Annotated in this window: 48 protein-coding genes (2 of these 48 cut by a window edge); 23 read left to right on the top strand and 25 right to left on the bottom strand. The window is 65.4% G+C overall.

Annotated elements, in window-relative coordinates; all coding sequences use genetic code 11:
- Window positions 1-4716: the 3' portion of a RecQ family ATP-dependent DNA helicase gene (locus ACZ9GA_RS18265; protein ID WP_457361363.1), read on the top strand. Its footprint begins 423 nt before the window's first position; 4716 of the gene's 5139 nt are visible here — the last part of the coding sequence; its start codon lies beyond the left edge, outside the window; it ends in the stop codon at window positions 4714-4716.
- Window positions 4717-5807: 1091 nt separating this feature from the next.
- Here the strand turns inward: ACZ9GA_RS18265 and ACZ9GA_RS18260 are convergent.
- Entirely contained in the window at window positions 5808-6227 is a 420-nt protein-coding gene (locus tag ACZ9GA_RS18260; protein ID WP_457361364.1) for an NUDIX hydrolase, read from the bottom strand.
- A 99-nt stretch (window positions 6228-6326) separates the two neighbouring features.
- On the opposite strand from ACZ9GA_RS18260, the gene ACZ9GA_RS18255 reads away from it, so the two are divergent.
- The 5 genes from ACZ9GA_RS18255 to ACZ9GA_RS18235 all read left to right on the top strand — a co-directional run bounded on the left by ACZ9GA_RS18255 (window position 6327) and on the right by ACZ9GA_RS18235 (window position 11116).
- Window positions 6327-7235, top strand: a complete 909-nt coding sequence (locus ACZ9GA_RS18255) for a LysR family transcriptional regulator (RefSeq protein ID WP_457361365.1) — start codon at window positions 6327-6329, stop codon at window positions 7233-7235.
- Between the two features lie 103 nt (window positions 7236-7338).
- A complete protein-coding gene (locus ACZ9GA_RS18250) occupies window positions 7339-8313 on the top strand; it encodes a hydroxyacid dehydrogenase (RefSeq protein ID WP_457361366.1) in 975 nt (324 codons plus the stop codon).
- A 14-nt stretch (window positions 8314-8327) separates the two neighbouring features.
- Complete coding sequence (locus ACZ9GA_RS18245) at window positions 8328-9017, top strand: RraA family protein (RefSeq protein WP_457361367.1); 690 nt, start codon at window positions 8328-8330, stop codon at window positions 9015-9017.
- Between the two features lie 107 nt (window positions 9018-9124).
- On the top strand, window positions 9125-10414 hold the full coding sequence (locus ACZ9GA_RS18240; protein ID WP_457361368.1) for a CitMHS family transporter: 1290 nt from the start codon (window positions 9125-9127) through the stop codon (window positions 10412-10414).
- Window positions 10415-10423: 9 nt separating this feature from the next.
- Complete coding sequence (locus tag ACZ9GA_RS18235) at window positions 10424-11116, top strand: TerC family protein (RefSeq protein ID WP_457361369.1); 693 nt, start codon at window positions 10424-10426, stop codon at window positions 11114-11116.
- 475 nt (window positions 11117-11591) lie between these two features.
- Here ACZ9GA_RS18235 and ACZ9GA_RS18230 read toward each other — a convergent pair whose 3' ends face one another.
- The gene (locus ACZ9GA_RS18230; protein WP_457361370.1) at window positions 11592-13010 is read right to left on the bottom strand and encodes a YncE family protein; all 1419 of its coding nucleotides are present in this window, start codon (window positions 13008-13010) and stop codon (window positions 11592-11594) included.
- A gap of 114 nt (window positions 13011-13124) precedes the next feature.
- A complete protein-coding gene (locus ACZ9GA_RS18225) occupies window positions 13125-15353 on the bottom strand; it encodes a TonB-dependent siderophore receptor (protein WP_457361371.1) in 2229 nt (742 codons plus the stop codon).
- Window positions 15354-15600: 247 nt separating this feature from the next.
- Between ACZ9GA_RS18225 and ACZ9GA_RS18220 the strand changes: the two genes are divergently transcribed.
- A complete protein-coding gene (locus ACZ9GA_RS18220) occupies window positions 15601-16296 on the top strand; it encodes a response regulator transcription factor (protein ID WP_457361372.1) in 696 nt (231 codons plus the stop codon).
- On the top strand, window positions 16293-17636 hold the full coding sequence (locus tag ACZ9GA_RS18215; RefSeq protein ID WP_457361373.1) for a HAMP domain-containing sensor histidine kinase: 1344 nt from the start codon (window positions 16293-16295) through the stop codon (window positions 17634-17636). The genes ACZ9GA_RS18220 and ACZ9GA_RS18215 overlap by 4 nt, the downstream gene beginning before the upstream one ends.
- A 357-nt stretch (window positions 17637-17993) precedes the next feature.
- On the opposite strand, the gene ACZ9GA_RS18210 is transcribed toward ACZ9GA_RS18215, so the two are convergent.
- The 7 genes from ACZ9GA_RS18210 to ACZ9GA_RS18180 all read right to left on the bottom strand — a co-directional run bounded on the left by ACZ9GA_RS18210 (window position 17994) and on the right by ACZ9GA_RS18180 (window position 26002).
- Window positions 17994-19163: a fumarylacetoacetate hydrolase family protein gene (locus ACZ9GA_RS18210; RefSeq protein WP_457361374.1), complete on the bottom strand. Its 1170-nt coding sequence runs from the start codon at window positions 19161-19163 to the stop codon at window positions 17994-17996.
- A gap of 15 nt (window positions 19164-19178) precedes the next feature.
- Window positions 19179-20963 (bottom strand): IlvD/Edd family dehydratase, encoded by a 1785-nt coding sequence (locus ACZ9GA_RS18205; protein WP_457361375.1) that lies wholly within the window; start codon window positions 20961-20963, stop codon window positions 19179-19181.
- A gap of 16 nt (window positions 20964-20979) precedes the next feature.
- Window positions 20980-21864 (bottom strand): NAD(P)-dependent oxidoreductase, encoded by an 885-nt coding sequence (locus ACZ9GA_RS18200; RefSeq protein ID WP_457361376.1) that lies wholly within the window; start codon window positions 21862-21864, stop codon window positions 20980-20982.
- Window positions 21861-23219, bottom strand: coding sequence for an MFS transporter (locus ACZ9GA_RS18195; RefSeq protein ID WP_457361377.1), 1359 nt, complete (start codon window positions 23217-23219; stop codon window positions 21861-21863). The genes ACZ9GA_RS18200 and ACZ9GA_RS18195 overlap by 4 nt, the downstream gene beginning before the upstream one ends.
- Window positions 23220-23272: 53 nt before the next feature.
- Window positions 23273-24247, bottom strand: a complete 975-nt coding sequence (gene denD, locus ACZ9GA_RS18190) for a D-erythronate dehydrogenase (RefSeq protein WP_457361378.1) — start codon at window positions 24245-24247, stop codon at window positions 23273-23275.
- Between the two features lie 142 nt (window positions 24248-24389).
- Window positions 24390-25238, bottom strand: coding sequence for an ureidoglycolate lyase (locus tag ACZ9GA_RS18185; protein WP_457361379.1), 849 nt, complete (start codon window positions 25236-25238; stop codon window positions 24390-24392).
- Window positions 25239-25261: 23 nt separating this feature from the next.
- On the bottom strand, window positions 25262-26002 hold the full coding sequence (locus ACZ9GA_RS18180; protein WP_457361380.1) for an SDR family oxidoreductase: 741 nt from the start codon (window positions 26000-26002) through the stop codon (window positions 25262-25264).
- A gap of 98 nt (window positions 26003-26100) precedes the next feature.
- Here ACZ9GA_RS18180 and ACZ9GA_RS18175 point away from each other — a divergent pair, with 98 nt between their 5' ends.
- Window positions 26101-27030 (top strand): LysR family transcriptional regulator, encoded by a 930-nt coding sequence (locus ACZ9GA_RS18175; protein WP_455926068.1) that lies wholly within the window; start codon window positions 26101-26103, stop codon window positions 27028-27030.
- Between the two features lie 316 nt (window positions 27031-27346).
- Here ACZ9GA_RS18175 and ACZ9GA_RS18170 read toward each other — a convergent pair whose 3' ends face one another.
- The 8 genes from ACZ9GA_RS18170 to ACZ9GA_RS18135 all read right to left on the bottom strand — a co-directional run bounded on the left by ACZ9GA_RS18170 (window position 27347) and on the right by ACZ9GA_RS18135 (window position 39591).
- Window positions 27347-27607, bottom strand: a complete 261-nt coding sequence (locus ACZ9GA_RS18170; protein WP_457361381.1) for a hypothetical protein — start codon at window positions 27605-27607, stop codon at window positions 27347-27349.
- Between the two features lie 391 nt (window positions 27608-27998).
- Complete coding sequence (locus ACZ9GA_RS18165) at window positions 27999-29678, bottom strand: ABC transporter ATP-binding protein/permease (protein WP_457361382.1); 1680 nt, start codon at window positions 29676-29678, stop codon at window positions 27999-28001.
- The gene (locus tag ACZ9GA_RS18160; RefSeq protein ID WP_457361383.1) at window positions 29675-32449 is read right to left on the bottom strand and encodes a M16 family metallopeptidase; all 2775 of its coding nucleotides are present in this window, start codon (window positions 32447-32449) and stop codon (window positions 29675-29677) included. The genes ACZ9GA_RS18165 and ACZ9GA_RS18160 overlap by 4 nt, the downstream gene beginning before the upstream one ends.
- A gap of 30 nt (window positions 32450-32479) precedes the next feature.
- Window positions 32480-35281 (bottom strand): TonB-dependent receptor plug domain-containing protein, encoded by a 2802-nt coding sequence (locus ACZ9GA_RS18155; protein WP_457361384.1) that lies wholly within the window; start codon window positions 35279-35281, stop codon window positions 32480-32482.
- A 597-nt stretch (window positions 35282-35878) separates the two neighbouring features.
- Window positions 35879-36841 (bottom strand): FecR family protein, encoded by a 963-nt coding sequence (locus ACZ9GA_RS18150; protein WP_457361385.1) that lies wholly within the window; start codon window positions 36839-36841, stop codon window positions 35879-35881.
- A gap of 80 nt (window positions 36842-36921) precedes the next feature.
- Window positions 36922-37425: a sigma-70 family RNA polymerase sigma factor gene (locus ACZ9GA_RS18145; protein WP_457361386.1), complete on the bottom strand. Its 504-nt coding sequence runs from the start codon at window positions 37423-37425 to the stop codon at window positions 36922-36924.
- Between the two features lie 112 nt (window positions 37426-37537).
- On the bottom strand, window positions 37538-38851 hold the full coding sequence (locus ACZ9GA_RS18140) for a sensor histidine kinase (protein ID WP_457361387.1): 1314 nt from the start codon (window positions 38849-38851) through the stop codon (window positions 37538-37540).
- Entirely contained in the window at window positions 38848-39591 is a 744-nt protein-coding gene (locus tag ACZ9GA_RS18135; protein WP_457361388.1) for a response regulator, read from the bottom strand. Before ACZ9GA_RS18135 ends, ACZ9GA_RS18140 begins: the two co-directional genes overlap by 4 nt.
- Window positions 39592-39775: 184 nt before the next feature.
- On the opposite strand from ACZ9GA_RS18135, the gene ACZ9GA_RS18130 reads away from it, so the two are divergent.
- The 6 genes from ACZ9GA_RS18130 (at window position 39776) to ACZ9GA_RS18105 (ending at window position 44596) form a co-directional block, all read left to right on the top strand.
- Window positions 39776-40825, top strand: coding sequence for an alpha/beta fold hydrolase (locus ACZ9GA_RS18130; RefSeq protein ID WP_457361389.1), 1050 nt, complete (start codon window positions 39776-39778; stop codon window positions 40823-40825).
- 14 nt (window positions 40826-40839) lie between these two features.
- On the top strand, window positions 40840-41322 hold the full coding sequence (locus ACZ9GA_RS18125) for a cytochrome P460 family protein (RefSeq protein WP_457361390.1): 483 nt from the start codon (window positions 40840-40842) through the stop codon (window positions 41320-41322).
- A 373-nt stretch (window positions 41323-41695) separates the two neighbouring features.
- A complete protein-coding gene (locus ACZ9GA_RS18120; RefSeq protein ID WP_457361391.1) occupies window positions 41696-42256 on the top strand; it encodes a YceI family protein in 561 nt (186 codons plus the stop codon).
- Between the two features lie 124 nt (window positions 42257-42380).
- On the top strand, window positions 42381-43670 hold the full coding sequence (locus ACZ9GA_RS18115) for an MFS transporter (protein ID WP_457361392.1): 1290 nt from the start codon (window positions 42381-42383) through the stop codon (window positions 43668-43670).
- 174 nt (window positions 43671-43844) lie between these two features.
- Window positions 43845-43976, top strand: a complete 132-nt coding sequence (locus tag ACZ9GA_RS18110; protein ID WP_457361393.1) for an antitoxin VbhA family protein — start codon at window positions 43845-43847, stop codon at window positions 43974-43976.
- Window positions 43977-44050: 74 nt separating this feature from the next.
- Entirely contained in the window at window positions 44051-44596 is a 546-nt protein-coding gene (locus tag ACZ9GA_RS18105; RefSeq protein ID WP_476227643.1) for a Fic/DOC family protein, read from the top strand.
- 543 nt (window positions 44597-45139) lie between these two features.
- Here the strand turns inward: ACZ9GA_RS18105 and ACZ9GA_RS18100 are convergent.
- The 6 genes from ACZ9GA_RS18100 to ACZ9GA_RS18075 form a co-directional block, all read right to left on the bottom strand.
- Window positions 45140-45349, bottom strand: coding sequence for a YXWGXW repeat-containing protein (locus ACZ9GA_RS18100; RefSeq protein ID WP_457361394.1), 210 nt, complete (start codon window positions 45347-45349; stop codon window positions 45140-45142).
- Between the two features lie 86 nt (window positions 45350-45435).
- Entirely contained in the window at window positions 45436-45903 is a 468-nt protein-coding gene (locus tag ACZ9GA_RS18095; protein WP_457361395.1) for a periplasmic heavy metal sensor, read from the bottom strand.
- The gene (locus ACZ9GA_RS18090; protein ID WP_457361396.1) at window positions 45900-46328 is read right to left on the bottom strand and encodes a hypothetical protein; all 429 of its coding nucleotides are present in this window, start codon (window positions 46326-46328) and stop codon (window positions 45900-45902) included. Before ACZ9GA_RS18090 ends, ACZ9GA_RS18095 begins: the two co-directional genes overlap by 4 nt.
- Entirely contained in the window at window positions 46325-46903 is a 579-nt protein-coding gene (locus ACZ9GA_RS18085) for an RNA polymerase sigma factor (protein ID WP_457361397.1), read from the bottom strand. Before ACZ9GA_RS18085 ends, ACZ9GA_RS18090 begins: the two co-directional genes overlap by 4 nt.
- Window positions 46904-46948: 45 nt before the next feature.
- Entirely contained in the window at window positions 46949-47269 is a 321-nt protein-coding gene (locus ACZ9GA_RS18080) for a YXWGXW repeat-containing protein (protein WP_457361398.1), read from the bottom strand.
- Window positions 47270-47714: 445 nt separating this feature from the next.
- Window positions 47715-48221, bottom strand: coding sequence for a GNAT family N-acetyltransferase (locus tag ACZ9GA_RS18075; RefSeq protein ID WP_457361399.1), 507 nt, complete (start codon window positions 48219-48221; stop codon window positions 47715-47717).
- A gap of 232 nt (window positions 48222-48453) precedes the next feature.
- On the opposite strand from ACZ9GA_RS18075, the gene ACZ9GA_RS18070 reads away from it, so the two are divergent.
- From ACZ9GA_RS18070 to ACZ9GA_RS18040, 7 genes are all read left to right on the top strand, one after another.
- Window positions 48454-49155, top strand: a complete 702-nt coding sequence (locus ACZ9GA_RS18070) for an energy transducer TonB (protein ID WP_457361400.1) — start codon at window positions 48454-48456, stop codon at window positions 49153-49155.
- Between the two features lie 98 nt (window positions 49156-49253).
- Window positions 49254-49982 carry a MotA/TolQ/ExbB proton channel family protein gene (locus ACZ9GA_RS18065; RefSeq protein ID WP_457361401.1) on the top strand — a complete coding sequence of 243 codons (729 nt, stop codon included), beginning with the start codon at window positions 49254-49256 and terminating at the stop codon, window positions 49980-49982.
- Complete coding sequence (locus tag ACZ9GA_RS18060) at window positions 49982-50404, top strand: ExbD/TolR family protein (protein ID WP_455924549.1); 423 nt, start codon at window positions 49982-49984, stop codon at window positions 50402-50404. The genes ACZ9GA_RS18065 and ACZ9GA_RS18060 overlap by 1 nt, the downstream gene beginning before the upstream one ends.
- Before the next feature lie 71 nt (window positions 50405-50475).
- Window positions 50476-52605: a TonB-dependent receptor gene (locus tag ACZ9GA_RS18055; RefSeq protein WP_457361402.1), complete on the top strand. Its 2130-nt coding sequence runs from the start codon at window positions 50476-50478 to the stop codon at window positions 52603-52605.
- Entirely contained in the window at window positions 52595-53869 is a 1275-nt protein-coding gene (locus tag ACZ9GA_RS18050; protein ID WP_457361403.1) for a histidine-type phosphatase, read from the top strand. Before ACZ9GA_RS18055 ends, ACZ9GA_RS18050 begins: the two co-directional genes overlap by 11 nt.
- A 22-nt stretch (window positions 53870-53891) precedes the next feature.
- Window positions 53892-54974: a DUF1615 domain-containing protein gene (locus tag ACZ9GA_RS18045; protein ID WP_457361404.1), complete on the top strand. Its 1083-nt coding sequence runs from the start codon at window positions 53892-53894 to the stop codon at window positions 54972-54974.
- A gap of 142 nt (window positions 54975-55116) precedes the next feature.
- On the top strand, window positions 55117-55659 hold the full coding sequence (locus tag ACZ9GA_RS18040; protein ID WP_457361405.1) for a glutathione peroxidase: 543 nt from the start codon (window positions 55117-55119) through the stop codon (window positions 55657-55659).
- A gap of 104 nt (window positions 55660-55763) precedes the next feature.
- Here ACZ9GA_RS18040 and ACZ9GA_RS18035 read toward each other — a convergent pair whose 3' ends face one another.
- On the bottom strand, window positions 55764-55910 hold the full coding sequence (locus ACZ9GA_RS18035; protein WP_457361406.1) for a hypothetical protein: 147 nt from the start codon (window positions 55908-55910) through the stop codon (window positions 55764-55766).
- A 347-nt stretch (window positions 55911-56257) separates the two neighbouring features.
- Between ACZ9GA_RS18035 and ACZ9GA_RS18030 the strand changes: the two genes are divergently transcribed.
- Window positions 56258-57114 carry the 5' portion of an efflux RND transporter periplasmic adaptor subunit gene (locus ACZ9GA_RS18030; protein ID WP_457361407.1) on the top strand. It continues 286 nt past the right edge of the window, so 857 of the gene's 1143 nt are visible here — the first part of the coding sequence; its start codon is at window positions 56258-56260; the stop codon falls past the right edge of the window.

Raw genomic sequence — 57114 nt, 5'->3', positions numbered from 1 at the left:
GCCGCCTTCCTGCACCTGCACGATGCCAGCCAGGCCGAATTGCTGTGCTACCAGGCGTTGCTGGCGCCCGACAGCAGCAGCGACCTGCACGAGTTCTTCTTTTCGCTGACGGGCCGGGGCGCTTTGCCGGTGGCGCAACTGCCGCCGCTGATCAGCCAGCTGTTGCGCGAGACCGATCCCACGCTGCGCCGCGACCTGAAGGTGTGCAGTACCCGGCTTCAACAGTTGTTCTCAACGGATCTGCAGCAACCAGGGCAGTACCTGCCGCTGGCCTACGCGCTGGCCTGGTTGCGGGTGTCAGGCGGCAATTCGGTGCTGGCGCCCTGGGTGCGGCACCAGTTCCCCGAGGTGGGGCTGCTGATCGCCGAACTGCGCGACACCCCCTGCGGGCAGGCGGGTTGCGGATATTGCGCCACCACCCACGACCCGCGCCACGAACTCAAGCGCTACTTCGGCTTTGACGATTTCCGTTACGAAGCGCCGGGCCAAAGCCTGCAACACGACGTGGTGCTGGCCGGCATGCGCGGCAAGCATGTGCTGGCGATCCTGGCCACTGGCGGCGGCAAGTCGCTGTGCTATCAACTGCCCGCGCTGAACCGCTACCACCGCAATGCCAGCCTGACCGTCATCGTCTCGCCGTTGCAATCGCTGATGAAGGATCAGGTGGACGGCCTGCTGGAGCGCAACGTGCACTGCGCGGCCACGCTCAACGGCCTGCTGACCATGCCCGAGCGCGCCGAGGTGCTGGAAAAAGTGCAGATGGGCGACGTGGGTATCTTGCTGGTGTCACCCGAGCAGTTTCGCAACAAGGCGTTCCGCCGCGCCATTGGCCAGCGGCAGGTGGGGGCCTGGATCTTCGATGAGGCGCACTGCCTGTCCAAGTGGGGCAATGACTTCCGCCCGGACTACCAGTATGTGTCGCGCTTTATCCGTGAATACACGGGCGATGCGCCGCTGGCACCGATTGGTTGCTTCACGGCCACCGCCAAGCCCGATGTGCTGGAGGATATCCAGCAGCATTTTCGCAGCCAGTTGAACATCGAGTTCGACCGCTTCATCGGCACCCACGAACGCACCAACCTCAACTTCGACGTGCTGCCCTGCAAGCGTGCCGAAAAGTGGGCGCGCACCCACGAATTGCTCGACACCCATATCGGTGGCCAGCAGGGCGCGGCCGTGGTGTTCGTCGCAAGCCGCAAGGGCGCCGAGGAATTTGCCGAGTTTCTGATCAGCCAGGGCTGGGCCTGCCGGCACTTCCACGCCGGCCTTGAGCCCAACGACAAGACCGACACCCAGAACGCGTTCAAGGCCGGCACGTTGCAGGTCATCGTCGCCACCAACGCCTTCGGCATGGGCGTGGACAAGGCCGACATCCGCCTGGTGGTGCACGCCGACATCCCCGGCTCGCTGGAAAACTACTTGCAGGAGGCCGGCCGGGCGGGGCGCGATCAGGCCCAGGCGCGCTGCGTACTGTTGTATGACCCGCAAGACATCGAAACCCAGTTCGGCATGACCGAGCGCTCCAAGCTGTCACTGCGCGACATCCAGCAGATCCTGCGTAAACTGCGTATTGAAAGCGACCGGCGCAAGGGCGGCGGCAAGCTGGTGATCACCGCTGGCGAAGTGCTGCTCGATGAACAGGTGGAAACCAGCTTCAACGCCGATGAGCGTGACGCCGAAACCAAAGTGGTGACGGCCGTGGCGTGGTTGGAGCGCGGCCAGTACCTCAAGCGCGAGGAGAACCAGACGCAGATCTTCCCGGCCACCCTGAGCCTGTCCCAGGAGGACGCCGAGAAGCGTCTGTCCCAGGACGCCCGGCTGTCCAAGCGTCGCCTGTCCGAATACCTGGCCATCCTGCGTTACCTCTATGCCGCCGATGCTGACCAGCGCGTCAATACCGATGCATTGATGCAGCTCACCAGCCAGACGTCCGAGGAGGTCACCGCCACGCTCAAGCAGCTGGAGGACATGGGCCTGCTGCAGAACGATTCACGGCTCACGCTGTACCTGCGCTATGGGGTGGTTGGGGCCTCCAGCCAGCGTCTGGAAAATACCCTGCAGCTGGAACAGCACCTGCTTGCCATCCTCAGCGAGCAGGCGCCGGATGCCGAAGCTGGCCACTGGCAAGATCTCAATCTGGCCACCCTGACCCACGCCCTGAAGGAGGCGACGGGCCAAACCGATTTGGTGCCCCTGTACGTACTGCGCCTGTTGCGCAGCCTTGCCGAGGATCGGGATGGTGATAGCCAGCAACGTACCAGTTTCGAGCTCCGCCAGGTCAGCACCGATTATTTGAAGTTGAGGGTCAAGGGCGGCCACAGCTGGCGGCAGATTCAAGGCTTTGGCAAAAAGCGCCGGGCCCTGGCCGGTGTGGTACTCAATCACCTATTGGGCAAATTGCCCCCTGGGTTGCGCGGCAAGGACCTTATGGTCGAAACCACCTTTGGCGAGCTGGCGCAGCTGCTGGAGCAGGATCTGGAACTTCGTCATACCGTCGCGGCCGACCAGCGCCGCAAGGGCGTCGAACATGTGCTGCTCTACCTGCACCGCCAGGAAGTCCTCACCCTCAACCACGGCATGACCGTGATGCGTCGCGCCATGACCATCGAGATCAACCCGGACAAACGCAGCACCGGCTACCTCAAGGACAACTACCTGGGCCTGGACGAGCACTACCGCGAAAAGCGCATCCAGGTGCACGTGATGCGCGAGTACGCTGAAATGGCGCTTAGCGAAATGGCCGACGCCCTGCGTCTGGTGATGCACTATTTCAACGATGCCAAGCAGGCCTTCACCAAACGCTATTTCAGCGGCCGCGAGGACATCCTCAAACTGGCCACCAGCGAGGAGTCCTGGCGCACCATCATCCAAAACCTCAGTGCGCCACAACGCCTGGTGGTGGCCGATGACGATGACCTCAACCGACTGGTACTGGCCGGCCCCGGCTCGGGCAAGACCCGGGTTATCGTGCACCGCATCGCCTACCTGCTGCGGGTGCGCCGGGTGCCGGCCAGCAGCATCGTGGCGCTGACGTTCAACCGCCACGCGGCCAACGAAATCAAGCAGCGCCTGCTGAAGTTGGTGGGCGCCGATGCCTTCGGCGTCAACGTCATGACCTACCACCGCATGGCCATGCGTCTGACCGGCACGCGCTTTACCCGTGGCGAAACGGTGGAGCCCGGCACCCTGTCCAAGGTGCTGGACGATGCCGTGGAATTGCTGGAGGGCAAGCGTCAAGCCGAGGGCGAGGATGACTTGCGTGAACAGCTGTTGCGAGGTTATCGCTATATTCTGGTGGATGAGTACCAAGACATCGACCAGGTGCAGTACCGCTTGATCAGCGCCTTGGCGGGCCGCAACGCCGAGGAGGAGGGGCGCCCGTGCATCCTCGCGGTGGGTGATGATGACCAGAATATCTACGCGTTCCGCGACACCAACAACCGCTATATTTTGCAGTTCCGTGAGGACTACAAAGCCAAGACCAGCTACCTGATCGACAACTATCGTTCCACCGCCCACATCATCGCGGCGGCCAACCAGTTGATCGAGCACAACCCCGAACGCCTCAAGCAGCACCACCCGATCCAGATCGACATGGCGCGCCGCGAGCAGGCGCCGGGTGGCGAATGGCAGGCGCTGGATGAGGACCGTCGGGGCCAGGTGCTGCGGCTGCTGATTCAAGGCCAGGAGGCTGACCGTGGCAACGTGCAGGCCCAGGCCGCCGTCACCGAACTGGCGCGGCTGGTGGGGCTGGAGAATGGCGAGTGGGACGGCTGCGCGGTGTTGTCGCGCACCCATCAATATCTGCTGCCGATCCAGGCTTGGTGCGAGCAGAACGGCGTGGCCTACCACCTGGCGGCGGATAAGGAACTGGCGTTGCCACTGGCCGGTCAGCGTGGCTTCGTCGCGGCCATCGAGCGTTTGCACACCCATGGCCACGCCATGGACGCCAAGGGGCACTGGGGGGCGCTGGAAGTGGCGGGGCTGGAACCTGAGTGGCGCGACTTTTTCGCCGAGGCGTTCGATCAGTTGCAGGCGGAGTTGGGCGAGTGCGTGCTCGGCGGCCAGGCCGTGATCGACTGGCTGTACGACTACGCGCGCGAGTTGCGCCATCAGCCCAAAAAAGGCCTCTACCTGGGCACCGTGCACTCGGCCAAGGGCCTGGAGTTCCGGCATGTGGTGGTGCTGGACGGTGGCTGGCCAACCCAGCCGGACACCTTGAACGAGGAGCGCAGGCTGTACTACGTGGGCATGACCCGGGCCGAGCAGACCCTGACGCTGTGCGAGTTCGAAGGTGGCAACCCCTTCAGTCCGCAACTGGCGGGCAAGGTGTTGGCACAGGTGTTTACTGCGCCCTACCTGCCGTCGCTGGAGCAGCGTTATCTGCAACTGTCGCTCAAGGATATCTACCTGGACCATCCCGGCCGCCAGCGGCCTGATGCGCCCATCCACGGGGCTATGGCAGCGTTGCAGGTGGGCGATGAACTGGCGCTGCAGCCCAAGGACGACCGCTACCTGATCGTCACCCCGCAGGGCGTCACGGTGGGGTGCACCTCCAAGTCATTCACCTTGAACCTGCGTGTGGAGCGCTGCGAGGTGGCGGGCATCATGGTGCGCCATTCGGACTATTGCGAAGAGTCCTATCGGGCTTCGCACAAATGCAGTCAATGGGAAGTGCTGGTGCCCCGGATCATCGGCCGCCCGCTGCGCGGCTAACTGTCTTGAAAGCGCATCGCCTGCATCGCGACTAAAGTCGGCTCCTACGCCCTGCGTGGTAGGCGCCGGCCTTGGCCGCGATGCAGACGACGCGGTCCTGTAGCCGCTGCCGCCAGGCTGCGCTGGCCAGTGTGAAGCCTGAAAATATTCAGCGAGGCCCAGGGCCCGCGCAGCCTGGCGGCAGCGGCTACAGAGTCTGTCTTGCAGCAGCCTCTGCCTTGAAACCGCGTCGTCTGCATCGCGACTAAAGTCGGCTCCTACGCCGTCCGTGGTAGGAGCCGGCCTTGGCCGCGATGCAGGCCATGCGGTCGACAAGGATACACCCGCCCCCGTAGCCGCTGCCGCCAGGCTGCGCTGGCCAGTGTGAACCCTGAAAATATTCAGCGAGGCCCAGGGCCCGCGCAGCCTGGCGGCAGCGGCTACAGAGTCTGTCTTGCAGCAGCCACTGCCTTGAAAGCGCGTCGCCTGCATCGCGACTAAAGTCGGCTCCTACACCGTCCGGGGTAGGAGCCGGCCTTGGCCGCGATGCAGACGACGCGGTCGACAAGGATACACCCGCCCCTGTAGCCGCTGCCGCCAGGCTGCGCTGGCCAGTGTGAAGCCTGAAAATATTCAGCGAGGCCCAGGGCCCGCGCAGCCTGGCGGCAGCGGCTACAGAGTCCGTCTTGCAGCAGCCACTGCCTTGAAACCGCGTCGCCTGCATCGCGACTAAAGTCGGCTCCTACGCCCTGCGTGGTAGGCGCCGGCCTTGGCCGCGATGCAGACGACGCGGTCGACAAGGATACAGCCGCCCCCGTAGCCGCTGCCGCCAGGCTGCGCTGGCCAGTGTGAAGCCTGAAAATATTCAGCGAGGCCCAGGGCCCGCGCAGCCTGGCGGCAGCGGCTACAGAGTCGGTCTTGCAGCAGCCTCTGCCTTGAAACCGCGTCGTCTGCATCGCGACTAAAGTCGGCTCCTACACCGTCCGTGGTAGGCGCCGGCCTTGGCCGCGATGCAGGCGACGCCGCCCGTACCCGCCGCCGAAGGCGGCGTCTGATAGAACGCGGTGTGTCTGATCAACCACGGCGCCAGTGACGCGACCTCACGGCCGCTGCTACAGCGCCAAATACTCGCGCAAGCGGTTTTGCAGGCGGTCGATGGCGTCGGGGCGGGCCAGGTAGGCGGCGATGGTGGAGACTTCCCAGCGCTGGCCTTCATCCCCGAATACCACCTGATCAAAGGTGCCCGGCGGCACTTGGGCCACGAAGAACCAGGTGTCCAGCCCATTCACCCCCTGGCCTGGATACACCTGCGACCACACCACCCAGGCCGGGTTCAGGGTTAAGGCAAACTCCTCCCAGGTCTCGCGCAACGCCGTCTGCAGCGGCGTCTCGTCGTCTTCCCGGCCACCGCCCGGCAGGTCCCACAGCCCAGGCCAGGGAATGCTCGGTTTGTCATCACGCTGGTAAATCAACATGTCCTGTTCGCACAGCACGGCAATCTTGGCCCCTGAAAACGGCGGGTGCGTCGGCATGGCAGTTCCTCCCTGGCAATGCCGCCACTGTACAGGGCAGGGCGCGCTGCGCATAAGGTATCCTTGCCCGTTCATCCCCCCGCATGGCAAGGAACGTCGATGAGCATCAACCTGCAGATTCGCGACCTGGTGTATTTCATCAAGGTCGCCGAACTGGGCCACCTGGGCCGGGCTTCCGAAGCGCTGCATATTTCCCAGTCGGCCCTGTCCAAGTGCATCGACCGCCTGGAAAGCGCCTACGACGCCGAGTTGTTCGAGCGCGTGGGCCGTGGCATCCGCCTGACGGATGCCGGGCAACTGCTGCACGATCGCTCGCTGCAGATCGAGCGCATGCTCGACGAAACCCATCGCCAAACCTCGTCCCTGGGCCGCGGCCTGGTGGGCAGCATCCGCGTCGGTGCGGCGGCCACCACGGCGGAATACTTGATGCCACGGGCCTGTCGCCTGCTGCAGGAACAGGCCCCGGCCGTGGTGCTGGACCTGCAGATCGGCATGAACGACGTGCTGCACGACTCCCTGCGCAAGGGCCTGCTGGACATCGTGGTCGGGCCGCTGGGTACCCGCGATGATGACTTGATCGAGCAGGACATCGACGGTGACGAGGTGGTAGTGGCGGCCAGCGCCGACCATCCGCTGGCGGGGCGTGAGGTGCCGCTGGAAGCGTTGTGCGAATACCGCTGGATTCTGTCAGCGCCGTCGGTGGCCACCCGCCAGTGGCTGGACGACGTGTTCGTGCGTGAGGGGCTGCCTGCACCCAGGGTGGCCATCGCCACCAGCTCCATCGCCGCCGTGCCCAACCTGATCGTCGAGACCGGCCTGCTCAGCTTCCTGTCGCGGCGCAACCTGGCCGACCCACGCCACAGCGGCCTGGTGGAAATCCCCAACCCGCTGACCACCATGGCCCGCCGCTTCGGCGTTCTGCATCGCGCCGATGGCTATCTGTCACCGGCCACCCGGCGCTTTATCGAAATCCTGCGGGCACAAGGGAATGATTCCTGCAGGGAATGATTTGTTGAAAATACGCTAATAGATATTAAGGATCCCGGCACCGATACTCATGGCACGCCCTGCTGCACAGGGCACAACAACAATAAGCCAAGAGATCTTCCCCATGCCTTACACGATCCTTGTCACCGCACCCCGGCTGGCGCCGGCGGGCCTTGAACTGCTGCGCGCCGCCGGCGCCCGCGTCATCTACGTAGACGCCGGGCAGGGCCCTGCCGACATCGAGCGGCTGATGGCCAGCGAGCCGGTGGATGCCGTCATTTCACGCACGCTGGACCTCAGCGCCGCTGCCATCACCGCCTGCCCCACGCTCAAGGTCATCTCCAAGCACGGCGTGGGCGTCAGCAACATTGCCGTGGCCGCCGCCACGGCGCGCAACATCCCCGTCTACGTCACCCCCGGCGCCAACGCCCAGTCGGTCACCGAAATGACCCTGGGCCTGATGTTCGCCGCCGCCCGCAAGGTCAGCTGGATGGACCGCGAAATCCGCCAGGGCCGCTGGTCCCGGGCGCAAGACGGCCTGGAGCTGAGCGGCCGCACCCTGGGCCTGGTCGGCTTCGGCCAAGTGGCGCGCCGGGTGTCCCAGGCCTGCCAGGCGATCGGCATGAGCGTGGTGGTCTACGATCCGCTGCTGCCCGCCGAGGCCGCCCTGGACGGTGCCCAGCGCATCGCCGACTTGCCGACCCTGTTGGCCCGCAGCCAGGTGCTGAGCCTGCACGTACCGCTCACCGCCCACACCCGCAACCTGATTGGCGCCGAGCAACTGGCCCTGTTGCCCGAAGGCGCGCTGCTGATCAACACCGCCCGGGGCGAAGTGGTGGACGAGCCGGCGCTGATCCAGGCCCTGTCCAGCGGCCAGCTGTACGCCGCCGGCCTCGACACCATGGCCGTGGAGCCGCTGCCCGCCGACAGCCCGCTGCTGCACCTGGACAATGTGGTGCTGACCCCGCACGTCGGCGGTTCCACCCCCGCCGCCCTGGCCGCCATGGCTGTGGGCGCGGCGCGCAATGTGCTGGGCTTTCTCGACGGCACGCCGCCCGACGTGCGCGCCTGCGTCAACCCACAGGTTTTCGAACGCTGATCTGGAGTACTGTCATGACTGCTCAAACATGGCCTGCCGGCTACCGCATCAACCCGCGCGTGGCTAGCCTGCCGGCCGATCTGGTGGAAGCCTTCCGCGCCATTCCGGTGGCGGTGGCGGGCGACTGCATGGGCCGCAGCATCGGCGCCCGTGGCCTGCACGCCTACCACGGCGACCTGTCGTTGAAACTGTGCGGCCCGGCCTTCACCGTGCGCGTGCGCCCTGGTGACAACCTGATGGTGCACAAGGCGCTGATGATGGTGCAGGCCGGCGACGTACTGGTCATCGACGGCGGCGGCGACGTCAGCCAGGCAGTGATCGGTGGCCTGGTGCGTACCACCGCGCTGCGGGTCAAGCTGGGCGGTATCGTCATCGACGGCGCCGTACGCGACCTGGAAGAACTGGCCGAGGGCATCGTCCCGGTGTTTGCCGCCGGCCACACTCACCGTGGCCCGAGCAAGGACGGCCCGGGCGAGATCAACATCCCCATCGCCTGTGCCGGCCTGTGTGTGCTGCCGGGCGACCTGGTGCTGGGCGACGCCGACGGCGTCATCGCCATCCCTGCCCAGGACGCCGCCGCGCTGCTGCCCAAGACCCTGGCGCACCTGGACCGCGAAGCCGGCATCCGCGAAACCAACCGCGCCGGCACCGCCGACCCCGAGCGTTTCGACGCGCTGCTGCGCGCCAAGGGCCTGCCGGTGTGAAGTGATGTGTTCCGGCCGTGGTGCCCCAGGCCCACGGTCAATGTCGCAAGCGCTCTGGCGCGCGCCTGCGGCATGCCTGTACAACTATAAAAAAACAGGAATTCGCCATGCTCATGATGCTCAGTTTTATCATGTTGGCCTGCTTCATTTTCTTTCTGATGAGCAAGAAGCTCTCGGCGCTTACCGCGCTGATCCTGATACCCACGCTGTTCGCGCTGATCGGCGGGTTTCAGGCCGAGCTGGGCAAATACATACTCGACGGCCTGCGCATGGTGGCGCCCAACGGCGTGCTGATGATCTTCGCCATGCTGTATTTCCTGACCATGACCGAGGCGGGCATGTTCGACCCCCTGGTCACCCGCATCGTCGGCGCCGTGCGCGGCGACCCGGTGCGCATCTTCATCGGCACCGTGGCCCTGGCGTTCATCGTGGCACTGGACGGTGACGGCGCCACCATCTACATGATCGTGCTCTCGGCCTTCCTGCCTATCTACAAACGCCTGGGCCTGTCGCTGCCCATGGTGTGCTGCCTGCTGTTGCAGGTGGCGGGCCTGGGCAACATGGTGCCCTGGGGCGGGCCCACTGCGCGGGCGGCCACGGCGCTGCACGTGGACGTGGGGGAGATGTTCGTGCCCATGCTGCCGGCGTTGGTGGCGTGCATGGTGTGGACCTTAGTGCTGGCCTGGGTATTTGGCCGCCGCGAGCGCGCACGCCTGGGCGGCGCCATCGACCTCAACGGCCACTTCGCCGATCACCAGGAACATCGCGGTGACAGCGGCTGGCGTTTCATTTTCAATTGGGCGCTGACCATCGCGTTGATCGTGGCGCTGTGCCTGGAAGTACTGCCCCTGAGCTACCTGTTCATGATCGCCGCCTGCCTGGCGCTGGTGGTCAACTTCCCCTCGCTCAAGGAGCAGCAGGCGCAACTGGAACTGCATGCGCCGCCGATCCTGGCGGTGTCCAGCCTGATCTTCGCCGCGGGCGTGTTCACCGGCGTGCTCACCGGCACCGGCATGGCCGACGCCGTGGCCCAGGGGCTGCTGAAAGTCATTCCCGATGCCTTCGGCCCCTACATGGCGGCGATCACCGCGCTGATCAGCATCCCGGTGACCTGGCTGGTGTCCAACGACGTGTTCTATTTCGGCATCATGCCCATCCTGGCGCAGACCGCCCAGGCCCACGGCATCACAGCCATCGAAATGGCCCGCGCCTCGCTGGTCGGCCAGCCGGTGCACATCCTCAGCCCCCTGGTGGCGTCGACGTACCTGGTGGTCAGCATGCTCAAACTCGACTACGCCGAGAACCAGCGCTTCACCCTGCGCTGGTCGCTGATGAACTGCGTGATCCTGTTGGTGGTGTCGCTGCTGACCGGCATCTTCCCCCTGTTCGTTCGTTGAGGTGTGCTTGTGACCTGGATCACCGACCCTTTTGTGTGGAGCGCCCTGGCGCAGATCATCGCCATCGACCTGTTGCTGGGCGGCGACAACGCCGTGGTCATCGCCATGGCCTGCCGACGCCTGCCTAAAGGGCTGCAGAGCAAAGCCATTTATGGCGGCATGCTCGGGGCCATCCTGGTGCGGGTGGTGATGCTGTTCTTCGCCTTGCAACTGCTGGCCGTGCCCTGGCTGAAACTGCTGGGCGCGGCGCTGTTGCTGTGGATCGGCATCAAGCTGGCGGCGAATCGCGAAGACGACGCTGACGAGATTGATGGCGGCACCCGACTATGGGGCGCGATCAAGACCATCATCGTCGCCGACGTGGCGATGTCCCTGGACAACGTGCTGGCCGTGGCCGGGGCGGGCAGGGGCAATCTGTACCTGGTGGCGGCGGGGGTGGTGATCAGCATTCCGATCATCGTCATGGGCAGCCGGTTCGTGCTGGCGGCGATGGCGCGGTGGCCGTGGATCGTGCAAGTGGGTGGGGCGTTGATTGGCTGGATTGCCGGGGGGATGGTCAGCGACAGCCTGAATGCGTATGCGCTGCTGGCGAATGTGCCGTGGGCCCATTGGCCGATCAGCGCTGCAGGTGCGGTGTTGGTGTGGCTGGCGGGCCGGTGGTTGGCCAATGCCGCGAACCGCCAGCCCGACACCGCCCCCTAAAGGCCCTCATCCAGATCGGATGTCGAACACACAAGGCTGGCAACGCCGATCCATCAGGCCATGGCACGTTGCAACAAATGTGGGAGCGGGTTCTACCCGCGAAGCGCCGCGCGGGCGGCGCTCGATCGCAAGCACGCCACCAACCCCAAGACATGCGCCCTAAACCTGTGGGACCGGGCGAAGCTCGGGAAGCGGACGGCCTAAATTCCGAGCCGTCCGCTTCCCGAGCTTCGCCCGGTCCCACAGGACGAGGATGCTGTGTGCGTTCGAGGTGCATGTCTTAGGTTGTGTGGTGTTCTTGAGATCGAGCGCCGCCCGCGCGGCGCTTCGCGGGTAGAACCCGCTCCCACATTTTATTGCAACGTGCCATGGCCTGATGGATCGGCGTTGCCAGCCTTGTGTTCGACATCCAAGCTGGACGCTGTTGTGGGCCCGGATGGCCACCCCCCGGCCCCACAGTGGCTTACCTCAAGGCTCAGCGGATCTGCGTAATTCGCGTAATCCGATCACCATCCTGATCATCCGGCCCCTTGGACTTGTTCACCGCAAACACATTGCCCTGCGCATCAGTGGCCACGTGGTTGGGGAAGGTGCCGTCGTCCAGGTTGGCCACCAGCTTGCCGTCGGCGTCCACCACGGTCACGGTACCGGCACCCCGGTTGCTGACGTAAGCCAGGCGCTTGACCGGGTCGAAGGTGACGTTCAGCGGGCCGGCGCCAGTCGGTACCAGGTGCAGGGTCTTGCCGCTGGCGACGTCGACGATGGCCAGGTTGTCGCTGTTTTGCGCGGCCACGAACAGGCGGTTGGTCTTGGCGTCGTACGCCACGCCCATGGCGGTTTTCACGCCTTCGAGGGGGAACACTTTTTCCACCTCACCGGTCTTGGCGTCGATCACCGCCGCTTCGTTGGTGCTCAGGCTCACGGTGTACAGTTTGTGGTTCTGGGCATCCAGGTGCAGGCTGGCCACCGAGAAGGCCGCGCCACGCTCGCCGCGTTGGCTGGACTTGATCTCGATGGTGTGCTCGACGGTCTGCTTGCCGGCGTCGAACATGACGATGTTCGGGCTGCCGGTGGCGCCGGCGAAGGCTTTGTCCAGGCCGCCGTCGATGACCACGTCACGGGCGTGCGCCACGGTGTCGGGGGCGAACTGCTTGACCAGGGTCAGGTCGGACTGGCGGTAGATGGCCACGCTGTTCTGACGGGTGTTGGTGACCCACACGTTGCCATTGCGGTCGTCCACGCCCACGCCGTACACGGCGTACACGTTGCCGGGCTCGCGGCCAGGTGCTGCGGCCGGGGTGACGCGGGCTTCAACGGCCAGGGTCTTGGGGTTGAGCTTGAGCAGCTGCGATTCCTTCACCGGTGGGCGGCCCACGGAAGCGGTGACGAACACCGCGCCCGACTTGGCGCTGACGGCGGATTGGTACAGGCCCGGCACCAGTTTGGCGCTGGTCTGCTTGAAGCGCTCGGTGCCCGACAGCGGCACCACCGGCGACACCTTCAGCGGCAGCACGGCGGCGGCCGACGGGTTGCTGACGTTGACCACGATCGGCTGCTGGCCCACGGCGGCGTCGGCCGGCACTTTCAGCGCGCCCTTGAAGCCACCCTGGGCATCAGCCACGTAGGCTTCGGCGTTGAGCACGGTGGTGCCGCGGATCAGGGTGATGTGCTGGCCTGGCTTGAAGCCACGGCCCATCAGTTGCACGTCGCTGCCAGCGGTGATGGCGCCGCCGTTGGCGGGCATGGCCATGATCTGGCCCTGGTAGTCCGGGTCGGGCGTGTCGAAGGCCGATTGGGCCATGGCGGCCTGCATGCCCAGGCTCATCAGACCGATCAGCGAGGCCAGCTTGCACAGTTGGCTGGCAGGGGACAGCGCGCGATTGCGATGTTTCATCGAAGACTCCATGTTGAAAGTGGGCATGCCCCGTGGCGGTCCACGGGGCAGCGATCATATCAATAAGCAATGATTCTCATTCTATTTTTTACAATTTGCTACATTTGTACAGAATCAGAACGAGGTGCTCACGCTGGCGTACACCGCCTGGCCATGCTGGTTATAGGTGGCTGCACCGGCGCTGTTGGAGTTGCCTTCGCGGTACAGCTTCTTGTCGAAGATATTGTTCACGCCAGCGCCCAGGCGCACGTTCTTGGTCACTTGATAGCCGACGTTGATGTTCACCAGGCTGTAGGCGCCCACCTCGTCGGTGTTCACGCCAGCGGCGTCAACCTTGGTGGTGGCGGTGGTCGGCGGCTTCTGGCGGCCGAAGCTGGTCACGCTCAACTGCGTGGAAAACTTGTCGGTCACCTGCCAGTCCAGCATCGAGTTGACGGTGTACTTGGGGATCATCGACAGCACGTTGCCGGTGTCCAGGTCCTTGTTTTCCTGCATGTAGGTACCGTTGGTGGTCCAGGTCAGGTTGTCGGCCAGCGGCACGGTCAGGTTGGCCTCGAAGCCCTGGGTCACGGCCTTCTTGGCGTTCTCCCACTTGAGAATCATGTTGCCGCCCGAGGAGTAGCCCAGCACGTCGGTGCCGGCCACCACCTTGTTGTGGTAGTCGTTGCGGAAGAAGGTCAGGCCTGCCACCCAGCCGTCACGCTTGAACTCCAGACCAATCTCCTTGTTGACGCTGGTCTCGGCCTTGAGGTTGTCGTTGCCCTGGATATAGCAGCTGCCGGTGCTGCCGATGGGGCAGCCGTTGCCCGAGCTCAACAACAGGTAGTTGGGGTCCAGCTGGTACAGGTTGGGGGCCTTGAAAGCGCGGGCGATACCGGCTTTCAGGGTGAAGTCCTGGTTGAGCTTTTGCGACATGTTCAGGCTGGGTGACCAGTTCACGCCGAAGTCGGTGTGGTCGTCCATGCGCACGCCCGGTGTCAGGGTGGCGCCTTCCCACGGCTCGATGTTGTCCTCGGCGAACAGCGAGCCGATGTTGGCGCTGGCCTTGCTGCTGCGCGTGCCCGAGGCCAGGCCGGTGATGCTGTCGGCACTGGTGGTGCCGCTGTAGTAGCTGCCCGACGACAGTGCCTGGCTGGTGGACGCCGGGTCATCCAGCTCCTGGCGGTTGAACTCGCCACCCACGGTCAGCACCTGGGGCAGGCGGCTGCTGAGCGGGATATTGAACTCGCCGTGGGCCAGGTAGTTTTTCAGGTCGCTGGTGGAGAAATCGGTGGAGTCGATGGTGCCTTCCACGCCACCGGTCAGGCCTTCATCCAGGCGGCGGTTGCGGGTGTGTTCGTACTGCATGAAGAACTTGCTGGTGCCGAAGTCCCAGTCGCCGTTGTGGGTGATGGCGAAGTTTTCGCGGTACATCACGTTGGTTTCGCGGCCCACCCACGGCGCGGCGCTGGCGGCTTTCTTGCTGGTCAGGCTCTGGTTGTACTGGTTGTCACCGGCGTAGATGTTGCCTTGGCGGCTGAAGCCGGCGTCGAAGTCGATGCTCTGGCGGTCGTCCAGCTTCCAGGTCAGGCGGCCGTTGACGTCCCTGTTGCGCACGCCCTCGGCGCCCGAGGCGGCGGACTCGCCTTCGGCTTCGTGGCCCACGTTGATGTCGCTGCTGTCGCGGTCGGTCTTGCTCAGGTTGCCGTACACGCGATAGGTCAGGTTCTCGGTCAGCGGGCCGCTGAGGCCGAAGGTGGCGCGCTTGGTGGCGCCTTCGTCCTTGTCCTTGGGCATGTCGGTGTACACGCTGAAGTTGCCGTGGGTTTCCTGGGTGGGTTGCTTGGTGATGATGTTCACCACGCCGCCCGCCGCGCCGTTACCGTAACGGGCGGCGGCGGGGCCACGCAGCACTTCGATGCGCTGCACTTCATCGGCTGGCACCCAGTTGGTGTCGCCACGGGTGTCGCGGTCGCCGGTGCGGCCGTAGCGCACCGAGTTGCGCGACTCAACCGGCAGGCCGTCGATCAGGATCAGGGTGTTTTCCGGGCCCATGCCGCGGATGTCGATCTGGCGGTTGTTGCCACGCACGCCGCTGGCGCTGTTGCCGGTCAGGTTGACGCCGGGCATCTTGCGGATGATGTCGGACAGGTCGTTGACCGGCGGGGCTTTCTGGATATCGTCGGCAGTGATCACGGAAACGCCCGGGGCTTGTTTCAGCTCCTTCTCGGCGGTCACCAGGGTGTTGTCCAGCGTGATGGCGGTGTCATCCACCGGTGCAGTCTGGTCGGCCAGCAGGGCAGGTGAGGCGGACGCGGCCAGGATGGCCAGTGTGATACGGCTGAGTGAGGCATGGAAACGCACGACGATACTCCCCTTGAGTGATTAAGGCCTGCGCCGCAGCATTCCGTGTTGCGGCTTCAGGCAGTCGTCCAGACGGGGGGCGATGATAGGGAGTTGTAATTGAAAATAAATCGCATTTACAAAATTTACCTAAACCGTGTATTTGTAAATTTCGTAAAGGTGGTTCGGTTACAGTTGGTAACGATTATAATTTGCATCCGAGTACCCGCAGTCCGTTGAGAACCCGCCCGTGATCCATTGTTCCCCCGTGCCCACCCCCGCGCCGAAAATCCTCGCCGTGGAAGACGACCTGCTGCTGGCCGCCCACCTGGATCAGCACCTGCGCAAACGCGGCTTCGACGTCACGGTGTGCCACAGCGTGGGCTATGGCGCCGACCTTGAGGACTGGCGCGGCTTCGACCTGATCCTGATGGACATCATGATGCCCGGCCGCGATGGCCTGAGCCTGTTGGGCCAATTGCGCCAGCAGAACCGCGTGCCGGTGATTCTGATGTCGGCCCTGGGCGCCGAGCAGGACCGCATCGTCGGCTTCAGCCAGGGCGCCGACGACTACCTGCCCAAGCCGTTCAGCATGGTCGAGATGGACGTGCGCATCGACGCGGTGCTGCGCCGCGTGGCTTACGAGCGTTCGGCGCCCGAATGCGTCAGCAGCGGACAATTGCGCCCATGCGCGGACGGCGTGCTGGATATGCAGCAGGGCGAGGTGCGTGCCGGCCTGACACCGGTGGAATTCCGCCTGGTGGAGACCCTGCTGTCGCACCCTGAAGAGGTGCTGAGCAAGACCTTCCTGTACCAGCGCGTGCTGCACCGACCCTACTCACAGCAGGATCGGGTGCTGGACCTGCACGTCAGCCACGTGCGGCGCAAACTGGCGGCCGTCGGCTTTGAAGGGCGGGTGGAGACCGTGTGGGGCAAGGGTTACGTGCTGAGGCTGCAGGCATGAGGGTACCCAGGCGCAACTCGCTGTTCTGGACCCTCAGCGCGCTGTTGCTGGTGCTGATCCTGCTGATCATCTTCGTCAGCCGCACCTGGGGCATGCATTTCGAGCGCGAAGGCTATCGCCTGTCACCGGCAGCGCAGCACACGTTGCTGGGCTATGCCGCGGAAGCCGAATCGGTGGTGCGCGGCGGCGGGCCGGCCGATATCGATCGCTGGCTGTTGCAGTTCAATGCCCGCGAACCGGGTTGGGCGGTGGTATTGGGGCCGGACCAACAGCCCCTGGGCCAGCGCCGCCTGGTGCCGGTGGAGCGCCACCGCCTGGGCTTTGCCCGCGAGCTGGACTGGGCCATGAGCGACCGTGCCCATGACCGGCCGATCATCAAGATCGCTTTCCCCCGTGACCCCGGCAGCGGCCAGCTGGTGATGCGCCTGCCCGAGCGCTTCATGCCTACCGCCTCGCTGGGTTGGCAGATGGTGGCCCACTGGCTGGTGCCCGCGGCGCTGGCGTTGCTGCTGGGGGCCTTGCTCTACCGCTTGCTGATCGGCCCGCTGGCGCACCTGCATGCCTACGCCAATGCCCTGCACGTGGGCAAACTGGGCGCGCGCCTGGACCCAGCCATCACCCGTCGCGGCGATGAGCTGGGCGACCTGGGCCGCGCCTTTCATCACATGGCTGACCGCCTGCAGAACACCGTGGCCTTGCAGCGTCGCCTGCTGCGCGACATGTCCCACGAATTGCGCACGCCCCTGAGCCGCCTGCAGGTGGCCCTGGAAAGCGATGCCGACGCACCGGCCCTGCGCCAGCGCCTGGACCGTGAGGTGCAGTGCATGCGTCAGCTGGTGGACGACACCCTTGAGCTGGTGTGGCTGGACACCGAGCGGCCGCAATTGGCGCTGGATACCGTGGACGTGGGCACCGTGTGGGAGATGCTGCGCGAGGATGCCTGTTTCGAGTCGGGGTGGTTGCCTGAGCGCATGCCGAACACGTTGAATGGCCCATGCTGGGTGCATTGTCATCTCAACGGGCTGGCGCAGGCGATGGAGAATATTCTGCGCAATGCCATTCGCCATTCACCGGTGGATGGCCAAGTGCGGTTGGGGGGGCGGCGTGAAGCGGATCATTGGCATCTGTGGATTGACGACCAGGGCCCGGGAGTGGCGGAAGGGGCGCTGGAAGGCATCTTCGAACCCTTCACCCGCCTCAGCGCCAGCCGGCCGGGAGGCGATGGATTTGGCCTGGGGCTGACCATTGCCCGGTGTCGTGTGCAATTGCAGGGTGGCGAGTTGTGGGCGCAGAACCTCAATCCCGGTTTGCGCATGAACCTGCGCCTCCCTGTAGCTTGAGTGGTGATGCGGGGGCTGCATGTTTAACAGGGACACCGTATCGATGCCATCGCGAGCAAGCTTTGCTCCCACAGTGTTGCGCCGAACACCTGTGTAGGGCTTCACACTGTGGGAGCAAAGCTTGCTCGCGATGAGGCCAGCAGCCTCACCGCACAGCCTGCATGTACCCAACAATGTAAAGCCCCACACAGATGCTCGGCTCAACACTGTGGGAGCAAAGCTTGCTCGCGATGAGGCCCGCAGCCTCGCCGCATCGCCTGCATGTACCCAACAATGTAAAGCCCCACACAGATGCTCGGCTCAACACTGTGGGAGCAAAGCTTGCTCGCGATGAGGCCAGCAGCCTCACCGCATCGCCTACAAATACCCCCGCCGCGCCAGGTTGCGCATCAGCGCCGCCACCCCAAAAGTCCACGGCGGTGCCTGGTGGCTGCCGGTGACGCGGTTGTGCAACCCGCCCAGGCCAGGGCTGTGGATGCTCACCAGGTCACCCTCCTTGTGGGTGAAGCCCTGACCCGGCTGGTCCCGGTCATCGGTAGGGGCGAACAAAGTGCCCAGGAACAGCACGAAGCCGTCGGGGTATTGGTGGTTGTGGTTCAACGCTTGTCCGGCAAGGTCCTCAGGGTCACGGCTGATCTGCGCCATCGAACTATGACCCTGCAGCACATACCCATCCTCACCCTGCACCCGCAACGCCACCTCGCACTCACGCACCTGATCCAGCCCGAAATGCTCATCAAACAACCGAATAAACGGCCCCAGCGCACACGACGCGTTGTTGTCCTTGGCCTTGCTCAGCAGCAACGCACTGCGCCCTTCAAAGTCGCGCAGGTTGACGTCGTTGCCCAAGGTGGCGCCATGAATGCGCCCACGGCTGTCCACCGCCAGCACCACCTCCGGCTCAGGGTTGTTCCAGTGCGAACCAGGGTGCACACCCACCGCGCTGCCACTGCCCACCGCCGCCAGCACCGGCGCCTTGGTGAAAATCTCGGCGTCAGGGCCGATGCCCACCTCCAGGTACTGCGACCACATGCGCTGCTCGATCAGCACCTGTTTCAGGCGCATGGCCTGGGGCGAGCCGGGCACCAAGTCGCGCAGGTTGTCGCCGATCACTTCCTGCACCAGCGCCCGAATGCGCTCGGCCTGGCTGGCATCGCCTGCGGCTTTTTCCTCGATGACGCGCTCGATCATGCTGGCGGCAAAGGTCACCCCCGCCGCCTTGATCACTTGCAGGTCGATGGGCGCCAGCAGGGAAGGGCGGCTGTCGTCACGCTCGCCACCGCTGTTGGCCAGCAGCGCTTCGACACTGCCCAGGTCAGTGCCGGTGGCGTCGCGCACCGCCGCCAGGGGCTCGGGGCGGTTGAGCAGTTCGCTGACCGTGGCGAACTGCGCCGTGCAGTCCAGCACACGGCCGTCGCGGATCACCACCACGGCCGGCCCGGCAATGGCGCCGGGGCGCCAGACGCGGCCGATCAGGGTGGCGCGCGGCCAATCGTGGGGCAGGGAATTTTCGATGGTCAGGTGCATGGCTAGTCCTTGCGCTCAATGGGAATGACGCGGCGCGCCGTTTTCCGGAATCACCCGCCAGTACAGGGTGGCCGGCTCCAGGCAACCGCCGGTGGACAGTTGCCCCACCAGCTGGCGATACAGCTCCTGCCACGGGGTCTGCGACGGTGGAATGCTCAGCGGTGCCTCCTGGCGGCGTGCGTCCAGCGTCGCCTCATCCACCAGCAGATTGACGCTGCGCGCATTCAAATCCACGCGCAGCCGGTCACCCGTGCGCAGCAACGCCAGGCCACCGCCCACCGCCGCCTCCGGCGACATATTGAGGATCGACGGGCTGGCCGATGTACCGCTTTGGCGGCCATCACCCAGGCACGGCAGCGAGTCGATACCGCGCTTGATCAACTCGGCGGGCGGGGCCATGTTCACCACCTCGGCGCTGCCGGGATAGCCCACGGTGCCACAGCCACGAATCACCAGGATGCAGCGCTCATCAATGTCCAGGCTGGGGTCGTTGATGCGCGCCTGATAGTCCTCGGGCCCGTCGAACACGATGGCCCGGGCTTCGAAGCAATTGGGCTGCAGCGGGTCGCTCAAGTAAGTGCTGCGAAACGCCTCGCCCACCACCGACATCTTCATGATCGCGCTGTCGAAGAAATTGCCGCTGAGCACGATAAAACCGGCGCGGTGCTTGAGCGGTTCTTCGCAGGTGCGGATCACTTTGCGGTCGACGGTCTCGGCGGCGGCGACGATCTCGCCCATGCTGCGCCCGCTGACACTGCGGCAGTCACGGTGCAGACGGCCGACCTTGTCCAGCTCATGCATCACTGCCGGCACGCCGCCGGCGCGGTGGAAGCCTTCGCCCAGAAACTCGCCGGCCGGCATGCAATTGACCAGCAGCGGCACGTCTTCGCCCACGCGCTGCCAGTCATCCAGGCTCAAGTCGATGCCGCTGTGGCGGGCGATGGCGATCAGGTGTGGTGGGCAGTTGGTGGACGCGCCCAAAGCCGAGGCCACGGCGATGGCGTTCTCGAAGGCGGCGTGGGTCATGATCTGCGAGGGGCGCACGTCGTCGCGCACCAGGTCGACGATGCGCAGGCCCGTGGCGTAGGCCATCTGCCCGCGCTCGCGGTACGGCGCCGGGATGCTCGCGCAACCGGGCAGCGACATGCCCAGCGCTTCGGCCAGGGCGTTCATCGACAGCGCCGTGCCCATGGTGTTGCAGTGGCCGATGGAAGGCGAGGCGGCCGTGGTCATTTCCATGAAGCCGTCGTAGTCGATGTCCCCGGCGGCCAGCAGGTTGCGCGCATGCCACAGCACCGTGCCCGAGCCGATCAGCTTGCCCTTGTGCCAGCCGTCCAGCATCGGCCCGCCCGACAGCACAATCGACGGCAGGTCGGTGGTGGCCGCCGCCATCAGGCACGCCGGGGTAGTCTTGTCGCAGCCGGTGGTCAGCACCACGCCGTCCAGCGGGTAGCCGTGCAGCACCTCCACCAGGCCCAGGTAGGCCAGGTTGCGGTCCAGCGCCGCCGTGGGCCGCCGCGACTGTTCGGCGATGGGGTGCACGGGGAATTCCATGGGGATGCCGCCGGCATCGCGAATGCCGTCCTTGACCCGCTTGGCCAGCTCGATGTGGTGGCGGTTGCAGGGCGTCAGGTCGCTGCCGGTCTGGGCGATGCCAATGATCGGCCGGCCCGATTGCAGCTCGGCACGGGTCAGGCCCTGGTTCATGTAGCGTTCGGTGTACAGCGCGGTCAGGTCGGCGTGGGCCGGGTCGTCGAACCACAGCTGGCTGCGCAGGCGACGGGGTGGGGTTTGGCTCATGGCAGGCTCCGGGGCGTCATTCGGGCAAGTGGTTGTGGCGGCGCAACTGGCGGATCAGGGCGGCGTGGTCCAGGTCACCGTCACCGGCGTCCACCAGGGCGCTGAACAGACCGTCCACCAGGGTGCCGACCGGCAGGCTCAGGCCCAGGCTTTGCGCGTGGGCGAGGGCGGTGCGGGTGTCCTTGAGTTGCCATTTGGCCGGGCCGCCGGGGGCGAATTGATCGTCGATCATGCGCTGGCCGTGCTGGCGCCAGATGGGCGAATCGACAAAGCCGCCCATCAGCGCTTCATGCACCTTGGCCGGGTCGGCGCCGCCGCGTTCGGCCAGCAGCAGGCCCTCGGCGACGGTGGCGATGGTGCTGGCCACGATCAGCTGATTGACCAGCTTGGCCAGCTGGCCACTGCCGGCCGGGCCCACCAGCACGGGCCGGCCCATGGCCGCCAGCACGGTACGGCCCTGCTCGAAAGCGTCGGGCGTGCCGCCGACCATGATCGCCAGGCTGCCCTCGCGGGCACCGCGCTCACCGCCCGACACCGGCGCATCCAGGTAGCCCAGGCCACGCTCGGCGCAGCGCCGGGCGTGGTCGGTGGCGACGTCCACCGGGATCGAACTCATGACGATCACCAGCGCGCCGGGGCGCAATGCCCAGGCTGCGCCGTTGTCGCCAAACAGCACCTCGGTGCAGGTAGGCCCGTCACTGAGCATGCAGATCAGCACATCGGCGTCGGTGGCGGCAGCGCGGGCGCTGTCCATCACTTGTACGCCGTCGTCGGCCAGCACGGCGGCCTTGGCCGGCGAGCGGTTCCAGGCGCGTACGGGCAAGCCTGCGCGGCGCAGGCAGCGCACCATGGGCGCGCCCATGATGCCGGTGCCCAGGAACGCGAGGGTAGGGTGGCTCATGCCTTGTCTCCCATCAGGGTGGTGTGGGCCGCAGGTGTTGCGCGGCGGGGCATCAGCATCATGCCGATGCCGGCCGCGCCCACCAGGGCGGCGATCACCAAAAAGCCCGGCGTGTAGCTGCCGGTGGTGGTGTAGAGCAGGCCGGTGATGTACGGCCCGGTGAATCCGCTGAGGTTGCCGATGGAATTGATCAGGCCGATGCCAGCAGCGGCACCCACCCCGGTCAGCACCTGGCCCGGCACGGCCCAGAACACGTTGATGGCGCTGTACACGCCGATGGCCAGCAGCACAAAGCCGATGACGATGATCCACGGCTGGTTGATCAACAGCGCCAGTGCGATGGACACCGACGCCAGCAGGGCCGCGCCGCCAGCGTGCCAGTGACGCTCCTGCAGGCGGTCGGAGCGGCGGCTCCAGACAATCATCGCCACCGCCGCCAGGGCATAGGGGATGGCGGTGATCAGGCCGTTCTGCATCAGCCCCAGCTCCAGCCCGAACGAGGCGCGGAACGACTGCAGCACGCTGGGCAAAAAGAAGTTCATGGCGTTGGAGCCGGAGGTGATGCCGAAATACACCAGCGCCAGCAGCCACACCTGGCGGTTGCACAGCACCTGGCGAATCATCTGGCCCTTGCTCAGCGCCGCGCCTACCGCCAGCGGCTTGTCGCGTTCCTCGCGCGCCAGGGTGTCCATCAACCAGGTGCGCTGCTGCGGCGTCAGCCAGTGGGCATCGGCGGGGCGGTCGGTAAGGTAGAAATAGCAGACCACGCCCAGCACAATCGCCGGGATGCCTTCGGCCATGTACATCAGCCGCCAGCCCACCACACCCAGGGTGTCACCCAATTGCATCAGCCCCACCGACAGCGGCGCGCCGATCACCTGGGCAATGGGCACGCCCAGGTAGAAGGTGGCGATCATCCGCGCCCGATAGCGGGCGGGAAACCACAGCGACAGCAGGTAGATCACCCCCGGGAAAAACCCGGCCTCGGCAATGCCCAGCAGCACCCGCAGGGTGATGAAGTGCCCGGCGGTCTGCAGCAGGCCCATGGCGCTGGCGATGATGCCCCAGGTCACCATGATGCGCGCTATCCACACCCGGGCGCCGAAGCGGTGCAGCATGATGTTGCTGGGCACCTCGAAGATGAAATAGCCGAGGAAGAAAATCCCCGCGCCCAGGCCATAGATGGTCTGGTTGATGCCGATGTCCTCGTTCATGCGCAACGCGGCGAAACCGACGTTGGTGCGGTCCAGGAAGGCGACCACGAACAGCAGGATCAGGAAGGGCACCAGGCGTTTGGTCACGCGGCTGATGGTCTGTTTTTCGATGTCCGACATCGCAGAATCGGGTGTGTGCATGTCGCGTGGCCTCGCCTTGTTATTGTTGTGGGGGCTGGTGCAAGCGGTGCGGCTCAGCGTGGCGCGGTGTCCTCGATGTGCGCCTGGACGATGCTGTCGAAATCGGCGTCGGCGCTGAACCCCAGGCCGCTGGCGTAAGGCGCCTGCACCTGGCTGGGCCAGCTTTCGACGATGCGCTGGATGGTGGCGTCCGGCTCCCAGCGGATCAGCTTCACCGCCTCTGGCCCGGCCACACGCTCAAGGGCGGCGACCATGTCGGCCACGGTAGTGGTCAGGCCGGGCAGGGGGATCACCCGGCGGCTGCCCAGGGTCTCGGGCGCCAGGGTCATGCCCAGCAGCATGGCTTCTACCGCGCGGCGCGGCGAGGACAGGTACACCTGGGTGTCGGGGCGCACCGGGCACACGGCGGGCAGGCCCACCAGCGGCTCGCGGATGATCGAACTGAAGAAGGTCGAGGCGGCCTTGTTCGGCTTGCCGGGGCGCACGGCGATGGTGGGCAGGCGCAGCACGCGGCCGTCGACAAAGCCCTTGCGCGCATAGTCGGCCACCAGCAGTTCGCCCACGGCTTTCTGCATGCCGTAGGAGGATTGCGGGGTCAGCGCGGTGTCATCATTGACCACCACCGGCAGCGCACCGCCGAACACCGCGAAGCCGCTGGCGTAGACCACGCGCGGTTGGCGGCCTTGCTGGCGCAGGGTCTCCAGCAGGGTCATCAGACCGTGCAGGTTGACCTGCATGCCCAAGTCGAAATCGGCCTCGGCGGCGCTGCTGACCACCGCTGCCAGGTGCCACACCAGGTCCACGCCGTCGGTGATGCGCGCCAGGGTGGCGGCGTCGCTGATGTCGCCGGTTACCACGTCCAGGCGCGGGTCGCTGGGCACGCCTTCGCCTGCAAAGGCGTCGAACAGCACGATGCGTTCGATGGCCTTGGCGGGTTGGCCTTGCAGGGTGAGGGTGCCCATGTCCAGCAGGCGCTGGGCCAGTTGCTTGCCGATGAAACCGGTGCCACCGGTGATTAGAATTCGCATGGTGTTTTCCTTATTGTTCTTGGAGTTTTGGGTGGTGCTGATGGCCTCATCGCGAGCAAGCTTTGCTCCCACAGTGTCCACAGCCCCAGAGTCGTACACCTGTGGGAGCAAAGCTTGCTCGCGATGAGGCCCTAAAGGTCAATCAATCAGCCTGTACAGTACGCTGGCGCTGTTCCCCCAACCCGCTGATGCCCAAGCGCATCTCCTGCCCAGGCCGCAAAAACACCGGGTCAGGCTTGATCCCCAACCCCACCCCCGGCGGCGTCCCGGTCGAAATCACATCCCCCGGCTGCAACGACATGCACCGGCTCAAATACGCAATCAACGCCGGAATCTGAAACACCAGGGTCCGCGTATTGCCGTTCTGATACCGATGCCCATCCACCTCCAGCCACAAATCCAGTTCATGCGGGTCGGCAATCTCGTCACGGGTCACCAGCCACGGCCCGATCGGCCCGAAGGTGTCGAAGCCCTTGCCCTTGTCCCAGGTGCCGCCGCGCTCCAGTTGCCACTCGCGCTCCGACACGTCATTGATCACGCAGTAGCCGGCCACATGCTCCAGGGCATTGGCCTCGCTGATGTAGCGCCCGGCTTTGCCGATCACCACGCCCAGTTCCACTTCCCAGTCGGTTTTCTTCGAGTCGCGGGGTATTTGCACGTCGTCGTTGGGGCCGCAGATGGCGCTGGTCCACTTGTTGAAAATCACCGGTTCGCTGGGCACCGCCATGCCGGATTCGGCGGCGTGGTCGGCGTAGTTCAGGCCGATGCAGATGAACTTGCCCACCTGGCCAACGCAGGGGCCAATGCGCGGGTTGCCGGGCACGGCCGGCAGGCTGCGGGCGTCCAGTTGCGCCAGTTTGGCCAGGCCTGCGGCCTCAAGCGTGGCGCCGGCGATGTCCTGCACGTGGCCGCTGAGGTCGCGCAGTTGGCCCTGGTCGTCCAGCAGGCCGGGTTTTTCCTGGCCCTTGGGGCCGTAGCGCAGCAGTTTCATGGTCAGTTCCTGTCAGGGGAAAGTTAGTTGCTCATGCCGCCATCGATGACGTGCACGGTGCCGGTGGTATAGGCGCTGGCGTCCGAGCCCAGGTACAGCGCCAGTTGGGCGATCTCCTCGGGCGTACCCAGGCGGCCCATGGGCTGGCGAGCGACGAAGGCCTGGTACACCTCGGCTTCGGTGCGCTGCTCGGCGCGGGCCTGTTCGGCGATGCGCTGGCGCAGTGACGGCGAATCCACGGTGCCGGGGCAGATGGCATTGCAGCGCACACCCTTGGCCACGTAGTCGGCGGCCACCGATTTGGTCAGGCCGATCACCGCCGCCTTGCTGGCCGAGTAGGCAAAGCGATTGGGCACGCCTTTGACGCTGGAGGCCACCGAGGCCATGTTGACGATGCTGCCGGTGCCTGCCGCCAGCATGCCGGGCAGCAGGGCGCGGATCATGCGGTACATGGCGGTGACGTTGAGGTCGAAGGAGAATTGCCAGGCCTGCTCGTCGCACTCCAGCAGGCTGCCGCTGTGCACGTAGCCGGCGCAGTTGAACAGCGTGTCGACGGTGCCCACTTGCTCGGCCACGGCCTGGATGGCGGCGGGGTCGGTCACGTCCAGCGCCAGGGCCTGGATGCCAGGCACATCGCGCAGGCTGTCGATGTGCAGGTCGGTGGCAATCACCTCAAAGCCGGCCTGTTGAAAGGCCAGTACCGAGGCGCGGCCGATGCCCTGGGCGGCGGCGGTGATGAGAACGCGTTTTCCGGTGACGGTCATGGCGGGTCATCCTGTTGTTATTGTGGGTCAACACTAGGACGGCTTGCCGATAAGCGCCAATGAGATATTCTCAGGGTTCAATAACCGGGGGTTATCGCATGGCGGATGTCTCTTTCAACCAACTGTGCAACTGGCTGCGCTTCCGTCACCTGGTGCTGATCGACACCCTGGCGCGCACCCGCAACATGCACGCCACGGCCGAACAGATGAGCATCAGCCAGCCGGCCGTCAGCAAGATGCTGCGCGAGGCCGAGAAAATGCTCGGCTTCGACCTGTTCCAGCGCCTGCCACGCAGCCTGGTGCCCACCGACCTGGGCGTGCACGTGGCGCGCTACGCACAAATCGCCCTCAACGACGCCCGTCACTTCGTGGGCCAAGTCAACGACCTGCGCGAAGGCGGCCACGGCCTGCTGAAAATCGGCACCATCTTCGCCCCCACCTCCCAGGCCTTGCCCCAGGCCATCGTCGGCATCAAACAGCGCTGGCCGCTGCTGACCCTGGACGTACTGGAAGGCACCAGCGCCAACCTGCTCAGCCTGCTGGAACACAAACAACTGGACTTGGTGATCGCCCGCTTCACCCTCGACCGCCACCGCCAGCTGTTCGACTTCCGCGCCCTGGCCCCCGAGCCGCTGTGCCTGGTTGCGGGCAGCCAGCACCCGCTGGCCCACACCAGCGACCTGCCGCTGGCCGAACTGGGCAACTGGCCGTGGATCGTCTACCCCGCCGGCACCCCCATGCGCGCGCGCCTTGAACGTGCGTTTGCCGAAGCGGGCATGGCGTCGCCGGGCAACACGGTGGAGACCATCTCCATGCAGACCACCCTGCAACTGCTGCAGACGGCGCCGATGCTGGCGATGTTGGCGGAGTCCATGGTGGAGCCGGATATCAAGGCGGGGCGGCTGGTGCGGCTGAACTTGCCGTTTCCGTTGGTGCTGGATGATTACGGGGTGATTACCCGGCGTAATGAGGTGCCGGGGTGGGCGGCGCAGGCGTTTGCTGAGCAGTTGTTGGGGGCTGCCCCGTAGACGAGATTTGCAGCGTGGAGGGTGTGTTCGTCTTGGGTTTTGCAGCGCCGCGTAAATCGCGCGCCGCCCGCGCGGCGCTTCCCGGGCAGAGCCCGGTCCTACGTTTGTTTCGGGCCAGTTATGCCTGTGAGATCACCTCGACCGCCTTGTTGGCACCACCACAAATCTGCAGTGAAAAAACAAGGCGGACCAGGCGATGCCACAGGCATAACTGGCCCGAAACAAACGTAGGACCGGGCTCTGCCCGGGAAGCGCCGCGCGGGCGGCGCTCGATCTCAAGAACGATCAAAAAACCTCGACTAGCACCTAGCCGCCATCACGCGGTACCCCGCAAAAACGCCCCCCGCGCCTCCACCACCTCCAGCACCGCACACCCTTCCTCCAGCAACAAATTCGCCGTATTCACCACCGCCTTCAAATCCTGATCATCACTGTTGCTCAGGGTCAGGCTGCTCAGGCTTTGCATCAGTTCGCGCGCAGTGCCGATGCGGTGCATGGCCAGGGCGTAGAGGGTGTCGAGGGGGGCTTGGGTGTCGAGGAATACGGCGGGGGAGTGGGGTAAAGGTATATAGGACATAGGTAACTCCATTGAGAAAACAGAGCTGCCCTCATCGTCGCCAAACGATGGGTGGCAGCTGTACGCAGGTTGGCGAACCGGTGTTTTCTCAATCCCGGCAGACCCGAAGGTCTCCCGCGCACAGCTGCCATAACGCACACCGCAGGCAAGAGAAGGCCCACGATGATCGTGCTGCGCTGGTGCGCTGAAAAAACAGACGGGTCGCCAAACCCGGTCGCAGAGGTGCTGCAACGGGGGCAGGGTAGCGATCTCTGGCCAGGGGTGCAAGTCGCTGGCGACCTGACCCCGTAGCCGCTGCCGCCAGGCTGCGCTGGCTGCTGTGAACCCGGGAGATCTCCAGTGTGGTTGAGGGCCAGCGCAGCCTGGCGGCAGCGGCTACGGGGGGCGCTTTTCAGGCGGGTTGGGCTTGGGCCCGGTGGTGCGTGCCATGCAGGTTGATGGCGCGATCAAACATCCCCACCAAGCACCCCTGATGCGTAATCCCAACCACCCGGCACAACGGCAGCGCCTCGCGCAGCACCTCCATCATGCGTACCGCCGACGCCTCGTCGAGGTGACTGGTAGCCTCATCCAGATACAACGTATCCGGCCGATGCACCAACGCCCGCGCCAACGACAACCGCTGCTGCTCCCCGCCAGACAGCTGCCGCGCCCACGCCACACACCTCCCCAAATCCTCAGCCAACACCGGCAACCCAACCGCCACCAGCGCCCGCCGCAGCACCTCATCCCCCGGCACCGCAACATCGGGATAAGCCAGCAACTCACGCAACGGCAACACCGGCAAATACGGCGTCTGCGGCAACACCAACGACCGCCCCGGCGGCACTTGCCAGCGCCCTTCAAAGTGCGGCCACAAGCCATGCAAGGTGCGCAGCAGGCTGGACTTGCCTACGCCACTGGCGCCCGCCAACCGCACCCATTCACCGGCATCGACACGCGCGCTGAGCGGCGCCGTCATCGGCTGCCCATCGGGGTACAACACGCGCAGCTGCTCCAGCCGCAGGGTGTCCCCAGGTGTCGAATCGGATAACGGCCGTTGCCTGTCCATGGCCTGCTGAAATTGCCCCAGCCGCTCCACCGTGGCGCTCCACTCCGCCAGCCGCCAGTACATCTTGATAAACCAGCTGAGCGAGCCTTGCACCGCGCTGAACGCGCTACGAATCTGCATCAACCCGCCCAGGGTGATGGTCTTGGCCAGGAAGGCGGGCAGGGCGGCGAACACCGGGATAATCAGGCTGACCCGGTCGTAGCTGACGGTGAACAACCCCAGCCGACACTGCCGGTCCATCAGCCGCCGCCAGTTGTCGGCGATCGCCTGGAAGCGGGCGCGCAGGTAGTGCTGTTCGGCGCCTTCGCCGTGGTACAGCGCGATCTGTTCGGCGTGCTCGCGGTTGCTCATCAGCGCCGAACGAAAATCTGCCTCGCGGCGTTGCTGGTCGTAGTCCAGCCCCTTGAGCGGGGCGCCGATGAAGTGGGTCACCAGGGTGCCGATGGCGGTGTAGGCCACGGCGATCCACACCAGGTAGCCGTGCACGGTGAAGGCGTGGCCGGCGACTTCAAATTGTTGTACGCCGGACAGCTCCCACAGGATCAATACAAAGGCACCCACCTGCGCGAGGTTGGCGATGAACGACACCAGCAGCATGATGCTGCGCGTCACCAGCAGGTCGATGTCTTCGGCGATGCGCTGGTCGGGGTTGTCCGGGCCTTGCTCCAGGCCCAGGCGGTAGAAGGTCTGGTGCTGGAACCAGGCGGTCAAGGTGTGCTCGGTCATGGCCCGGCGCCAACGGATTTCCAGGGCCTTGCGCAGCCAGTCCAGGTACACGGTAACCGCCACGTAGCAGGCCAGGTAGCCGATGTACTGGGTCATCAGGGCGTACAGCGCGGCGGTGTCGAACTGGCCCAGGGTGTCGTAGAAGGTCTTGCTCCAGGCGTTGATCCACACGTTGATCTGCACCAGCAGCAAGCCCATGCCGATCAGGCTGGCCAGCATCACCCAGGCCAGCCATTGCTGGCGGCTGCGCCAGAACGGGCTGGCCAGGCGGATGAAGGTGCGCAGCACGCTCATGGCTGCACCGCCGTTTGTGGGGCAGGCAGCACTTGCAGGCGCACGCTGTTGTCATCGGCGGCCAGGCGCTGGGCCAGTTGCTGCAGGCGCTTGATGTCCAGCGGCGCAGTGAGGTCGCTTTGCTGGCCCAGGTAGCGTGGGTCGCCCCAGCGCTGTTCGCTGAGCATCAGGCGGCGCAGTTGGGTGTCGGGGTCGTCGCGGCGCAGGCGTTCCTTGAGCAGCAGCTGTTGGCGCAGGCGTTGCAGTTGCGCCACGTCGAGGTTGCGCGGCAGCTGGGCCAGGGTCTGGGTTGCCAGTTGCCACAGCTCATCCACCCGCGCCGGGTCGCAGGTGAAGCTCAGGCGGCTTTCGATGCGCTGGGTGTCGGGGTTCAGGTCGGCCTTGAAGTCCAGGCGGTAGATGCCGGCGGCGCGGGTGCGCAGGGCGGCCTTGAGTTGCTGGTTGGCCAGGTCGCGCAGCAGGGCGATACCGACGGCGTCGGCGGGTGTCCAGGGCAGGGCGCTGTAGCGCTCGGCGGTGACGCGGGCGCGGGGTTCCAGGGCGATGTCCAGGGTGGCCTGGCGTTGTCCCGGGCGTTGCAGCTCGGGTTGGCTCGGCAACGGCGTGCCGCGAGGGATCGACGCCAGTTCGCGGTTGACCAGCGGCTCGAGCACCGCAGGTTCCACATCGGCCATCAGGTAGTACGTCACGGGGGCTTGGGACAGTTGATGCCAGTCGCCGTTCAGGTCGTCGACCTGCAAGGCGTCCAGCGCTTGGGGCGTCACGGTCGGTTGAGACCCGTGGCGCAGTTCGCTCAGGCGTGCGGCAGCGGCGTCGTTGGGTTGCTCTGGCAGGCGCTCGGCCAGGTCTGTTTTGGCCGCATCGAAAACCTGGGGGTCAATCCCGCTGACCGACTGGCTCAGGCGATAGCTTTGCAGCAATTGGGGCAGCGCATCGGGTTTGGCGTTCAGGCTGATCGTCAGGCGTTGCGGCAATTGCTCCGTGGACAACGGCGCACCCTGGGTTTGACGCCAGCGTTTGAGCATCGAAGCATCCCAGCCCTCCGGTCCGCTTTGCTGCGCCAATTGCAGGGCCATCTGTGCGCGCCACGGGGCGATGTCCTTCAAGCCATAGCCGGCCGACGACTGCGCCTTGAGCTGGAATTGGCCGTCGGCGCCCTTGCGACGCAGCCATACCAGGCGGTCGCCGTTGCTCAGGTCCCAGTGCTCTACGCGTTCCTTGGGGAACGACTGGCGCAGGGTGATGTGACCGGCCGCAGCAGGCGCCGGCAACGCTGGCAGGGGCGCGACCACAGGCGCGCTGGCCTGCGGTTGTGCCAGGGTGATCGGCTGCTGGCGCAACTGCGCGCGCTGCTGCTCGATCTGGCTGACGGTGGGCATCTCTACGGCGGTGAGGCCACGGGCGCTGAGTTGCATCACCTGGTCCGGCGTGTCGGTCCACAGGCGCAGGCGCTGATTGACGTCTTCCAGGGTGATGCTGTCCAGCACGTGCAGGTAGGCGCGGGCAATGGCGTGCTTGCTTTGCACGTGTTTGTCGGTGGCAGCGACATCGTTGAGGTCATTGACCCATTGCTGGAAGCTGCGGCGGTCGGGCGCTTGCAGCATGCGCTGGGCGATGCCGCGCACTTGCTCGCGCTCGGCGTTGATGTCCGCCCGCTGCAGGCCATGACGACGGGCCCGCTCGATTTCCTCCAGCAATTGCGTCCAGGCCTGGCGATGCTGGCCCGGCTCAGCCCCGGCGGCGATGCCGAGCACAGTGGAGTAATCGCCGATCATGGTTTTCTGCGCGGTCAGGCTGCGCACGCCTTCGGCCTTGGGCTGGCGTTGCAACTGGGCCACCAGCGCGGCCAGGGTCAGGCGGTCGATCAGGCGCTGGCGCAGGCCTTCGCTGCCGGGCTGGCGGCTGGCGGTTTCATGCAGGCGGAACAGCAGGGCCACCTGGCTGCTGCCGCTCTGGCTGTCCTGCAGTTGGAAAATCTTGAGGTGGTTGTCCAGCGGCAGGTCGCGGTTGTCGCGCGCGGGCAGGGCGGTGCCGGCGGGGGCGCCGAGGCTGCGCTGCAACTGGGCCAGCACGGTGGGCGGGTCGATGTCGCCGACTACGTTGACCACCATGTTCTGCGGCTGGTACCAGCGCTGCTGGAAGGCCTGCAATTGCGCCAAGGGCGCCTGCTGAATCGCCGCTTCGTTGCCGATGGTGCGGTGCGCCGGGTAGCGCGAGCCCACGCGCTGCGAGGCGGTGCGCTGCTGGTTCATGCGCTGGGCCACGCCCAGGCCGCCGCGCCATTCCTCGACGACAATGGCGCGCTCGTGGTCAAGGTCGGCGGCGCTGTAATCGGCGGCGAACACCAGATCGCGCAGGGCCTGCAGGCCCTGGTCCAGCTGCGCCACGCCACGGCTGGGGCTGAGCAGGTACTGGGTGCGGTCATAGTTGGTCTGGGCGTTGAAGTGTTTGCCCTGTTCCCAGCCCAGCGCCTGCATGCGCTCGCGCACGGTGCCGGGTTGCTGGCCGTGGCTGTAGAACACCAGGTGCTCCACCAGGTGGGCGACGCCGATTTGCTGTTCGCTTTCATCCACCGAGCCGGCCTTGACGGTCAGCCGCAGGTCCAGGCGACCGGGGTCGTCGGTGGCGCGCACCAGGCGATATTGCAGGCCGTTGGCCAGGGTGCCCTGCACCACGGCAGGGTCCCAGGCTACCGGCTTCTCGGCGGTGGGCAACGATGTGCAGGCGCACAGCAGCACCGGGCCCAGCAGGCCCGTCATCCATAATCTCATCAGGTTTTCTCGTGTAGTAGGGCGATACGGTTAGAAGCGGTAGCCGACTTCAAGCCAGAACTGGCGGCCGGTCTCATAGGAGTTACTGCCCGAGCTGCTGACAATGCCGTTGACCTTGTCCATCACGTTGGTCACGTCCACGGCGGCGAACACCGCTTGCTGCGGGCCGGTGGGGACTTCCCATTTCACCCGCATGTCCCAGGTAGGCGCGCCGGCGACACGGCTTTTTTCGTACACGCTCAGGCTTTCGCCGTCGATCTCGACGGTGTCGCTGGTGGTGGTGATCTGGTCGTACGGGCCGCGGTAGCGCAGGAAGTTGCTGACGGTCAGGTGCCAGTCCGGTACTTCAGTCACGGCCGTCAGGCGCGCGGTCCAGGGGCGGTTGAAGTCCGCAGCGGGCAGTTCGCTGTATTTCATCCGGGTGCCGGCGTAGATCACGTCGGCGTCCACGTACTGGCTGGCGTTGACCACCGAGTCGTAGTCGCCATAGGCGTCCTGGGTGCGCGACCAGTCGAAGGCCAGTTGCAGGCTGGTGGTGGTGCCCTTGAATCTGAAGTCCTCCACCGGGGTGATGGTCAGGCTCACGTTATCGCTGACGCTGGAGCCTTCGTTGGTGTAGGTGTACCAGACAGTGGAGAAGTTGCTGTCGGTGGGCAGGTTCTGGGTTTTGGCAGTGGCGCGCACCACCTTGTCCTTGCCCATGCGCCGCACGTACTTGAGGCGCCAGTCGGCGGCCAGCATGCGCTGGTCCAGGCCCAGCATCAGCTCGTCGTCGTAGGGGATGTCCAGGGTGGAGAACTTGTTGGTGTTCTTCTGCACGGTGCTGGTCCAGGCGCCGGTGTAGCTGGTGCGGGTGTTGTTGGTGATCAGCGCGTTGCGACCGTCGGCCAGGCGGTATTTGAACAGGTTGCGGCCGTAATAGCGGTTGGCGCCGAACACCAGCACGGTGCTGCGGTCGCCGAACAGGTCGTAGTCGCCGGAGAAGCGTGGGGCGATGGTTTTCTTTTCCATGTAGTCGTCGCCTTCAAAGCGCAGGCCCGGGCGCAGGCCCAGCTTGTCCAGCTGCACTTTGTCCTGCAGGTAGAAGGCGTATTTGTTTTCGTCCACTTCGATCTTGCCGGCCCCGTACACCAGCCAGGTACTGGCGAACTGGCGGGTATTGCCGTTGAGCAACGGGCTGACCGAGCAGCCGGTGTCGCCGCTGGCACAGGTGGTGCCATTGTCGCGACGCAAGCCGGTAATGGCGTTGACTTCGTCGGGGCGCTCCCATTCGGCATGGGTGTGGGACAGCTCCACGCCAGTGGTGAAGTTGTGCTCAAGGCCCAGTACCTGCAGTGGGAACCAGTCGGCCTTGGTGGACCAGCTCAGGCTTTGCTGACGCTGATTGAGGTCGCCGAACGAGCCCTCGATGCTGCGCGCGGTATTGCTGCTGGGGTTGCCCCAGTTCTTGGCTTGTGACCAGTACCACCAGGTGATGTCGCTGGCATCGGATTCGCGCGAGCTGGTCAGGTTGGTGAGCGCCAGTTTGTTGGTCCAGGTCGCCGCGTCGCCGTCGTACACGCCCTTGAAGGTGCCCTGCCAGCCGCCATTGTGGGTGGTCCAGCCGGAGTCCTTGCGGTTGGCCACGAAGTAGGTGTTGTCCTCGGGGGCGTAGGTAAACGAGCTGTCCAGGGTCAGGCGTTCGTTGATGTTCCAGGTGGTCTTGATCAGGTAGTTGTCCTGGCGCCGGGTCTGGTCTTTCTGGTTGCTTTGGGTGGTGCTCTGGTAGCCGTCGGTGTAGGCGTTGAGGCCGATGGTGGAGCGTTTCTGGGAGAAGTTCAGCAGCACGCCGAAGTCATCGGTGAGGTGGCCTTCCAGGGTGCCGCGCACGGTGGTCTTGTCGAAATCGGGTTGGTACTGCTCGTTGGACGCAGTGGCGAAGTTGTCCTGGTCCTCGTCGGTCAGGTGGTAGCGGGTCCACTCGGAGCGGGTCATGGACGCCGAGATCTTGCCGTGCAATTGCTGAGTCGGCTGGCGGGTGATGGCGTCGACCACGCCGCCGTTGAAACCGCCGTATTCGGCCGGCACGTTGCTGTCGTAAACGTGCACTTCCTTGAGCAGGTCGGCGTCCAGGGCGATACCGTGGGAGCGGCTGGGCGAGGAGTCGAACTGGCGCACGGCGCCGTAGTCGTGGGCGCCGGGGTCCAGGTCGTTGTTGATCGACACGCCGTCGATCATGAAGTTGTTCTGGTAGTACTTGGCGCCGTTGATGCTGATGTCGGCCGGGGCGATTTCACCTGGCGTGTTGGAGCTTTGCTGGCTGCCGCTGAACTGCACCGAGGGGTGCATGCGCAGCAGGGTGGTGATGTCGCCATTGGCGCCGGGGAAGGCGTGGATGGCCTGCTCGCCGATCACCGTTTCGCCCAGGTAGCCGTTGCCCTGGGGGTTGCCCAGCACCACGGTGTTGCCGATTTCCATCGGCAGGTTGACGCCTTGCTGGGCCTGCAGGCGGCGCAGTATCACGCTGCCGTACAGGTAATCCCAGCCCAGGCCGGTGCCGGCCAGCAAGCGGTCCAGGGCGTCGGCGTTGCTGAAGTTGCCGCTGACCGCGCGCGAGGTGTGATCGGCCAGCAGCAGCGAGTCGATACTCACCTGCAGGCCGCTTTGCTGGCCGAAGCTGATCAGTGCGCTAGCCAGGGGTTGGGCGGGGATATCGAAGCCACGGCTGGCTTGCAATTCGCTGTCGCGGCGGTTGTCCAGCTCGGCGGCGTTCAACGGGAAAGCGCTGAAGGCTGCGCAAAGTCCGAGGATGCGCAGACGGTTGAGATCGCGCCTGTGGTGCAGCTGTGCCATGGTGATTCCCCGTGCCAATCTTGAATGCGAATTGATCGCAGTTGATGTACGAGGCCAATGACGCGGTAGCGCCGAAATTTTTCAGAAAAAGATGAAAATAAAATCAGGAAGGGCGAATTCCACATACATCCGAAGCGGGCAAACAAGGCTGGCAACGCCGATCCAATACTGGTTTTGGGCAATCAGTTCCGGCCTCTCGCGAGCAAGCTTTGCTCCCACAATGTAAGGCCTGACATCGATGGTTGGCTCACCCACTGTGGGAGCACAGCTTGCTCGCGAGAGGCCGGTGCAGATTGCCCACGACCATGGAATCTCCCACAAGCTGAAGCCTGACATCGATGATTGGCTCAACACTGTGGGACCGGGCGAAGCTCGGGAAGCGCACGACTCGGGGTGCCTGGCTGGCCTCTTCCCGAGCTTCGCCCGGTCCCACAGGTATAGGTGCATGTATTGAGTGTTGTGGCGTTGATGAGATCGCGCGCCGCTCGCGCGGCGCTTCCCGGCCACAGGCCGGTCCTACATTTGTTGCAACGTGCCATGGCCTGTTAGGTTAGCGTTGTCAGCCTTGTTGGTTCGACGTTGTAGTTGTGTTGGGCCTCATCGCGACACGATCCACAGATAGCCGCCAAATGCCCGGACATGCCCGCCATGGGGCCCCAGCATCGCCTGTAACGCCAATTCAGGCTCACGCAGGTTGTACAGCCCGGTAATGCGTTGATCGGCCAGCCCGGCATCATTGAGCACAATCCGCCCCGGCACATACCGCGCAAGCGTGCGAATCACATCCCCCAGTCGCTGGTTGTCCACGATCAGCTGCCCATTGCGCCACGGCGCTACCTGGCTCACCGGCACACTGGCCAGGGTCGCGGCATGGCTGCGCTCGTCCACGCTGAGGGTCTGCCCGGCCGTCAGGCCCGGGCTCAGCACTTGCTGGCGGCTGTCGGTGACCTGCACCGAACCATGATCCACCGCCACCCGTTGCCCTTGGGGCTGCAGTTCAACGTTGAACGCCGTGCCGGTCACTCGCACGTCAAGGCCCGCCGCCTGCACATGAAACGGCCGCGCCGCATCCGGCGCCACCTCGAAAAACGCTTGCCCGCGCAGCAGGGTCACGTCACGGCGATGCTCGCCCAGCTTGACTGCAATGGCGCTGCCCGCGTCCAGGCGCACCACGCTGCCGTCGGCCAGTGGAATGCTTTGCTGCTCGGCCACGCCCGTGCGGTAGTCGGACTGCAGGTTCAGCCACAGGCGGGGTGCCAGGGCGATCACCAGGCAGGCGGCGATACCGACGGCCAGCACCTGGGGCCAGCGCCGCCGTGGCTTGAGGGTGACCACGTCGGCGCTCGGCTGCGGCCACTGCGCGGTGGTGGCGGGCAACAGCTGCCCGGTCAGTTGCCACACGCGCTCGGCCTTGCGGTACGCGGTGGCATGGGCCGGGTCGGCGTCCAGCCACTGTTGCAGGGCGGTACGCAGCGGCGCATCTTCAGGCGCTTGCTGTACGCGCATCAGCCATTCCAGGGCTGTATCGCGCAGGTGGCTGGCCGGGTCCTTGTCGGTCATGGGGCAGGGGGCTTCCGTGGCAGGCAAAAGGGGCAAGGGTCGCATATCCCGTGCGCTGCGGCTATGGTCGGCGGTGTTCATCAGCGCTCCAGACGCTCCATGCAATGGGCCAGGGCGTCATGCACCAACTGGTGCACCAGGGCGGTGGATACCCCCAGGGTTTCGGCGATCTGCTGCAGGGTGAAGCCGCCCAGGCGGTGCATCTCGAAGGCCAGTTGCGTGCGCTTGGGCAGTTCGGCCAAGGCATCGCTCAGGGCTTGCAGCTCATGCTGGCCGGCCACCTGGCGTTCGGGGCCGGCGTCCTTGGCTTCCAGGCTGTCCAGGGTGTCGTGGCCGTCGGGCTGGCGGCGCTCGGTGGCCAAGCGGCGGGTGAGGTCGTAGGCCAGGTTGCGCACCACGCGGTACAGGTAGGCCACCGGGTTGTGAATGGCCAGCGAGTCGTCCAGGCGGTCGCCAAAGCGCAGCCACGCGTCCTGCACCACGTCTTCGGCGCGGGCGCGGCAGCCGGTGATGTGCGCGGCATAGTCGATCAGGGCCGGACGATGGGTCAGGTACAGGCTGAGGGTGTCAGCGCGCGCATTCACAGGGCAGGGGCTCTTTGACGAGGCTGGAAAGCCGCGCATGCTATTTCAAATGATAGTCATTATCAATAACGCAATTGCACCGTTGTCGCGAAATTGTGTGCGTATGTTTCCGTCATCCACGGTCAGGCTGTAACACCACCTCGGCACATAACCCGCCGCCTTCACGGTTGTACAGCCGCAGACCGCCTCCCAGGCTCACCGCCAGTTGCGAGGCAATCGCCAGCCCCAACCCGGTGCCGCCGGTATCGCGGTTGCGCGAATTCTCCAGGCGATGAAACGGCTTGAGTACATCGCGCAGCGCCTCCTCGGGAATCCCCGGACCACAATCCAGCACCCTCAGGCAGCAGCCGCCATCCGGCAACTCGGTGGCCTGCAATTGCGCGGCACCGGCGTACTTCAGGGCGTTGTCCAGCAGGTTGGTCAGCAAGCGCCGCAGTGCCTGGGGACGGGTGTCCAGCAGCAGGGCGGGGCTTTCGAGCAGTTGCACGTCCTTGCCGGTGTCGTGGTAGTCGCCCACCAGGCTGTGCAGGAAGGGCGTCAGTTGCAGCCGGCAACGGGGCTCGCTGGACGGCTCGCTGCTGCGCGCGTAGGCCACGCCTTCCTTGACCAGGTGCTGGATCTCGCTGAGGTCGTTGAACAGACGGTCCTTGTCGGGACTGTCGTCCATGAATTCCACGCGCAGTTTCATGCGGGTGATGGGGGTTTGCAGGTCGTGGGAGATGGCCGCCAGCAGTTGCACGCGCTCTTTCACGTAGGCGGCGATGCGCTGCTGCAGGGTGTTGAAGGCGATGGCGGCGTAGGCCACTTCGGTGGGGCCGGTTTCGTCCAGGTGCACTGGGTGGCGCTTGAGGTCCAGGTGGTCGACGGCCTGGGCCAGGCGCGTCAGCGGGCGCACGGCGGTGCGTACCGCCAGCCAGGTGGCGGCCAGCAGCAGGGCCAGTTGGCCGAGCAAGGACAGCGGCAGCCATGGCGACACCGGGCTCACCTGCGGGCGTACGTCGATGGTCAGCGGCTGGCCATCCTTGAGGCTCAGGTGGGCCTGGTAGTGGGGGCGGCTGTCGGGGATGGTGCGGAAGGTGAGGGGGTACTCAGGGCCCAGGGTCATGCGCATGGACTGCACCGAGGTGGGCTCCTCATCCGCGGTCAGGTCCTTGCCCGGCGCGCCCTGGTCCAGTTGGTAGCGGTAATTGGGCCGCTCCAGGCGCTTGAGCCAGGCGGGGCGCTCGGCGGCGGGCAGGCGTTCGAGAATGGCTACCGAGGTGGCCAGGTCGCGCTCGAAATTGCCCAGCATCAGGGTTTTGGCGCTGCTGTAGCGCTCGTAGGCCTGCAGCCCGATGGACAGCCCCTGGGCCAGCACCAGGCTGGCGAGGAAGATCAATGACAGGCGCGAGGCGAGGGTGCGCGGCCAGCGCAGCCATCGGCTCATGGCGCGTCCCCGAGCACCTGCACCGGGAAGCTGAACACGTAGCCTTCGTTGCGCACGGTCTTGATGTAGGCGGGGTCGCGGGCGTCGTCCAGCAGGCGCTGGCGCAGGCGGCTGATCATCAGGTCGATGGAGCGATCGAACAGGTCGGCGTCGCGGCCCTGGGTCAGGTTCAGCAACTGGTCGCGGCTGAGCACCCGCTGCGGGTGGTCGAGGAACACGCGCAACAGGCGGTATTCGGCGCCGCTCAGGGTCACTACCGAGTCGTCCTCGGCCAGCAGGTGGCGGGCGGTGGTGTCCAGCCGCCAGGCGCCGAAGGCCAGGCGGCGCACCTGTTCGGTGACCATCAGGTTGGGCGGCAGCATGCGCGTGCGCCGCAGCACGGCGTTGATGCGGGCCAGCAGTTCGCGGGCCACGAAGGGTTTGACCAGGTAATCGTCGGCGCCCATTTCCAGGCCGATGATGCGGTCGGTGTCGTCGTCGCGGGCGGTCAGCATCAGCACCGGCGTGTAGCGATGCTTGCCGGCGCGCAGCTCGCGGCACAGCACCAGGCCATCGTCGCCGGGCAGCATGATGTCCAGCACGATCAGGTCCACCTGGCCGGCTTCCAGGAAGGCGCGCATCTGCCGGCCATCGGCGGCCAGGGTGGTGCGCAGGCCGTTCTTTTTCAGGTAGTTGCCTACCAGTTCGCGGATTTCGCGATCGTCATCGACGATCAGTACATGGTCGACGCGGGAGTCCATGGCAGCGTCCAGGCAGGGAGGTGGAGGGCAGTCTAACAAGAGGGCTGGGGCTAATGTATCTGTTTGTATCTGGATGCGTTGCAGATACGAAAGGCTGCTTTCACCCGGTGCCCGCGAAACATCGCGTACACATCCGCAGGGCGAAATAGCCCCATCGAGAACGCCACCCCACAGGAGCTTCATCATGGACATGACTCACACCACCGCCCCGCGCCGCCGCCTGTTTGCCGTATCGCTGGTGGCCGCCGCCGTGCTGCAACTGGGCGGCCTGGTCGGCGCCAACGCCGCCGAAGCCGCCGCTCCGCAGATTGGCCCCATCAGCGTTGGCAGCCACACCGAGTTCGGTGCGCTGAATCATGTGAAGGCCGGCCTGCTGGATGTGGCCTACGCCGAGGTGGGTCCGGCCGATGGCCCGGTGGTGATCCTGCTGCACGGCTGGCCCTACGACATCCACAGCTACACCGACGTGGCGCCGGCCCTGGCCGCGCAGGGCTACCGGGTGCTGATCCCTTATGCCCGCGGTTACGGCGACACGCACTTCCTGTCGGCCAAGACCCCGCGCAACGGCGAGCCGGCCGCGCTGGCCCAGGACCTGATCGACTTCATGGACGCCCTGCACGTGAAGCAGGCCGTTTTGGGTGGCTACGACTGGGGTGCGCGCACCGCCGACATCGTCGCGGCCCTGTGGCCAGAGCGGGTCAAGGCGCTGGTGGCCGTCAGCGGTTATTTGATCGGTGGCCAGGAAGCCGGCAAGGCGCCGCTGCCACCGGCGGCTGAATTGCAGTGGTGGTACCAGTTCTACTTCGCCACCGAGCGCGGCCGCCTGGGCTATGAGAAAAACACCCACGACTTCGCCAAGCTGATCTGGAAACTGGCCTCGCCGAAGTGGAATTTCGACGACGCCACCTACGACCGCAGCGCTGCTGCCCTGGCCAACCCCGACCACGTGGCCGTGTCGATTTTCAACTACCGCTGGCGCCTGGGGCTGGTCAAGGGCGAGGCGCGCTACGCCGCTGTCGAGCAGAAACTGGCTGCATCGCCCTCCATCAGCGTGCCCACCATCACCCTGGAAGGCGACGCCAACGGCGCCCCGCACCCACCGGCCGAGGCCTACGCCAAACGCTACACCGGCAAGTACGACTACCGCCTGATCAGCGGCGGGGTGGGTCACAACCTGCCGCAGGAAGCACCGCAGGCGTTTGCCCAGGCCATCGTCGACGCAGACCACCTGTGAACAAGGAGGCGGCCATGAAACTGAGGACCTTGTTGACCTGGTGCACCCTGGCCGCCAGTAGCGCAGCACTGGCTGACAGCGCAGTGTCGCCGATCTACGGCGTCAGCCTGCCGGACGGTTACCGCAAGTGGGAGCTGATTGCGCCGGCCGTGGAGGCGGCGCCCCTGAATGAACTGCGCACGGTGCTGGGCAATGACAAGGCCATCCAGGCCTACCAGTCCGGCCAGGTGCCGTTCCCTGACGGCACCGTATTGGTGAAGCTGGCCTGGAAGCACGTGCCGTCGCCGGAGTTCGACCCGGCGTCGATCCCGGGCGCGGCCACCACGGTGCAGGTGATGGTCAAGGACGCCAAGCGTTATGCCGCCACGGGTGGCTGGGGCTTTGGTCGTTTCATCAATGGCCAGCCGGCGGATGAGGCCCAGCACCAGACCTGTTTTGCCTGTCATCAGGCCAAGGTGCAGAACCATGATTATGTGTTTACTCGGTTTGCGCCTTGAAGGCAGGTGCTTGTCTTGGGTTTTGCAGTGCCGCGTAAATCGCGCGCCGCCCGCGCGGCGCTTCCCGAGGTTCCCTCGGTCCCACATCTGTTTCGGGCCAATTTTGTCTGTGAGATCACCTCGTCCGCTCTGTTTGTTCACTGCAGATCTGTAGTAAAAAAACAAGGCGGACCAGATGATGGCACTGGCATAACTGGCCCGAAACAGATGTGGGACCGAGGGAACCTCGGGAAGCGCCGCGCGGGCGGCGCTCGATCCCATGAACGACATAAGCCCCAAGACATGCACCCGGTGGCCTTGACGCAATCCCGCGCCACCCCCAAAAAAGCACCAAGCTACACTGAATTTATCGCACCCCCCGCCGGAACAACCCATGAACCTCGCCACCCTACGCTTCACCGCCCTGGCCGCCGCCCTGGCCCTCGGGCCGGCGAGCGGTGCCGAGTACACGGACGTCAACCCCACCGCCAGCACCCTGAGCTTCAACTACAACCAGATGGGCTCGAAGCTGTACGGCACCTTCACCCGGTTCGTCGCCAGCCTGGCCTTCGACACCGAGCACCCCGAGGCCGCACAGGCCAGCCTGACCATCGAGCTGGACAGCATCAACCCCGGCAGCGAAGACGCCAAGGCCGAGCTGCGCAAACCCGCCTGGTTCAACACCGCCGATTACCCGACGGCCACCTTCCAATCCACCCGCGTCGAGGCCCAGGGCGACAACCGCTACCTGATCACCGGCAACCTGACCCTGCGCGGCATGACCCGTGAAGTGACCGTGCCGGTGTTGCTGACCTCGCAGAGCGGCATCGGCATCTTCGACGGCGCGCTGGTGATCAAGCGCAGCGACTTCAAGGTGGGGGCGGGGGAGTGGGCGGACAATGTGGTGTCGGATGACATCGATGTGCGCTTTCGCATGGTGGTGCCGCAGCGGTAAACCAATAACCAGCCGTTATCGCCCGATGGAATGTTGTCATTGGGCAAACCCGCCCCTGCTGGCTAGAGTGCAACCACGCCCGCGTTTCAAGCCGTGAGGCGTCAACCGCTCACAGAGGCGCGTCATGAAAACAATAAAAAGCTTCAAGACCCTGACCATCGTTTTTCTGTTCCTGATCGGCGTGGTCAATTACCTGGACCGCAGCGCGCTGTCCATCGCCAACACCTCCATCCAGCACGACCTGAGCATCAGCCCCACGCAGATGGGCTTTTTGCTGTCGGCGTTTTCCCTGGCCTATGCCTTTTCGCAGTTGCCCATGGGCGCGCTGATCGATCGGCTGGGCAGCAAGCTGGCGTTGGGCGGCTCGTTGATTGTCTGGTCGCTGGCGCAGGCGGCGTTCGGGCTGTTCAGCCAGTTCGGGCATCTGTTGGGCATGCGCGTGCTGCTGGGTATCGGCGAGGCGCCGGTGTTCCCGTCGGCGGCCAAGGCGCTGTCGGAGTGGTTCGACACCCAGGAGCGCGGCACCGCCACCGGCTGGGTGTGGTCGGCGACCTGCATCGGGCCGTGCCTGGCGCCGCCCCTGCTGACGCTGTTCATGGTGCACCTGGGCTGGCGCGGAATGTTCGTGCTCACCGGCGCCATCGGCCTGGTGCTGGCGGCGTGCTGGTTCGCCTTCTACAAGAGCAAGGCGCAGTACATGGCCGAGACCGGTCGTGCCGAGCCGCAGCCCGTGCAGGCCAAGCCGGCAGCGCGCCTGCCGTGGTCGGCGCTGTTGCGGGACCGCAATACCTGGGGCGCTTTCCTGGGCTTCATGGGCGTGATCTACATGATCTGGCTGCACCTGACCTGGATGCCCGGCTACTTCGAAAAACAGCATGGCCTGGACCTGTACAGCACCGCCTGGCTGGTGTCGCTGGCCTACCTGTTTGGCGCCGCCGGTACGGTGGTAGCGGGCAAGGCCTGCGATGCGTTGGTGGCGCGCGGGATGAAGGTGCTGGCCAGCCGCAAACTGGTGATCATCACCGGGTTGCTGGGCGGGGCATTGTTCACCCTGATCGTCGCCTTCGTCAGCAACGTGGTGGCGTGCGTGGCGTTGCTGTGTGCGGCACTGTTCTTCATCAACATCTCCAGCGCCACGGCGTGGATGATCGTCAACACCATCGTGCCGTCGCAGCGGGTGGCGTCGTTCGGCTCCATTCAGAACTTCGGCGGTTACCTGGCCGGCTCCATCGCGCCGATCCTCACCGGTTTCAGCGTGCAGCAAAGCGGCTCGTTTTCCTCCGCGTTCGTGATCAGCGCGGTGGTGGCCACCTGCTCGGCGCTGGCGTACTTCCTGCTGCTCAAAGAACCGTCCACCACCACTTCTGTAGCAGTTGCCGAAGGCGACGTCCGCGCCCAACCCCGTTCAGCCTGATGCGATGCCCCAAAAAGACAGCGACTACGGGCCAATTCCGGTCATCGCCTGCAACCGGTTGGCTGCGGCGATGTCGCCTGGAAAGTGTTATCTTGAGGGTTCATTGAATCAACAAGGGTAAACCCTGTGACGACTCGTGATCTGGAAACGCGTGGCGCATACGTTGCGCATGTAATGGCCACCAACATCCTGGAGGGAGCCCGTACAAGCGCTTTTTTTGCTGACAAGCTGGCCGAGTACCGCGAAGGAAAAATTTCGTCCGCGCAGTTGGTGGCGGCGACTAAGGCACGCTATAGCGCTAAATGATCGACGAACATCACTACTACTCAGGCGAGTAGCGCGTTCAGGATGATCCATACGTCTACTCCAACGGCGTCCTCATCAATTCACTTGATATCCGTGAAACCGCCGCCCTCAATGAGGCCGAGGCAGACTTTGCTTCTGCCCGGATTATTCAGCTTCAGGAATCGCCTCTGGAGGGAGACTTTTCCCTGCAGCACCTGCAGGCGTTCCATCACTTCATATTCCAGGATATCTACCCCTGGGCCGGGCAACTTCGCCAAGTCGACATAGGCAAGAACGACACTATTTTTCTCTCGCATAGTGCGATCGAACTGACATTTCAGGAAGTATCCGAGCGATTGGCCACAACCCGTTGTCTCGCTGACTTGCAGGGCAATCTCGGTGCGTTCTCCAGTGAAGCCGGCGTCGTGCTTGGAGAAATAAACCACATTCACCCATTCCGTGAGGGTAACGGGCGAACCCAGCGCGAGTTTCTGGACGTGTTGGCCCGCCGGGCAGGATTCATCCTTGAATGGGGTGGCGTGTCGAAGTTGGCAATGCGCGATGCCTGTATTAGTGCGCAAACCGACCCGTGCTGCTTGGCGTTGGCGAAGCTGATTCGGTTGAGTGCCAAATCGCTTTAGATGGCATCGGCGATAAATCAGGCAAGCGGGTTTCCCGTAGCCGCTGCCGCAGGCTGCGCAGGCCCTAGGCCCACTGGAGAACTGCAGCGCACTCAGGTGCCAGCGCAGCCTGGCGGCAGCGGCTACACCACCGCACCGTAGCCGCTGCCGCAGGCTGCGCAGGCCCTAGGCCCACTGGAGATCTGCAGCGCACTCAGGTGCCAGCGCAGCCTGGCGGCAGCGGCTACACCACCGCACCGTAGCCGCTGCCGCAGGCTGCGCAGGCCCTAGGCCCACTGGAGATCTGCAGCGCACGCAGGTGCCAGCGCAGCCTGGCGGCAGCGGCTACACCACCGCACCGTAGCCGCTGCCGCAGGCTGCGCAGGCCCTGGGCCCACTGGAGAACTGCAGCGCACTCAGGTGCCAGCGCAGCCTGGCGGCAGCGGCTACACCACCGCACCGTAGCCGCTGCCGCAGGCTGCGCAGGCCCTGGGCCCACTGGAAATCTGCAGCGCACTCAGGTGCCAGCGCAGCCTGGCGGCAGCGGCTACGGGTTACGGCGTTTCAGTAGCGCCAATGCCCCGGCACCCACACCCAGCGGCCTGGGCCCCAGCGGTAGTGGCCTTGCACCCAGTGATAGCCCGGCGCCGGCAGGACCGGCACTACCTCCACCGGCGGGGGCGGGCGGCGCGGGTGGGCGGGTTCGATGATGCAGCCCGACAGGGATGTCGCCACCAGTGCGGCGACAACGGCGGCCTTGAATGTCTTGAACATGGACGGTTCCTTGCGTGAACAACAGCCGCGCCCACGTGGCGAGGCTTGCAAGGTTTAACGCGCGCGGCAGCTGAATCCGTCGCGGCTCATTGCGGTTTCATCTTGCCTTGGCCACGCAGGTACATGGACTGGGCCAGTTGCTCGCGTTCATCGGCCGGCAGGGTCGCGGCGAAGTCGGCCAGGCTGGTTTCCACCCGGGCGCGCAAGGCAAGGTCGGCGTCGCGGGCGCGGCCCAGGTCGGCCACCAGCGCGTCGCGGTCCAGGGTGGGGGCGCGCAGGTGCTGCATCACGTCCTGGCGTGCCTGGCGGCCGGCCACAATCAATGGCTGGCTTTCATCGCGGGTGGCGCGCAGCAGGCGGCGCAGTTCATGGCGGCGCTGTACGGGCAGTTCCACCATCACCTGACGCAGGCCATGCTGCACCACCGCGCCCACCTTGGGCGCAGGGTGCGACCACCATTGGTACAAGCCCCCGGCAACACCGCCGATGAGGAAGATATTGAGCACCAGCGACGCTGTCAGCAGGGTTTTCAGGGCAATGCGGGGCTGGCTCATTGTTCGCTGTCCTCGGCGCTGATGGAGTAGACGATGTCGGCGTCGTTTTGGTCGAAAATGCTCGGCAGCGCCTCATTGCCGCTGCCCAGCGGCAGGCTCAGGGACGCCGCCAGCATGCCGGCGGCGATGCCCGCCAGGCCCACGCCGACCAGCCCCAGGCGCGACCACCAATTTCGGTGGCCCTGCCAGAACGTTGGTGCTGGCGCGGCCAGGGCGGCGATACGGCGGGCCAGCGCCGGATCGGCCGCAGGAACGCGGTGGAGGTCGAGTTGGCCGTCCAGCCAGCTCGCCTGCGCCACGGCCGCCTGGACATCAGGATCGCCATGCTCGAGCAGGGCGCGGGCGCTGGCCTGCTCGGCAGCCGGCCAGCGTCGCAGATCGGCGCCGTAGGCTTGGGCCAGCTGATCGAAACGTTCGGGCGTCATGGTTTTCCCCTCCCTAGGGTGGCATCGCCGGGTGATTCGGCAAGGTAGCTGCGCAGGTTGCGCCTGGCTCGCGAGAGCAGGCTTTCCAGCGCCTCGACGCTGATGTCCATCAGCGCCGCTGCCTCGATGTTCGACAACTCCTGGTAATACTGCAGCACGATGGCTTCGCGCTGGCGTTCCGGCAAGGCGGCCATGGCCTGGGCCACCCGCTCGCTCTGGTCGTCGCCCTGCAACTGATCTTCAGGGGCGCCGGCCGGGTCAACGACCTGGATCAGCGCCGCCTCGTCAAGCGGGTGCTCCTTGCGCCGACGCAGGCGGTCGTAGCACAGGTTCAGCGCCACCCGGTGCAGCCAAGTGTCAAAGCGCGCCTGGCCAGGCCGCCAGCGGGCGGCCTGTTTCCACAGGCGCACAAAGCTCTCCTGGGCCACGTCCCGGGCTTCGTCGGCATCGCCCAGCAGGCGGCTGGCCAGGGCCAGCAGCCGGGGCAGTTTGCGCGAGACCATCTCGTTGACGGCCGCCGTTTCATTATTGCCGATGCGAGCCAGCAGCTCGATGTCCGGGTCAGGTTCGTTCAATAGGGCGTGTCTCGGTCCGCAGGCCAGGCATCAGACGGGCCGCGCTCAGCGGGCCCAGTGGCCTTCCACCCACCGCCAGTTTGGACCGCGTTGCGCCCAGTGGCCAGGAATCCAGTGGCCACCGCGCATGGCCGGTTGCCAATGGCCCGGGATCCACTCGTAATGGTTGCCGGCCCAGCGCCAGTGGCCCTGGTCCCAGACATAGCCGGGACGTTCACGTGGCATCATCTCGGCGCGCATGGGCGGCGGCGCCTGGCGGATCAGGATTTCGGCTTCAGCGAACGCCGGCGCGCTCATCAGCGAGGCCAGCGCGAATGGGATGATCAGGACATGGCGCAGTGTGGCCAGAGGTCGGGAAAGTCTCATGACAGCTCCTTCAGGCGCGTTCGAGGGTGAACGCTGCTGAAGGTTTAACGGCGCGGCGGTGAAAATCCGTCGCGGCCAAAACCATTTTTTTCAACGCACATCCAACGCCCTGCACACAAGGCTGACAACGCAGATCCCACAGGCCATGGTACGTTGCAACCAATGTGGGAGCGGGTTCTACCCGCGAAGCGCCGCGCGGGCGGCGCGCGATCTCAAGAACGCCGCAAAACCATCGGCTAGCACCTGGTAGCCATGATGCAATCTCCAGCCAGAACCTTCGCAGAAACATCGATAGGTCAGCCAGGCAAGCGCATCAAGGCTCACAGGTGCATGTCTTGGGTTAAGTGGCGCTCTTGAGATCGAGCGCCGCCCGCGCGGCGCTTCGCGGGTAGAACCCGCTCCCACGTTTGTTGCAACGTGCCCCGCTGTAGATGGGGGGGCAGTATCAGGCACCCAGATCCAGCGCATAAAACTTGCTATCCACCGCCATCAACGGAAACGAGGCCGGCAAGTCCGCCTTCGGCACTTCGGCAAAACCATGCTTCTCATAAAACCGATGCGCCGCCAGAAACTGCGCAGTCGTGCCCAGCAGAATCTGCCGCACCCCGCGCTCACGCGCCGCCACCAGCAACGTCGCCAACAACCGCGCCGCCGTGCCAAACGCCGCCCCGCGATACCCTTGCGCCACGAACATCTTGCGCAACGCCGCTCGCCCTTCGCCGATGTCCTTCAGACCAAGGGTACCCACCACCTGACCGTCCACCTTGGCCACCCAGAAATCCCCGCAGCCTTGCTGATAAAACTCATCAATGGCGCGCAGGTCCGGCTGGTCCGCCGCCGTGATGGCAATGCCGAATTCGGCTTGCTGGATGGGCAGGATCACCTCGATCACACCGGCCTCGTCGCTGGGCTGGAAGCGGCTGATCTGCACGTGGGTGGTCGACTCGGTCATGGCATGGCCTCGGCAAAAAAGGCCGAGTGTGCCCAACGCGATATCGAAGGTAAAGCGCTCGCCACTTCAGGTTGTGTAAGCGAATTAATACCAATTACCTACGCGAAGTAACCCGTCTGTAATATCCGGTAACTACCATCGCCCCCCACAAACTGCCGACCCCGACGCGGGGACGATGCAGCGCGAATTGGACAGCAGTCCCTGGCACCAGGCCAGGTGGGGAGTCACGACGATGCAAACCGCTTTGAGCACACCCATGCCCTTGCCACAGGTTTCCACCCAGGCGCCGTCGCGCGCCTTGAAGGTGGCCGCGGTGGTGGCCGTGCACGTGCTGGCACTGAGCTGGTTTGCGCGCCAGGCGCCCACGCCGCTGGCCGTCAGCCAGCCGCGTACCATTTACGCCTCGGTGATCAACGAGCCGGTACCGGCCCCGGCTGCCGCGCCGCAACCCCCGGCCGCGCCGACGCCGCCACCGCCACCGCCGCCCACCCCGGTGGCGCGCCCGGTGCCAAAACCGGTGGCCAAGGCCACGCCTGCGCCACGCCATGTGGCGGCGCCGGTGCCTACGCCAGCCCCGGCTGTGGCCGCCACGCCGGCAGCGGCCGCCGCCCCCGTAGTAGCAGCGGCGCCAACCCCGCCGCCAGCACCGCCGAAAACCATCACCCACGGCGTGGAATACCTGCGCGCCCCCGAGCCGCAATACCCCGACCGCGACCGCGAGGACGGCAACGAAGGCACCGTGGTGCTGCGCGTGCTGGTGGATGAAAGCGGCAAGCCAGGGCACATCGATGTGCTGCGCTCTTCCGGTTTCGGCAGCCTGGACGAGGCGGGCAGGGCGGCCGCGCGGGCGGCGCTGTTCAAACCCTACCGCGAGGACGGCCGGGCCATGTCGGTGTACGTGATCGTGCCGCTGCGCTTCCAGCTCGACAGCTGACCGCAACACCCCCCTTACCCTGACTCACCCCTGTTGGCGCTCCTGCCAGGACGGCGCTCGGGTGCGTTTTACCGATTGATGACTGCGAGGACTACACCATGCAAAACGCTTCTCTGGGAATGGACATGCTGTGGGGGCAGGCAGACGCCGTGACCCGTGGCGTGGCACTGATGCTGCTGATCATGTCGCTGGCGTCCTGGTACGTGATCGCCGACAAGCTGGTCCGCCTGGGCCTGGCCCGTCTGCGCGCCCCGCGCCTGCTGGCCGGCTTCTGGGCCGCGCCGACGCTGAGCGACGGCGTTCGCCAGCTCAACCGCGAGCCGTCCTATGCCACCCTGGCCCACGCCGGCGTGGCCGCCGCCACCCAGCACCGCGAAGCGCTGGACAGCGGCATGAACCCACCGGCCTTCAGTGACTGGCTGAGCCGGGCCCTGCGCCAGGCCACCCTGGTGGTGGGCGCCCGCCTGCAAGGCGGCATGGCGATCCTCGCCACCGTCGGCTCCAGCGCACCGTTCGTGGGCTTGCTGGGTACCGTGTGGGGCATCTACCACGCACTGATGAAGATCGGCCTGACCGGCGATGCCAGCATCGACAAGGTCGCAGGCCCCGTCGGTGAAACCCTGATCATGACTGCGCTGGGCCTGGCCGTCGCCATCCCCGCCACCCTGGCCTACAACCTGCTGGTGCGCACCAACAAGCAGACCCTGGCCGAACTGGGCAAGTTTGCCTTCGAGCTGCATGACCTGCTGGTGATCGGCGCCCGCGCCACCCCCCAGGGCCAGTCGCCACAGCGCGCCATGCCCCAGGCCCGCGCGGAGTACGTGTAATGGCCGGCGCCCTGCAGGACGACATGGACGACGACGGCGGCTTCAACCCGGAGATCAACACCACGCCGCTGGTGGACGTGATGCTGGTGCTGCTGGTGATTTTCATCATCACCGTGCCGGCCATCCAGCACAGCGTGAAGATCGACTTGCCCCACGCCGCCGCGCAGCAGGACAACAAGCCGCCGGTGGCCGTGGACCTGGCCCTGGACAACGTCGGCCACCTGCACTGGGACGACCGCGACATCAGCGACAGCGAGTTGCCCGCGCTGATCGCCGAAGCTGCGGCGCGCCAGCCGGTGCCTGAACTGCACCTGCGCGCCCAGCGTGACACCCCGTACGAGAAAGTCGTGCAAGTGATGGCCGCCGCGCAAAACGGCGGCCTGGAAAAAATCGGCTTCGTCACTCAAGCCGTCACCCCTTAATCCAATGCTGCGATTCCCCCTGCCCACTGCTGGGCGGGCGGGGCTCGTGCGCCCTTTATCTGGGTACTGTCATGCGTCGCACTCATCCGTTCCACGCCCTGGCCCTGCGCACCGGTGCCGGCCTTGCCGCCTTCGCCCTGGCCCCCTCGATCTGGGCGGCCGACCCGGCGCCGGTCATTGACGACAGCGTGCTGGCCACCTTGCCCCAGGTGACCGTCAAGGCCGCCAAGGCCAAGAAGCCCGACCTGCACAAGAAAATGTCCAGCGGCGCGCTGGGCAGCAAGGCCGCCATCGACACGCCGTTCTCGCTCAAGAGCGTGAGCAGCGAAGAGATTCAGCAGCGCCAGGCCGGCATCCTCTCCGAGGCAGTGAAATACGACGCCTCGGTGACCTCCATCAGCTCCAGCTACGGCACCCACCCGGCCACCCTGGCGGTGCGCGGCCTGCCGCTGGATGACCTGAACGGCTACAAGGTCGACGGCATGGCCAACATCAACCGTGGCGTGGAAATGCCCCTGGAGATGTTCGACAGCGTCGAGGTGCTCAAGGGCCTGTCGGGCTTCATGTACGGCTTCGGCAGCCCGGGCGGTATCGTCAACTACGTGAGCAAGCGGCCGACCGACAAGACCATTTTCAGTGTCGATGCCGGTTATCAGTCGGACAACGTCTACAAGGAGCACATCGACGTGGGCGGGCGGCTGGACGACCCTCGTTTCGGCTACCGGTTGAACCTGGTGCACGAGGAGGGCGATGCGGCCAGCGGCGGCTCGAAGGTGAACCGCACGGCCGTGGGCCTGGCGCTGGATGCCAAGCTGACCGATGACCTGACCCTCAATTTCGACACCCTGTACCAGCAGCGCGCCACGTCGGGCGGCACCGACATCGTGGTCAATACCAAGTACTCGCTGCCCAAGGCCATCGACGGCAGCAAGCGCCTGTACAGCAATGGCTCCTACACCGACGTCGACTACAGCCTGTCGACCCTGTCGGCCACCTACCAGTTCTCCCCCAACTGGCAGGGCAAACTGGCGTATCGATACAGCGACTCTGACCGCCGTTACGTGAAGGACCAGTACCAGATCACCAGCAATAACGCCGATTACTCCGACAAGGTGACCTCCGAGTACCACGGCTACGAATACAACGACGCCATGGGCACCCTGGAAGGCAAGTTCAACACCGGCTGGTTCAGCCATGACGTGGTGCTGGGCGGCTCCTACTCGCAACTGGATTCGCGCAAATCGGTGAACACGCCCAAGACCACCGTGGGCACCGGCAACCTCTACGACCCGACGCGCTTCTCGGTGTACAACATCGACTACAGCGGCGGCACCTACGGCGACGACCAGATCAAGGAAAGCGCGGTATTTGCCAGCGACACCATCGGTCTGGGCGAGCAGTGGTCGCTGATGCTGGGCCTGCGCAACGAGACTTTCCGCGAGCAGACCCACGACTCCGCCACCAGTGATGCCGTGAACTACAAGGCACGCCCGGCCACCCCGACCGTGGCGTTGATGTACAAGCCGATCAAGGACCTCACCGCTTACGTCAGCTACGTCGAGTCGCTGGAAGCGGGCGGCACCGCGCCCACCGGCACCCTCAACGAAGACACCACCCTGGGCCCGCTGCGCAGCAAGCAGTATGAAATCGGCATGAAAGTGCAGCGCCATAACTGGAGCGCCACCGCCGCCGCCTTCCGCATCGACCGTGGCGCCGAGTACACCAACAGCGCCAACGAATACGTGCAGAGCGGCACCATCCGCTACCAGGGCCTGGAACTGAACGCCAGCGTCGACCCCATCGACAACCTGACCCTGGACGGCAGCATCATGTCGCTGGACTCCGAGTACATGGACGCCGGCGATGTGGACGGCAACCGCGCCGCCGGCGCCGCGCACTACCAGGCGGCCGCCCAGGCCACCTACCGTATCGGCGCATTGCCCGGCCTGTTCGTGCGTGCCGGTGCCCAGCGTATTGGCCCTATGGCGGTGGACTCGGGTAACGTCAACACCCTGGGCGCCTACAACCTGTTCGACGCCGGCGGCGGCTACCGCCTGAAACTGGCCGGCGGCCACGCGGTGACCTTCGGCGCCAACGTCACTAACCTGGCCAACAAGAAATACTGGACCTGGTACCAGGAAAACTACCTGCAACCCGGTTCGCCACGGACCCTGAGCGTGAATGCCCGTTATGACTTCTAAACCGTTTCGTGCGCTGCTGCTGGCCATGACCCTGGCAGCCACGCCCCTGGCCCACGCCGAGGCGTTGAATACCCAGGGCCTGCGCCTGGACAAGGTGGTGCTGGTGATGCGCCACGGCATCCGCCCGGCCACCGACACCCCGGAGCTGGACAGCTGGTCAGCTAAACCCTGGGCCAAGTTCGCCGTGGCCGACGGCCTGCTGACCGCCCATGGCTACGCCGCCACCGTGCTGCTGGGCCAATGGCAACGGCAGTACCTGCAAGGGCAGGGGCTGCTGACCGCCAGCGGCTGCCCGTCCGCCGATCAGGCGTACCTGTGGGCCAGCCCGGCCTCGCGCACCCGTGCCACCGGCAAGGCACTGCTGGAAGGCATGTTCCCTGGCTGTACGATCCCCGTGCACCACGGGCGCGCCAGCCAGGACCGGCTGTTCCACCCCAGCGAAAATGGCTTGGGCGCGCTGGATCGGCAACAGGCCGAGCACGCCATGCGAGTGGCCATGGGCGGCAGCCCACAGGCGGCCCAGGCGCGTTACGAACCGGCCTTGCAACGCATGCAGCAAGTGGTGGGCGTGCCCAGCCCCTGCACCCAGCCCAAGGGCTGCACCTTGAGCCAACAACCGTGGGGCCTGAAAGAGAAGGGCACCACGGTCAAGCTCAGCGGCCCATTGAGCGTGGGCGCCAGCATGGCGGAAACCATCCGCATGCAGTACGCCGAAGGCCTGCCGCTGGATCAGGTGGCCTTCGGGCACGCCCGCAACGCCGATCAAGTGGCGGCGCTGATGGAACTGCGCGGGGCCAAATACGCTCTGACCCAGCACGTGCCGTACATTGCCCAGCGCGGTGCTTCGCAATTGCTCAGCCAGGTGCTGCTGGGCCTGGACGAAACCGACCGATCGGTCGCCGGCAGCCCGCCTGCGGCCAGCTGGCTGGCGTACGTGGGGCATGACGGCAATATTGCGCAACTGCGTACCTTATTGGGCTTTGACTGGAAGATTGCCCAGTACCCGCAAAACGATGCCGCACCCGGTGGTACGCTGTTGTTCGAACGCTGGCTGAACCCCAGCACCGGCCAACGCTTCGTCAGCGTGGCGTACGTGGCGCAAAGCATGGACCAGCTGCGCCAGCTGAGCCACGACGCGCCATACCGGGTGCAGTACACCGGCCCTGACGGCAAGGCACTGATGCCGCTGGCCACGTTCGAACAGACCATGGGCGCGCGCATCGACCGCACGGCCACCGAGCCGCAGGCCTATGCTGATGACTGAACCCTGAACCCGAGGTGGGCGATTGAGCGAGCTGAAACACGTTTTACTGTTGATTGGATTGCTGGCCGTGGCCGCCTGTAGTCATCAGCCGCTGCAAACGCCCCTCACGCCCGAACAGGTGCGCGCGAAAGTGGCGCGCCTGTTGCCGCCCTCGGCCACTAATCGCCAGGGCTGGGCCACGGACATTCAGACGGCCTTCGAAGCCCAGTCGCTGGAACCCAGTAACCAGAACCTGTGTTCGGTGATCGCCGTCATCGAGCAGGAATCCAACTTCCAGGCCGACCCGCAAGTGCCGGGCCTGGGCCGCATCGCCCGTCAGGAAATCGACCGCCGCGCGGCTCGCGTGCATGTGCCGGGGTTTCTCGTCGACGCCGCGCTGGGCCTCACCTCGCCAACTGGCAAGACCTACGCGCAACGCATCAACAGCGCCCGTTCGGAGCGTGAATTGAGCGCGGTGTTTGACGATTTCATCGGCATCGTGCCCTTGGGGCGGCAATTGTTCGGCAACTTCAACCCGGTGCACACCGCAGGGCCCATGCAGGTCAGTGTGGCGTTTGCCGAGGCCAATGCGCGGGGCTACCCGTACCCGGTGGAAGGCTCCGTGCGTCGGGAGGTGTTCAGCCGTCGCGGCGGGGTGTATTTCGGCACCGCGCATTTGCTCGGTTATCCCGTGCATTATCCGGAGCCGCTGTATCGCTTCGCCGATTTCAACGCCGGGCATTACGCCAGCCGCAACGCCGCTTTCCAGGCTGCGTTGAACCGCCTGGTGAAAATCCGGCTGGCGCTGGACGGTGACCTGATCGATTACAGCGCCATCAGCCCTGGCCAGACCGAGCTTGCGGTGCGTTCGCTGGGCAAGCGCCTGGACATGAGCAACGGCGACATCCGCAAGGCGTTGGACAAGGGCGAGCAGCTGGATTTCGAAGACACCCGGGTGTACCAGCGCGTCTTCGAGCTGGCCGACCAAGTGGCCGGCAAACCGGTGCCGCGGGCGATCCTGCCGGGCATCACGCTGGAAAGCCCGAAAATCACCCGCCACCTGACCACCGCCTGGTTCGCCCGCCGCGTCGACGAGCGCCGCGCCCGCTGCATGACCCGCGCATAGCGACCCTGTAGCCGCTGCCGCCAGGCTGCGCTGGCCCTCATATGCGCTGAAGATATTCGGTGAGGCATAAGGCCAGCGCAGCCTGCGGCAGCGGCTACGGTGGTACAGTCTTCAATCTGTTCATTCCCCCACGGAGCCCGCCATGCCCACCATCCACTCCATCCCCGTAACCACCATCGACGGCCAGCCACAGACCCTCAAGGCCTATGAAGGCAAGGTGCTGCTGGTGGTCAACGTCGCCTCCAAATGCGGCCTGACGGCGCAATACGAAGGCCTGGAAAAGCTCTACGAAGCCCACCGCGCCCAGGGCCTGGAAGTGCTCGGCTTCCCCGCCAACAACTTCAAGGCCCAGGAGCCGGGCAGCGATGAAGAGATCAAGGCGTTCTGCAGCCTGACCTACAACGTGCAGTTCCCGCTGTTCTCGAAGATCTCGGTGGTGGGCGACGACCAGCACCCGCTGTACCACGCCCTGACCCGCGCCGTCCCCGACGCCGTCGGCGAAGGCCCGATGCGCGAGCGCCTGAGCGGCAAGGGCATCCCGGTGAACCCGGTGCCGGAGGTGCAGTGGAACTTCGAGAAGTTCCTGATCAGCCGTACCGGCGAGGTGGTGGGGCGCTTTGCGCCGGATGTGACGGCGGATGATGCGCGGTTGCTCAAGGCCATCGAAGCCCAACTCGCCGCCTGACCTGTAGCCGCTGCCGACAGGCTGCGCTGGCCGGTGTGAACCCTGAAGATCTTCAGTGGGGCAGGGGGCCAGCGCAGCCTGGCGGCAGCGGCTACAGATTCCTTTTATGCCCCGCGCCGCGCATCGCAGCGGTAGAACATCGTCCGATCGGTCTGCGCCTTGTTCAATTGTTCCGCCCGCGCATTGCACTGCGTCGCCCGCACTTCATCGGTCAGGTACTTGGGCGGCATCCACAAAAACTGCGCCGGCATGCAGTTGTCGTGGGCCGCAGTGGTGCACACCACCGCATTGAGAAAAAAAGCAGAAAGGTATCGCTCACTCCGTGTGAGTTGAAGACACAGCGCCGTCCATCGACGCCCTCACAATCTGCGAACCGCTCTGGCCCGCAGGGTTCAACCTTTTCTGCGACGCCGCCAATCGCCTGCGCATCACGTGCCCCCCTGCATGCACGTCTCCATAGTCAATCCACATTTGTGCAATAGGCTCTCCACCATTGGCTGACTCCGGACGCCGCCACCACGGCCACGTCCGCTGCGCCGGGCCATGTCCGGCATCGTTTTCAGCAACGCTACCTACCTAGTTGCACAGAGGATTTTTCATGAAACTCAAGCCTTGCGTGACCACACTGGTCTCGGCGGCGGCACTGGCCTGCCTGCTTGCCGGCTGTAACCAAGAGGCGGCAGCACCCGCCCAGCAGACGCCCCAAGTGGGCGTTGTCACCCTGCACCCCCAGCCGTACGCCCTGACCACTGAAGTGCCTGGCCGCGTCACCGCATTCCGGGTGGCCGAGGTGCGTCCGCAAGTGGATGGCGTGATCCTGTCGCGCCTGTTCAAGGAAGGCTCCGACGTCAAGGCCGGGCAGCAGCTGTACCAGATCGACCCATCGGTGTACGAGGCCACCCTGGCCAGCGCCAAGGCCAGCCTGGCCTCGGCCAAGTCCCTGGCTGATCGCTACAAGCAGTTGATCAGCGAGCAGGCCGTCAGCCGTCAGGAATACGACAACGCCAAGGCCACCGAGCTGCAGGACCAGGCCACCCTGATGACCGCGCAGATCAACATGCGCTACACCAAGGTGCTGGCGCCGATCGACGGCCGCATCGGCCGTTCCAGCGTGACCGAGGGGGCGCTGGTGACCAGCGCCCAGACTACCGCCATGGCCACCATCCAGCAGCTGGACCCTATCTACGTCGACGTCGCCGAGTCCTCGGCCAACCTGCTGAAACTGCGCAAGGAGCTGGCCAGCGGGCAACTGCAGAAAGCCGGCGACAACGCCGCCAAGGTCAAGCTGACCCTGGAAGACGGCAGCAGCTTCAACCAGGACGGCACCCTAGAATTCTCCGAAGTGTCGGTGGATGAAAGCACCGGCTCCGTGACCCTGCGCGCCAAGTTCGCCAACCCCGACCACACCCTGTTGCCCGGCATGTTCGTGCACGCACAACTGCAGGCCGGCGTTGC

Source organism: Pseudomonas sp. TE3644, assembly GCF_056278815.1.
Note: the sequence above shows the minus strand (reverse complement) of the source record. Positions and strands in the feature narration are given on the sequence as shown.

What these genes read in the sequence shown, in the direction of transcription:
- ACZ9GA_RS18215 (WP_457361373.1), top strand. Translation starts at nt 16,293, where the DNA reads ATGAGGGTACCCAGGCGCAACTCGCTGTTCTGGACCCTCAGCGCGCTG.
- ACZ9GA_RS18165 (WP_457361382.1), bottom strand. Translation starts at nt 29,678, where the DNA reads ATGAGCGTGCTGCGCACCTTCATCCGCCTGGCCAGCCCGTTCTGGCGC.
- ACZ9GA_RS18075 (WP_457361399.1), bottom strand. Translation starts at nt 48,221, where the DNA reads ATGACCGAGTCGACCACCCACGTGCAGATCAGCCGCTTCCAGCCCAGC.
- ACZ9GA_RS18065 (WP_457361401.1), top strand. Translation starts at nt 49,254, where the DNA reads ATGCAAAACGCTTCTCTGGGAATGGACATGCTGTGGGGGCAGGCAGAC.
- ACZ9GA_RS18110 (WP_457361393.1), top strand. Translation starts at nt 43,845, where the DNA reads ATGGCCACCAACATCCTGGAGGGAGCCCGTACAAGCGCTTTTTTTGCT.
- ACZ9GA_RS18205 (WP_457361375.1), bottom strand. Translation starts at nt 20,963, where the DNA reads ATGAGCCAAACCCCACCCCGTCGCCTGCGCAGCCAGCTGTGGTTCGAC.
- ACZ9GA_RS18155 (WP_457361384.1), bottom strand. Translation starts at nt 35,281, where the DNA reads ATGGCACAGCTGCACCACAGGCGCGATCTCAACCGTCTGCGCATCCTC.
- ACZ9GA_RS18210 (WP_457361374.1), bottom strand. Translation starts at nt 19,163, where the DNA reads ATGCACCTGACCATCGAAAATTCCCTGCCCCACGATTGGCCGCGCGCC.
- ACZ9GA_RS18095 (WP_457361395.1), bottom strand. Translation starts at nt 45,903, where the DNA reads ATGAGCCAGCCCCGCATTGCCCTGAAAACCCTGCTGACAGCGTCGCTG.
- ACZ9GA_RS18055 (WP_457361402.1), top strand. Translation starts at nt 50,476, where the DNA reads ATGCGTCGCACTCATCCGTTCCACGCCCTGGCCCTGCGCACCGGTGCC.
- ACZ9GA_RS18175 (WP_455926068.1), top strand. Translation starts at nt 26,101, where the DNA reads ATGGCGGATGTCTCTTTCAACCAACTGTGCAACTGGCTGCGCTTCCGT.
- ACZ9GA_RS18035 (WP_457361406.1), bottom strand. Translation starts at nt 55,910, where the DNA reads ATGCCGGCGCAGTTTTTGTGGATGCCGCCCAAGTACCTGACCGATGAA.
- ACZ9GA_RS18060 (WP_455924549.1), top strand. Translation starts at nt 49,982, where the DNA reads ATGGCCGGCGCCCTGCAGGACGACATGGACGACGACGGCGGCTTCAAC.
- ACZ9GA_RS18090 (WP_457361396.1), bottom strand. Translation starts at nt 46,328, where the DNA reads ATGACGCCCGAACGTTTCGATCAGCTGGCCCAAGCCTACGGCGCCGAT.
- ACZ9GA_RS18185 (WP_457361379.1), bottom strand. Translation starts at nt 25,238, where the DNA reads ATGAAACTGCTGCGCTACGGCCCCAAGGGCCAGGAAAAACCCGGCCTG.
- ACZ9GA_RS18135 (WP_457361388.1), bottom strand. Translation starts at nt 39,591, where the DNA reads ATGGACTCCCGCGTCGACCATGTACTGATCGTCGATGACGATCGCGAA.
- ACZ9GA_RS18050 (WP_457361403.1), top strand. Translation starts at nt 52,595, where the DNA reads ATGACTTCTAAACCGTTTCGTGCGCTGCTGCTGGCCATGACCCTGGCA.
- ACZ9GA_RS18255 (WP_457361365.1), top strand. Translation starts at nt 6,327, where the DNA reads ATGAGCATCAACCTGCAGATTCGCGACCTGGTGTATTTCATCAAGGTC.
- ACZ9GA_RS18150 (WP_457361385.1), bottom strand. Translation starts at nt 36,841, where the DNA reads ATGACCGACAAGGACCCGGCCAGCCACCTGCGCGATACAGCCCTGGAA.
- ACZ9GA_RS18245 (WP_457361367.1), top strand. Translation starts at nt 8,328, where the DNA reads ATGACTGCTCAAACATGGCCTGCCGGCTACCGCATCAACCCGCGCGTG.
- ACZ9GA_RS18080 (WP_457361398.1), bottom strand. Translation starts at nt 47,269, where the DNA reads ATGAGACTTTCCCGACCTCTGGCCACACTGCGCCATGTCCTGATCATC.
- ACZ9GA_RS18100 (WP_457361394.1), bottom strand. Translation starts at nt 45,349, where the DNA reads ATGTTCAAGACATTCAAGGCCGCCGTTGTCGCCGCACTGGTGGCGACA.
- ACZ9GA_RS18195 (WP_457361377.1), bottom strand. Translation starts at nt 23,219, where the DNA reads ATGCACACACCCGATTCTGCGATGTCGGACATCGAAAAACAGACCATC.
- ACZ9GA_RS18230 (WP_457361370.1), bottom strand. Translation starts at nt 13,010, where the DNA reads ATGAAACATCGCAATCGCGCGCTGTCCCCTGCCAGCCAACTGTGCAAG.
- ACZ9GA_RS18125 (WP_457361390.1), top strand. Translation starts at nt 40,840, where the DNA reads ATGAAACTGAGGACCTTGTTGACCTGGTGCACCCTGGCCGCCAGTAGC.
- ACZ9GA_RS18170 (WP_457361381.1), bottom strand. Translation starts at nt 27,607, where the DNA reads ATGTCCTATATACCTTTACCCCACTCCCCCGCCGTATTCCTCGACACC.
- ACZ9GA_RS18200 (WP_457361376.1), bottom strand. Translation starts at nt 21,864, where the DNA reads ATGAGCCACCCTACCCTCGCGTTCCTGGGCACCGGCATCATGGGCGCG.
- ACZ9GA_RS18120 (WP_457361391.1), top strand. Translation starts at nt 41,696, where the DNA reads ATGAACCTCGCCACCCTACGCTTCACCGCCCTGGCCGCCGCCCTGGCC.
- denD (WP_457361378.1), bottom strand. Translation starts at nt 24,247, where the DNA reads ATGCGAATTCTAATCACCGGTGGCACCGGTTTCATCGGCAAGCAACTG.
- ACZ9GA_RS18240 (WP_457361368.1), top strand. Translation starts at nt 9,125, where the DNA reads ATGCTCATGATGCTCAGTTTTATCATGTTGGCCTGCTTCATTTTCTTT.
- ACZ9GA_RS18160 (WP_457361383.1), bottom strand. Translation starts at nt 32,449, where the DNA reads ATGAGATTATGGATGACGGGCCTGCTGGGCCCGGTGCTGCTGTGCGCC.
- ACZ9GA_RS18040 (WP_457361405.1), top strand. Translation starts at nt 55,117, where the DNA reads ATGCCCACCATCCACTCCATCCCCGTAACCACCATCGACGGCCAGCCA.
- ACZ9GA_RS18180 (WP_457361380.1), bottom strand. Translation starts at nt 26,002, where the DNA reads ATGACCGTCACCGGAAAACGCGTTCTCATCACCGCCGCCGCCCAGGGC.
- ACZ9GA_RS18260 (WP_457361364.1), bottom strand. Translation starts at nt 6,227, where the DNA reads ATGCCGACGCACCCGCCGTTTTCAGGGGCCAAGATTGCCGTGCTGTGC.
- ACZ9GA_RS18250 (WP_457361366.1), top strand. Translation starts at nt 7,339, where the DNA reads ATGCCTTACACGATCCTTGTCACCGCACCCCGGCTGGCGCCGGCGGGC.
- ACZ9GA_RS18140 (WP_457361387.1), bottom strand. Translation starts at nt 38,851, where the DNA reads ATGAGCCGATGGCTGCGCTGGCCGCGCACCCTCGCCTCGCGCCTGTCA.
- ACZ9GA_RS18130 (WP_457361389.1), top strand. Translation starts at nt 39,776, where the DNA reads ATGGACATGACTCACACCACCGCCCCGCGCCGCCGCCTGTTTGCCGTA.
- ACZ9GA_RS18070 (WP_457361400.1), top strand. Translation starts at nt 48,454, where the DNA reads ATGCAAACCGCTTTGAGCACACCCATGCCCTTGCCACAGGTTTCCACC.
- ACZ9GA_RS18115 (WP_457361392.1), top strand. Translation starts at nt 42,381, where the DNA reads ATGAAAACAATAAAAAGCTTCAAGACCCTGACCATCGTTTTTCTGTTC.